This is a genomic window from Aeromonas sp. 1805, from assembly GCF_013085525.1.
Taxonomy (GTDB): Bacteria; Pseudomonadota; Gammaproteobacteria; order Enterobacterales; family Aeromonadaceae; genus Aeromonas; species Aeromonas hydrophila.
The window spans coordinates 2,243,373-2,299,917 of sequence record NZ_CP038515.1 but is presented as its reverse complement, the minus strand read 5'-3'; the positions used below and the strand labels follow the sequence as shown (position 1 = coordinate 2,299,917).

The window sequence follows — 56,545 nt, the reverse complement described above, 5'->3', positions numbered from 1 at the left end:
ATGCTCGACATGGGCTTTATGGACGAGATCAAGGCGCTGCTGAAACAGATCCCGGCGGATCGCCAGACCCTGCTGTTTTCGGCCACCTGCGATGACAACCTGTTTGCCTTGAGCAAGGTGCTGTTGCGTGACCCGGCACTTATCGAAGTGGCACCGCGCAACACCACGGCGGCCGAGGTGGAGCAGCGGGTCTATACGGTGGATGGCGATCGCAAGCTGGCGCTGGTCGAACACATGCTCAACGTGAAAGGCTGGGCACCGGCCCTGATCTTCAGCCGCACCCGGCAGGGGGCCGATAAACTGGCCCAGCAGCTTGGCAAGGCGGGCATCAATGCGCTGGCCTTCCACGGTGACCTGTCACAAGGCGCGCGGGAGAAGGTGCTGCTAGAGTTTCGCGCCGGCACCCTGCAGGCGCTGGTGGCTACCGACGTGGCGGCCCGCGGCCTCGACATCACGGATCTCAACTACGTGATCAATATGGAATTCCCGTTTGTGGCAGAGGATTACGTACACCGCATCGGTCGCACCGGTCGCGCCGGCAACAAGGGGCTCGCCATCACCTTGTTCAGCCCGGAAGATGCGCCGCTGTTGGAGAAGGTGGAGGCGGTGCTCGACACCCGTTTGCCCCAGCAGTGGTTCCCGGACTTTGAACCGGATCTGACCCGCTTCGAGCCCGAGCCACGTCGCAGCAGCAAGGCAGCCCAGAAGCAGCGTGCCAGAAAGCAGGCGCTCGCTGGCAACAAGGGTGGCAAGGGCTGAGCCACACCCGCTTTCTTGCCAAAAGGCCCCAACACCTTGAGGCAGCTTGCTAGCCTCAAGGTGAAGCGTATCGATTCAAAGCATCATCAGAAAGGCTGCTCCAGTGATGCCAATACCTATTCGGAGACTCTCACTCAAGGCTGACAGTCAGGGTCACAAACCCACGATTGTTCTCGTAAAATCCCCATGCATCGTTGGCAAAACAGTAGAGATAGCCACTCTTGGTCGGCGTGATGCTGGCCTCTTTGCCAATCACAAAGGTGCTGGGCCGCGCCGGGGTGCCATCATTGTCCGGGTTACCCGCATCCGCTACCACCCCAACCAAGGCAAACCATTCCGCATCTTCCAGCCGCTTGGTTGCAGAAACATTGGCCTGACTGTTGCCTATCACTTTGCTGTAAAAGCGCTCAATCTTGCCCAGCGCATCCCCCAGCAGGTGTGCAAGCGCCTTGTCACGCACGCCCTCCGGACCAGCTGGCACGTGAGAGTCCTGCCACTCCCCATGGGCCTTGAAGCGATAGTGGCGACCGGCCTCCAGATAGATGCCAGTCCAATACCATGGGTGACGGGCATAGATATCCAGAGTGATCGAACCCGCCGCCGACCACTCCTTGGTTGGTAGATAGGGAAGTTGATTGATGGGAGAGACCTCACGCCGCTCATTCACTGACTTGTGGATCTCGGCGGAATAAAGATTCGGCAAGCTGCGCGGTGAGGTGAGCAAGAGCTTCATAAGACCGATATGGGATTCGTGCAGCAGACCGGCAGGATCAGGATGTAGCTGTGAAATTGCGGACTCCCTGAATACCAATCCACACTGGCCAGCCTCCCTAATCATCCAGTCCAGAGTGATGTCGGAAAGCCCCTGCTCCTTGTAACCGCCCCCCACGTCACTATGCACGCCGGCAAACCAGATCTGCTTCATGTCTCGCCCCGGGGCCGACTCCCAGAGGGTCGGCGTGAAGCTGCCTCGTTTCTCATCGATCGAAACGGCATGGCGAGCAGTCACGATATGCTGGCCCAACTTGACGTCGTGAAAACGGTAGTTGTCGGGACGGTCGAGCAAGTTCAGCAATCCCTTGTCATCGGGAATTCCGAGAGCGCCAACGGTATCCCATACCCCAATGAAGCGGATAGCCTGAGAGGCTGGATAAAAGGCGAGATCCGCCAAGGGCTGCTTCTTGCGATACCCCTGATCGTAAATCCGCTCCACCACCTCGCCCATCCCTTCATCAGAGGCGAATCGGACTATGCCGCATTGGCCTATCATCCCCCCGAGGCTACGGGCCGTGAACGCACCACGACTAAAGCCAAACAAGAAAAGCTCATCCCCTTCTTGGTAGTGAGTCGCCAACCACTGATAACAGTCACGAATATCTTCACTGAGCCCAAGCCCGATCGTGCCCCCCATCACCTTGTCGACCAGACCACCACTGCCAACCCCACTCTGGTAACGAGTGAGCTGGATCTGGTCACTGCGTAGGGCATTGAAGATCTTGAATACATTGGTGGGCGCCAGCACACCATTATCTTTATTGTCTTCGCTGTTCCAGGTGCCATCACAGCACACGATCAATTTTCTAGCCATTACGCACTCCTTACGTGGGGATATCACGGTCACCACCTCGGCACCGTATGACGCTTTATGCTAGTCCATCAATGGGAGCCCCCACAGTTGTTACATCACGTTTGTTCCTCTAAGAGCACAAAGCAGTAAGAGATACCCTCTGTAAAGAGACAAAGGCCGGGTACTGTGCACTTGCCTTTTCGGGTCATTTTCGCAATGGGCTGGCTATCCTCTACAGGGTCTTGTGCCCAAAATGGAGCTACCCATGGATCGCTACTACAAACACCTGGCCATCTGCGGCCTCATCTCATTCGGAAGCCTTGCCCTGATACTGCTGCTGCAAACCATCCCGCTCATTTCCAACATCATGACCGCCATCTTCTTTGCCGGATCGGTGGGGGCCGTCATCAACAACTATTACCGCCTCGCCAGGCTGTACGACAGCGGTGCCATCGCCCACATCAGCCAACCCCGGGTGATCGTGACGCAGTTTTATGTCTCCCTACTCTTTTCCGGCATTCTCGGTTTTATCGCCTATGGACTCTTTGCCAGCAGCCTGCTGCAAGGAGGCCTGTTCCCCAAGTTCAAACACATGGAGCACCCCTATGTCTCCTTGCAGTTACTGCTGGCCATGGCTTCTCCTGCGACCAATCTGGATGCCGCCAAGGCCATCATCTGGGCCTTTATAGCCGGTTTTTCCGAGCGATTCGTTCCCAATGCCATCGACGCCCTCACCAAGGCTACGCCCTCTTCCGGGCAAGCCCCCCCGAAATAAGGGACAGGGCGAGCGGGATATTGCCACCCAACGTACAGGCAGAGGTATTCCAGCCCCGGATGAAACATGCTGACGCCCATCGTGGTCCACCTTTTTGCTCGCGTATTGGCATCACTGACAAGCGTTGAATGAATCAATATCATCTTGCCGGCCGAGATCGTGGATAAGAAAGTTGTATCTCCTTTGAGAAAAAATACGGTGGGTTCATCTTCTTCAATGTGTAGAAACACCTGGTCAGCTGCAGGAGACCGAGGGGTGTATGGTTGCCCGGAATATGGTCTCCGCTATTCGGCCAAGTAGCGCCATCACATCGCCCTCTCCTGCCAGTGCTGATAGGCAATATGCGGCGCAGACACCTCCATGATCCGGATGAAGGGGCCACTATCCATACCCTGCAGCAGCCGATGACCGTCCCCCAAAGACAGGAAATATGCGTCCATCAGGCTCACCGTCTTGGTGGTGGTCAGCCCCGCCACGGCGTCATCCGGCCCAAGGGGCATCCCCGCCGCCCGCACGCTGCCACCCCAGAAACTCGCCATCAGCACCACGGCGCCGGCCAACCCGCACTTTATCCAACCTTTCATCATCTGTTCCCTCGCGCCAATCGGCCCCTCGTCACCCCTGTGACAAGCCGGGCCCATTTATCAGTGGGCAGAAAATACGGGGGATTTGTGAAGGGAAAATGGGCTTGTGTGAAGAGAAGGTGAAGTCAGGTGGAATTCAGAAAAAATCAGAGGGGATCGGCGGCGAACCACGACAAATATGGCGATCGACGTTGCTGGGAGTGGAGCAATGTAGATGATGGTCAAAACATGCAATCCCCGCCTTGCTGTAGGGACGATCGCAGCGTAATCGTCCGAATACGCAGTGCATTTCGAATGCTGTAACCATAGGAGGTAGCGACAAAAAATTGCGGAGATTTTCAAAAAATAAAGCAAGAGCCGACACAATGTACGTGGAATAACCCTCCTCTTGCAGCTAACCCATGAAATATGTGATCTATCTCAGAGTTAAGAGCGAGACAACTCAACAATTATAACTATTTCATGTAAGGTGAAATAATCGATTTGCAATACCAACTTCCATCCTTAATCAAGGCTCTTACATTTCAGAAGATCTCTTAGGAAGGCTGTAATTAGTAATTCATTTGAATTTCAGAGCATTTTAACTTCATATAAAAACAACAGAAAAGCATCTTTACAGTACTCTTATGTAAGAGCATAATAATTACGGTTTCAGCCCTAAATGTCTGAAGTTGTTACTGCTTTGGACTTGGAATTCCGGGTAACACATGCCCACGGTTCATCTTTATCGGATTGCCTCGATTCATTCGATTCGCCGCGTGGTGGCGTAAGGTGATTGGGCTGAAACCACTTAAACCGAGATGCTGCAATGAAAGTTTCTTCAATACTCCTTTCTACAAACCTATTTGAGCCATCTAGACTTCCATCTAAAGATGGTGTCAGATGGCAAAACCCTAAGCTATCTCCATTTTTGACAAGAGATATAGAAGAAGCCAAAGACCTCTTGGTGGGCTTGAGTGCTGATAATGATGTAGCAAATTTATTGGAGATTCCTGTTGGTCAGCTTCTTTATATTCTTTACTCACAAGATAAAAATTACAAAACATTTTTGATAAAAAAGAAATCAGGAAAGAATAGAAGTATTGATAGCCCAAATAAATCAGTAAAGATACTGCAGGAAAAGATCAAGCCACTAATTGAAGCACACTATCGAGTAAAAAAACCTGTCCACGGCTTCGTAGGTGGAGGAAAAGGGATAGTCTCAAATGCGGAGCAACATAAAAAGAAGGACTATGTTCTAAATATAGATCTACAAGATTTTTTCCACTCCATTAATTTTGGTAGAGTACAGGGGATATTTAGAAACACCCCATTTAATATGGCAACACCAGCTGCCTCAGTATTAGCTCAGTTATGTACACACAATGGTAGATTACCTCAAGGTGCGTGTACCTCCCCTGTGATCTCAAATTTAGCAGCGACATCATTAGATAAAAAACTAGTCCAAATTGCAAAAAAATTTCATCTAACATATACCAGATATGCCGATGACTTAACATTTTCAAGTAATAAGCCACTGCCTAGTATTTTGGTTGAAAAAATTGCTGAAGATAATGGACAGTATAAATATAAAGTTGGCCGTATAATTGAACAAGCAATTATCGACTCAGGTTTTAATATAAATCATAATAAAACTCGCTTGCAGCACAAGTCACAGAGACAAGAGGTAACCGGTTTAGTTGTAAATGAAGGCGTTAATGTTGATCGACGGTTTATCAGAAAAACTAGAGCGATGATCAACGAATGGAGAAAAGATTTACTTGAAGCAGAAATACGTTTTATAAAGAAAAGATATAATCTAAGTGACTCTGAAATTAAAAAAAGGAAGCTCAATGGAAGTATTTACAAAAGGGCAATTTATGGAAATTTGAGCTTTATAAAAATGATTAAGGGTGAAGAGCACTCCCCTTATCTAACACTATGTAAACAAGTACTAGAGCTAGATAACAACCCACCTTATTTCGTTAGAAAACTAAAGGGGATATTTGATATGTATGATATTTTCATCTGTCATGCTAGTGAAGACAAAGATAAGGTTGCAATACCACTATATGACGAATTGATAAAACGCGACATAAACACTTTCATTGACTGCTTTGCTATTAAATGGGGTGATTCTCTTGTTTCAAAAATAAACACCGCTTTAAAAAAATCAAAATTTGTTATAGCAGTAATATCTGATAGTTCTGTGAAAAAATCTTGGCCAATGAAGGAGCTACATGCCGTTCTTTCCTCTGAAATCGGGAGCGAAGAAACTAAATTGTTACCACTCATGGTTGGTGATGGAGAAGCCTTACTTAAAGAGTTACCACTATTAGCTGATAAGTTATTCGTAGCTTTCGACAATAACATTGAAGAAATTGCAGACAAGGTAGAGACACTACTAAAAAAAGTATAATTTAATGATGTCTCACAGAGATAATATTATATCTGTCTCCATGGCCTCCCACTTATAGCAATCAGATTACATTCCTCCGGTACGAAAAAAAACCACCCATTACACGGGTGGTTTTTCCTTATACGCAAAAGTTTAGTGATATTTAATCTCCAACCGCAATCACCCCAACGGCGGCGTCCGTGGCGGCACCATCCGCTTGCTGCCGGTAGACTCGAAGGCCGAGGCAAAGCGCAGCAGGTTGTTGTCACCATAGGCGCGACTGGCGCATGTCAGCACCAAACTAAAATAGTGCAACCATGGCTAATAAACGCCGTTTTCACTGACGGGTATGATGCAGGCCAGATGTATCGCTTGTTAGTGAGATAAGGAACCAAGGTCATGGCTATTCATGGAGCTACCCCGGGGATGTTGAAGGCTATCGACAGCCTGCAGCTCGCCAACGTCAACCCCGACAGCAATCAGAAGCTTGCCCTTCATCTGGGTGAAGGCAAGGAGTACACCATTCACATAGGCAAGAGTGGGGATGTCTCCGTACAGCGGGACCTGGCCCATTTAAGCACGCTGGGTCGCATCAAAAATGCGGTGGTCGATTTCTTTAGCCGAGCCGCCACCAAGGGGGAGAGTGCGCTCACCACCCGGGCCACTCAAATTCAGTCCGAGGTGCAGCGGCAGCTGACTGAACTTGGCCAAATCAAGAAGATTGTGCAGCAAGCCTTTAACCAGCCCATCAGCGAGTTCAAAAACGATGCCCAATATCTGAGGCCGGGCAGCGATCCCAAGACCGCGACCCTGGCGGATGTGACCGACTCCAACAAGAATCGACTGGGTCTTGAAGCCATGAGCGATTCCTCCCGGGCATTTGCCATGGAGCACTTCTCCAGCTTTATCAACGGGAGAGACGCCATCTTCGGCCTGCTGAGTTCCCGTGCCATCGAGCAGACCAATACGCTGTTCACCTCGCTGAGTAACGATCCCAAGGCATTGCAAGAAGCATTGAAGGTGCAGAGCCAGGAGTCGGAGGTGTTCAACACCAAGGTCAATATCGAGTTCAATCGCAGCTTCGGCCAGCTGTTTGAGCAAAGAGCCAGTGCCGAGCTGGATGCCCTGACCGCGGCAAACACCCGCGCCAACGAAACATCACCGCTGGTCGAAGAGCGCACTGGCTCATCGGACGGGGAGAACGTCGCCGCCAAGATGAAGAAAAGCGTGCGCTTTAACGACAATCCGGTGAGCGATGTCCGGGTGTTCGAGCTAGAAGAGGGCCGAGCACTCAATATCAAGGTGTAACCCTTGCCATGAATATGGATGACGGCCCGGCCCGCTCGGTGGCGGGCCGTCTCTTTGTGATCTTGCCCTGCCCCTTCGAAGACGACCGGGCAACCGGACTGGAGTGTTGTGTTGGATATCTATCAGAAAATCCTGGCCGAGCTGTCGGTCGAGCCGCTGGCCTTCGATGAAAACGGCGTCTGCACGTTCGAGATCCAGCGAGCAGCAGAGGAGGCGAGCGCCCCCTTTGTGGTCAATATTGTGGCTCAACCCGACGAAATGGCGCTGGTGCTCTCGGTGACCACGGCGAGCGATCTCCCCGAGCGCCTGTCTCGCGAATTGTTCCTGCGTTTTGGCGAGCATGCCCTCGCCCCCTTGCGCCATGGCTACGGAGTCGGCATCTATCCCGGCACCGAGCGGGTATCGTTTTTCTCCCGGATAGCGCTGGGGAGCTATCGTCCGCAGCAGATCAGGGAGAGCCTCGCCGATCTGCTGGAGAAGGCCCATGAGTGGGAGGCCAGCTTGTCCCAAGATGAGCAGACCCCGCCTGTTACAAAAAGTGAAATGGGTGCGGGCCAGAACATCCGGGTGTGATGGCCGGGGCCATAAAACTGGACGAAAAAAGAGGGAGGCATGATGCCTCCCTCTCTCTTTGTGCCTGACCTAACAACAAGTAGGCCAGCTGTGGCGATCAAGCCAACGGCGGTGTCCGTGGCGGCACCATACGCTTGCTGCCGGTGGACTCGAAGGCCGAGGCAAAGCGCAGCAGGTTGTTGTCGTCATAGGCGCGACCGGCGAAGGTCAGCCCCACCGGCATACCGATATCGGCCATCACCCCCATGGGGACGGTGACGGTCGGCACGCCGAGGTGGCGAATGGCGAGGTTGCCGTTGGCGACCCAGATGCCGTTGCTCCAGGCGATATCGGCGGAGGCCGGATTCACATCCGCATCAGCCGGGGCGACGTCGGCGACGGTGGGGAAGAGCACGGCGTCGAGCTTGAGCCCGTCCATCCAGTCTTCCAGATCCAGCTTGCGGGTCTGCTCCAGGCCACGCAGGCCGTCCGGCACAGAGGCGATTTCGTCGAAGCGCTTGAGGCCGCGCTTGGCCATCTTGACGTATTCGTCCATGCCGGCGGCAAGATCGCCCTCGCGGTTCGGCAAGGTGCCCGGATCGTGGGGGAAGATCTGCGGGCCATCCACGTCAGCCAGCTTGTTGAGTTTCGGATCGCCGTTGGCGCGCAGGAAGTCGTCGAACGCCCAGCCGGACAGCTCCCACAGCTCGTCGTTGAGGAACTCCGGGCTCACGATGCCGCGATTGAACACGGTCGGTGCGCCGGGTCGGTCCCCTTCGCAGTTGGAGACCAGCGGGAAGTCCACTTCGATGACTTCGGCGCCAGCGGCTTCCAGCGCCTTGCGCGCATCTTCCCAGAGGGCAATCACGGTCGGACGAGTATGGATGCGCTGACCAGTCGGGCCGCCGATACCGGGGTGCTCGCTGGTGCCGGCCAGTTCATCCTTGTTGATAAACATGCGCGGCACGCCGAGGCGCTTGCCCTTGAGGGCATCGGGCTTGGCAGACAGATCCAGATAGGAAGCCGGACGCACCTCGGACGCCTTGGGGATCTTGACCCAGGGCTGCAGGCGCCACAGATCGCCACGGGGATCGCTATCGTCGGCGACCACTACGTCGAGCACTTCCAGCAGATCATTCATGGTGCGGGCATAAGGCACCACCACATCCATGGTCGGGGTCAGCGGCCAGTTGCCGCGCACCGAGATGACGCCACGGGACGGGGTGTAGGCACACAGACCGTTGTTGGAGGCCGGACCACGGCCACTCGACCAGGTCTCTTCGGCCAGACCAAAGGCGGAGAAGCTGGCGGCGGTGGCAGTACCGGCCCCGTTGGAGGAGCCGGAGGCAAACGGCGCGGTCAGGTAGTCGGCGTTGTAGGGGCTCTCGGCACGACCATAGACGCCGCGCTGCATGCCGCCATTGGCCATCGGCGGCATATTGGTTTTGCCAAGGCAGATGGCACCGGCGGCGCGCAGGCGCTCGACGGTAAAGGCATCGCGCTGGGCCACCAGATCCTTGAAAGCCGGGCTGCCGGAGGCGGCGGTCAGCCCCTTGACCAGATAGCTGTCTTTGGCGGTGTAGGGGATGCCGTCGAGCGGCCCCAGAGTTTCGCCACGGGCGCGGCGCGCATCGGACGCTTGCGCCTCTTTCAGCGCATCGGGATTGGGCACCACAAGGGCGTTGAGCTTGGTGTCAGTCTCGGGGCCGTTGTAAGCCTCGATCCGGGCCAGATAGGCCTTGACCAGTTCGACCGCTGTGGTGCGGCCAGCTTCGAGCGCACCGCGCAGCTCGGCAATGGAAACCTCGGTCACTTCGATCATGGGGATCTCCTGTAAAAGGGTGACGGTTTGTCATGATGATCGCCGCATCAGCACCTGCGACCATCATGTCATCAAGAGAGAAAACCCCACGGCGTGGGGTTTTGAATGTCTACACTCTTCGACCAGCTTACTGACCTGAAGGGATCTGCTGGGTAATGCAGTGGATATTGCCACCGCCCAGCAGGATCTCGCGGGCCGGCACGCCGACGACCTTATGCTCCGGGAAGATCTCTTCCAGAATGCGCTGGGCTTCGCCGTCGGTGGCGGCATCCAGCAGCGGGTAAACGATGCGATCGTTGGTGATGAGGAAGTTCACGTAGGAGCCGGCCAGACGACCTTCTGCCTCGCGCGGCACACCGGTACCGCTCTCGACGCCGGCAGACTCTTCCTGGGTGCAGTAGAGCGGGCCCGGCTGGGGCAGCTTCCACACTTTCAGCTTGCGACCCTTGGCGTCGACCGCCGCTTCCAGCACCTTGAGGGCGGCCACGGAGCGGGCGTACTGGGGATCGTTCTGATCGTCAGTCCAGTGCAAGGCCACCTCACCCGGACGCACGAAGCAGCACATGTTGTCGATGTGGCCGTCGGTCTCGTCCATGTAGACGCCTTCGTCCAGCCAGATAAAGCTCTTCACACCCAGATAGTCGCGCAAGTGAGCTTCGATCTGCTCCTTGCTCAGGTGCGGGTTGCGGTTTTCGTTGAGCAGGCACTCGGCGGTGGTCAGGCAGGTACCTTCGCCGTCGACGTGGATGGAGCCCCCTTCCAGAATGAGCGGCGCATCGTAACGATCCATGCCGTGCTGCTCCAGCATCTGGGCCGCCACTTGCTCGTCTTGATCCCAGGGATAGTAGAGACCGCCCTTGTGGCCGCCCCAGGCGTTGAATCCCCAATCCACCCCACGGCACTCGCCGGCTGCGTTGGTGACAATGGTGGGGCCGCTGTCGCGGGCCCAGCAGTCATCGCTGTTCATCTCGACCAGGGTGACGTGGGCAGGCATGATGGCGCGAGCCTGCGCCATAAACTGGGCCGGCACCCCCATAAAGACCGGGGTGGCTTGCCCAATGGCATCCGCCACCTTGGCGAAGGTGGCTTGCGCGAAGCGACCGGCCTCACGCCAGTTGTCCGGGCGAAACGGCCAGATCATCCAGACGGCCTGCTGGTGTGCCCACTCGGCGGGCATGGTGAAGCCGTCAGCGGCCGGCGTGGTGTTCATGGTCTTGATGCTCATCGCAAGGCTCCTTGCATGGATTGAGACCCCGCAGGCGTGAAAACGCGGCGCGGAGATCCTGGAAAAATAACAGTGGTCGCAGTGTAAGAAGTTGCGCTCACATCCATCAAATGAATAGGATGGATTGTCCCATAAGCCTGGCAAATAATCTTGATGAAACTGCACCAGCTCGATCTCAACCTGCTGCTCGCCTTTGACGCCCTGATGGCGCAGGGCAGCGTCACCCGCGCCGCCGAAACCCTCTTTATCAGCCAGCCCGCCATGAGCCATGCGCTCAATCGTCTGCGCACCTTCTTTGGCGATCCCCTGCTGGTGCGCACCCCGCAAGGAATGCTGCCAACCCCGCGCGCGCAGCGACTGCATCTTGGCGTGCAGCAGGCGCTGCGGCTGCTGGAGCAGCAACTCAGCGACGAGGAGGTGTTCGAGCCGAGCCAGTCGAAGCGCCGCTTCGTGCTCTGCACCACGGATTACGTGGAGTGCGTACTGATCCCGCCGCTCATCCAGCGCCTCAAACGGCTGGCGCCCGCAGTCACCATCGAGATCCGCATCTTGCGCGACACCCTGCCCGAAGCCGAGCTGGCGAGCGGCGAAATCGATCTGGTGCTCGGCTTTGACGAATACATGCAGGTGCCTGGGTATCTCGGCAAGGAGACCTGGCTCACCGAGCCGCTGGCCGGGCTGGTGCGCGCCGATCTGCCGATGACCACCCCGGCGCTTGCAGAGAGTGGGGATGACCCGGCGCTGCCGGCCGAGCGCATCAGCTTGGCGCAGCTGATCGAGATGCCCCACGTGTTCCACTCGCCACTTGGTACCTCGGAGGCGAGCCTGGATCGCTATCTTAAGACGCTGGGGTTCAGTCGCACCATCTCCGTCAACAGCCAGAGCTATATGTCTGCCGCCGCCATCGTCAGCCAGAGCGATCATCTGCTGGTGCTGCCCAGCATGGTGGCCGAGCTGCTCGCCAGCCACTGGCCGCTCAAGAGCCTGCCGCTACCAGAAGACGTGCCGGATTATCACCTCAACTGCGTCTGGCACCCGGTGCATGCGCAGCAACCGGCGTTGATCTGGTTAAAGACGCTGATGAGGGAATTGGTGAGCCCGGCGTAAACCTGCTGCGTCTGGCATACCAAAGGCATGCGCAGCAGCCAGCCCTGGTGTGGCTGAAGGATTTGATGAAGGAGCTGGTGAATCCAGAGTAACTCGGCTGGATGTGACCGTCCCCTCATCCCCAACCCTTCTCCCGCAAGGGAAGAAGGGAGCAAGCAACTTGGCGGCGTGTGACCTCCCCAGAAACAACCATGGCTCCCGCGGGAGCCATGGTTGTTTCTGGGGTGGCGCATTACGCCCGCAGGGCCGTCATCAGCTGGGTGACCACGCCGCCCAGCAGGGCGGGCTCGGGGCGGCACTGGGCGAAGGTGACCAGGCCCTGGATGTTGATGAGCAAGAAGGCGGTCAGGGTCGGGATATCGCGCCCGGCCGCCAGCTCGCCGCGCTCGAGGGCCAGGCTCAACACCGCCGCCAGATCTGCATCCAGCTCGCCATAGATGGCCTTGAGCTTCAGGTGCAGCTCTTCGTCCTGCTCCGCCAGCTCCATCAGGGTGCGGGTCACCAGACAGGTGCCGCAGAGGGCGTCGTTCACCACCTGTTCGAGGTAGGCCTCCACCCCCGCCAGCGGGCTCGCGGCGGCGAAGAAGCTGCGCCGCAGGGCGCTCTTCTCCTGCACATAGTGGTCGACCGCCGCCAGCAGCAGGCCGCGCTTGTTGCCAAACGCCGCGTAGAGGCTGCCCGGATGCAACCCGGTCGCCGCCACCAGCTCCTGCATGGTGGTCTTGGCGTAACCCTTGGCCCGAAATACCTCCATGGCATTTCGCAAGACGTCGTCCCGGTTGAACTCGGCGCTGCGCATGGTTTCTCCGTTGAAAAAGCGGATTCACCGGCCAGGGGCCGGCGAGGGGAAATAAGAGGGCGGCAAGTTTACCCCAGCGGGCCGGCAACACCAACCCATGTTGAATGCTCGTTCAAAAAAGACTTGCACACAAAACAAAAAACGTCTTGAATGCCCGTTCAAGAATCACTCCCTCAGGACAGACGATCATGAATACCCTGTTTCAGCCCTATCGCCTCAACGATACCCTCACCCTCGCCAACCGTTTCATGATGGCTCCCCTCACCCGCTGCATGGCAGGCCCGGGCCTGGTGCCCACCGAGCAGATGGCCGCCTATTACGCGCGCCGCGCCGACATCGGCCTCATCATCTCCGAAGCCACCATCATCCGGCCGGACGGGCAGGGCTACCCCAACACCCCGGGGATCTACAGCGCCGAGCAGATCGCCGGCTGGAAGAAAGTGACCAGCGCCGTGCATGCCAACGGCGGCAAGATCTTCGCCCAGCTGTGGCACGTGGGTCGTCTCTCCCACCCCTTCTTCCACCACGCCGAAGTGCTGGCCCCCTCTGCCGTCGCCCATGAAGGCACGGTGCCGCGCATGCGCGAGCTGGTCTATCAGGTGCCGCGCGCCCTGACCGAGAGCGAAATCGCCCAGCTGGTCGAGGATTACGCCCAGGCTGCCGCCAACGCCATCGAAGCGGGCTTTGACGGGGTGGAGATCCACGGTGCCAACGGCTACCTCATCGATCAGTTCCTGCACCACGCCAGCAACCTGCGCACCGACAACTACGGTGGCAGCCCGGAAAATATGAGCCGCTTCGCGCTGGAGGTGGTGGATGCCATCAATGCCCGCATCGGCGCGGATCGGGTGGGCCTGCGCCTCTCCCCCGGCGCCTATGTGCACCTCGAAGGGGATGCGCGGGATCGCGCCGTGTTCGACCACCTGCTGGCCGAGCTGAACCAGCGCAACCTGGCCTATGTGCATCTGGGCATCTTCGATGACAGCCTCACCTTCGACTACCTGGACGGCCGCGCCTCCGACTACCTGCGCGCCCGCTACGATGGCCATCTGGTGGGGGTGGGCAACTACAGCGCCGAGACCGCAGCCGAGGCCATCAAGGCCGACCGCTTCGACCTCGTCGCCATCGGTCGCCCGCTCATCGCCAACCCGGACTACCTCGCCAAGGTGAAACAGGGCGACGCCCTGGTTCCCTATGCCGACACCATGCTGGCCGAGCTGGTCTAACGCTCGCCGGCACCTTGCCTGACCAAGGATGGGATCCGCGCCCTCGCGCGGGTTTCCAATGTTTGGGCCCCCTCCCGGGCCCTTTTTTGTATCCGCTCGTTATGCCCGCCGGTTCCGTGGCCCCTCACCAGCGCAATAAAAAGTTGCTAGTAACAACTAGTTGGCTATATTGGTTGTTGATGACAACCAAATAGGAAGCCCTGATATGGATCCCCGCCCCCTGCGCGCCCTGTCGCGCGATCTGGTACGCGAACTCGGCATGCTCTCCCAGCAGTGCGGCGAACTGGCGCTCAGCCCGCTCGAAGCCCATCTGCTGATCGAGCTGGAGAGCGGCCCCGCCACCAACCAGCAACTGGCCGAGCGGCTGCGCATCGACAAGTCCAACGCCAGCCGCCCGCTGGCCCGCCTGGCCGAGCGCGAGCTCATCAGCTGGCACCCCCATCCGTCCGATGGCCGCAGCAAGGAGGCGCGCCTCACCATCGCCGGCCAGGCCCAGCTGCTGGATCTGCATCAGGAGATGGATAGCGCCATGGAGGAGACCCTGGCCCAGCTCACCCTCGCCGAGCGCGAACGGCTGTGGACCGGCCTGCGCCTCTATCGCAGCGCCCTCTCCCGCGCCCGTCGCCAGCAGGGCTACCGCATCCGTCCCATCACAGCTGCCGACAACAGCCAGATTGCCGCCGTGATCCGTGCCGTCTCCGCCGAATACGGGCTCACCGCCGACAAGGGCTACGGGGTGGCCGACCCCAATCTGGATCGGCTGCATGAGACCTATCAGGGCGCGCAGAGCCGCTACTGGGTGATCGAGGGGCCGGACGGCACCATTCTCGGCGGGGGCGGCATAGCGCCGCTCGCGGGGGAAGAGGGGCAAGTCTGCGAGCTGCAGAAGATGTACTTCATGCCCTCCCTGCGCGGGCTGGGGCTGGGACGCCGGCTGGTGCTGCAGGCGCTGGACGAGGCGCGCGCGCTCGGTTATCAGCGCTGCTACCTGGAGACCACCGCCGTGCTGCGCGAGGCCACCGCGCTCTACGAATCCCTGGGCTTCGAGCACCTGCCGGGCCCGCTTGGCTGCACCGGCCACGATGCCTGCGAGATCTGCATGGTGCTGGCGCTTGGCGCCGACGATGGCCAGCGACCGGCCTGAGTGATCAGCTCAGGATAAAAGGGCGACAGCGATGCCGCCCTTTTGTTTGGCTGCTGCTCATAGCTGGGCGGCGGGCGGCACGAAACGCAGCGCCACCCCGAGCCGGTTCCAGCTGTTGATGGTGGCCACCGTCACCGACAGCTGCACTATCTGGGCCTCGCTGAAGTGCTCGCGCAGCTCGCCATAGAGTGCGTCGGGCACACCGTCCGACGGCAGCCGGGTCAGGCTCTCGGTCCAGGCCAGGGCCGCTCGCTCCGGGGCGCTGAACACGGTGGCATCGCGCCAGGCCGCCAGTTGATCCAGCTTGGCCTGCCCCACCCCGCTGCGACGGGCGATGTTCAGGTGATACTGCAGGCAGAAGCTGCAGCCGTTGAGCTGGGAGGCGCGCAGCTTCACCAGCTCGCTCAGGCTTTTGTCGAGGCCAGCCTCGTCCACCGCCTTGCCGGCGGCGATCAGGGCGTCGTGAGCGGCCGGCAGCAGCTGGCGAAAGTCGGGGTAATCGATGCGGGTGCTCATTCTGGTGTTCTCCTTGGGCATGATTTAATATCAGGGCACGAACAACATATCAGCACCCTGACATGATAAACAAGCCCCCCTTGAGTACAGAGCTGCCCCTCCCCCTGCCCGCCCCCGGCGAGGGCAAGCGCGGCGAAGCGGGTCACCTCGGCTATCTGCTGCGCCAGGCCGCGGCCGCCCAGCGCCTGCGCATGGAGCGGGCACTGGCGGACCTGCCCATCACGGCGCCCCAGTTTGCCCTGCTCACCATGCTGGATGCCTACCCCGGCAGCTCCAACGCCGAGCTCGCCCGCCTCACCCTGCTCACCCCCCAGACGGTGAGCCCCATGGTGACCAGCCTGGAGCGCAGCGGCCTGCTGGCCCGCACACCTCACCTCCAGCATGGCCGCATCCAGCAGCTCAGCCTGAGCCCGGCGGGCGCCGCGCTGCTGGCCGAGGCCAAGGCCAGGGTCGCCCGGCTGGAGCAGGAGCTGGCCGCCCCGCTGGCCGAGGAGGAGTTGCTACTCGTCAAACGCTGGTTGGCGAACCTCGCCAGCGGCATGGAAGGCGAGGCCTGACGCCAGCCGGTGTTAGCGGACGGGGCTTGCAGTCAGGCCAAGGCAGACAAGGGCGCTGGGCGCCTTTCAGGTGGGGAAGTAGAACCAGGCCGTCTTGATCAGGCCCGCCTCCACTTCGAAGACCGCCATGCTATCCAGCGGCTCGGGGGAGAGGCCATAGATCAACTCGTGATCAAACACCTTGTTGCCGATGACGGTTCTCGACAGCAGCTCGGCCCTGAGCTGCGGGTTATTGAATCTGTGCTCGGCATAGAAGGTCCGGAGCGCCCCCTTGCCCACAGTGCTCGGGCTCTCCGTCGGCATCCGGTATCCCTTGAACGCCTCGCAGAAGCAGGCCAGGAAGGCCTCGAGATCGTGGGCGTTGTAAGCGTTAAATTGTGCCTCGACGGGCAGTTCGACCGACATGCATCACTCCCTGAATCATGTAACAGCTTCCTTTATAGGGGGCATCGCCCCCCTTGTCGACGGGTGATGGCAGCTCAGCCCCCATCTGCGCCTTGATCGCCATGCAAAAAAAGACCCCGCCTGGGCGGGGTCTTTTTTTATCTTGTCTGCCTATCGGGCAAGCCCTTGTCAGTGCTCGCGGGTCTGGCGGAACTGGACGTCCGGGTGACGCTCCTGGGCCAGGCGCAGGTTGACCATGGTCGGCGCGATGTAGGTGAGGTTGTCACCGCCATCGAGGGCCAGGTTGACCTCGTTCTTGCGCTTGAACTCTTCGAACTTCTTGACGTCTGTCCCTTCCACCCAGCGGGCGGTGGAGACGTTGACTGCCTCGTACAGCGCCTCGACGTTGTATTCGCTCTTGAGGCGCGAAACCACCACGTCGAACTGCAGCACACCGACCGCCCCCACGATCAGATCGTTGCTGATCAGAGGACGGAACACCTGCACCGCACCCTCTTCGGAGAGCTGCACCAGCCCCTTGAGCAGCTGCTTCTGCTTGAGCGGGTCGCGCAGGCGGATGCGGCGGAACAGTTCCGGCGCGAAGTTCGGAATGCCGGTGAACTTGAGATCCTCACCCTGGGTGAAGGTGTCGCCGATCTGGATGGTGCCGTGGTTGTGCAGACCGATGATGTCGCCGGCGAAGGCGTCTTCCGCCTGCTCGCGGTCACCGGCCATGAAGGTCACGGCGTCGGAGATGTTCACGTCCTTGCCGATGCGCACGTGGCGCATCTTCATGCCCTTGGAATAGGTGCCTGACACGATGCGCATAAAGGCGATACGGTCGCGGTGTTTCGGATCCATGTTCGCCTGGATCTTGAACACGAAGCCGGAGAACTTCTCCTCGGTGGCGGCCACTTCACGGCTCTCGGCCTTGCGCGGCATGGGCGACGGAGCCCAGTCGGTCAGGCCGTCCAGCATGTGATCGACACCGAAGTTGCCGAGCGCAGTACCGAAGAAGACCGGGGTCATCTCGCCGGCGATGAAGGCATCGTGATCGAACTCGGGAGAGGCACCCTGCACCAGCTCCAGCTCGCCGCGCAGCTGGGCAGCCAGATCTTCGCCGATGGCTGCATCCAGCTCGGGGTTGTTCAACCCCTTGACCACCCGCTTCTCCTGGATGGTATGCCCCTGACCGCTCTGATAGAGATAGGTCTCGTCCTTGTAGAGGTGATAGACCCCCTTGAAGGACTTGCCGCAGCCGATGGGCCAGGTGATGGGGGCGCACATGATGTTGAGCTCGCGCTCCACCTCGTCCATCACCTCCATCGGATCGCGTACTTCGCGGTCCAGCTTGTTCATGAAGGTGAGGATGGGGGTGTCGCGCAGCCGGGTCACTTCCATCAGCTTGCGGGTCCGGTCTTCAACACCCTTGGCGGCATCGATGACCATCAGGCAGCAGTCGACCGCCGTCAGGGTACGGTAGGTATCTTCGGAGAAGTCCTCGTGACCCGGGGTGTCGAGCAGGTTGACCAGACAATCGGCATAGGGGAACTGCATCACCGAGGTAGTGATGGAGATACCACGCTGCTTCTCCATCTCCATCCAGTCGGATTTGGCGTGCTGGCCCGAGCCACGGCCCTTGACGGTACCGGCGCGCTGAATGGCCTGTCCGAACAGCAGGACTTTTTCGGTGATGGTGGTTTTACCCGCATCCGGGTGCGAGATGATCGCAAAAGTGCGTCTCTTGGAGACTTCACTCAGAAATTCAGCTGACATAATTCAACGTTCTTCTATTGGGCGGCGGCCTTAAGCCACCGTGGGATAATTCCGGAGTGCCGCATTGACTCACGGTCCGGCATGGATACGCAACGAGCCACACCAAGCTGGCATCAGACCAACCGGTGGAGAGAGGAAGAGGGTTGCGTTACATGGGTCTTCTCACCTGAGCCAAAGCAAAATTGCGCGACATTATACCCGCGCGAGTGAAAAATACCCAGCCCGGCTTTGCAGACGAGCAGGGGAGCCTGCGCCTCCTACTCGGCCCGCATCACCTGGTTGCGGCCCGCCTGCTTGGCCCGGTACATGGCCTCGTCGGCCCGCTGCACCAGATCGCCGAAGCTCTCGTCGAGGGGACTGTACTGGGCACAGCCAATGCTGACGTGCACCGGCTGCCCCTCCGGCATCCCGTCGATGCGCAGCTGGGCGACCCGATGACGGATCCGCTCCGCCACCTCGACCGCTTCGTCGAGGCTGGTGTCGGGCAACAGCACCAGAAACTCCTCGCCACCGTTGCGCCCCACCCGATCGAGGGAGCGCAACTGGGCGGCGACGCAGCTGGCCACCTCGGCCAGCACCTTGTCCCCCATGTGGTGGCCCAGGGTGTCGTTGACCTGCTTGAAGTGATCGATGTCGAGCTGCAGCACCGACAAGGTCCGGCCATGCTCTCGCGCCTGCTTGAACCAGGCCTGCCCCTTGGCCTGGATCTGGCGGCGGTTGTGCAGCCCGGTCAGGTCGTCGGTCATGGCGAGCCGGCGCATCTTGCGGGAGCGGTTGAACTGATGCAGCGCCAGCATGCCCATCACCAGCAGCAACAGAATGACCACTGCATATTGCCAGTGGCGCCGCTCCTGCAGCTGCTTGAGCTTGGCCTCCTGCAGCAGCTGCTTGGTCTTGAGGGCCTGGTTCTCCAGCTCCTTGCGGGCCAGGTCGAACTCAAAGCGCATCTGCAACGAGCGCTGCTCCCTGAGCACCCGCTCCAGAGAGTGCTTGGTCTCGACGTACTTTTTGAGGCTGGCCAGCGCCCCGTTGATCTGCCCCTGCTGCTCCAGGATCCTGGCCCGTACCTCGTAGACCCGCGCCAGGAAGCGCTGGTTCTTCTCCTTGACGAAGATGGGCTCGGCCTGGGCCAGGTAGTAGAGCGCCTTGGTCGGGTTGCTCTGCGCCGCCTCCGCCATCCCCATCACCAGTTGCCAGTGGCCCAGGGTCACGCTGTCGGAGCTCTCGCCACTGCGCAGGATGGTATCCGCCTGCTGCAGCTTGCTCACCGCTTCGGTCACCTTGTTCTGGTTGAGCAGGATGGTGGCGATCTCGATCTGGATCCAGGCCAGCAGCCCCTCCTTCTGCTGGGAGCGATAGAGCTGCTCGGCCTGGATCATCAACGGCAGGGCCCGTTCATACTCCCCCATCTCGGCATAAAGCAGCCCCTGCTGGGAGCGGATGTCCACCAGCCGCTCCTGATCCCCCAGGGTGCCGTAGTCGTGCTCCAGCTCCTTGAAGTAGCCCTCAGCCCGCTCGTAGAGCCCCATCCGCCGGTAGGCGTTGGCGATCTGGGCCAGCACCTCCCGCGCCTTGCCATCCTGCCCGAGCGACTCGAAGCGCTTGTGCGCCTCGATAAGCTCCATCAGCCCCTCCGCCAGCTCCCCCTGATAGGCGTACATGTCGCCGCGAAAGCTGAGGATGTCGGCCTCCTGCAGCCGATCGCCGAGCCGGCGGGCCAGCACCAGCGCCTGCTGGTAGTCGGCCTTGGCCTGGTCCATGTTGCCGAGCAGTTGCTGGTGAAAGCCGCGACAGGTGAGCAGGCCGGTCTCGGTGATCCTGTCCTTGCGGGCCCGGGCGATAGCCAGCTGCTGATCGGCAAAGGCCACCACGGCGCGATACTCGCTGTCCCACTCGGCGGGCATGGCCCAGCACTGCAGGCGCACGATGCGCCCCTGCACGTCGAGGGGATACTCATCCTTGCTCGCCACCAGCGCGGCGATGCGCAGCCGGAATATGCGGTCGGGCTGGAAGCCCTCTTCCAGCAGCTGCAGCTCGCGGGAGAGCTGGGGTTCGGTCAGCGGCGCCCGGGCCGCCCAGGCGAGGGGCGTGCACAATCCCGTCAGCAGGATCAGGGTCATGATGCGTTTCATGCCGGTTCGGTTTCCCCTCTGGTGGTGCAGCTAGGCAGGTGTGTTCACTATGACCATCATATCCTGCCTTGTTCAAGCACACAGCCACCAGGGAGAAAGAGAGAAAATCAGCCAGATCTGGCGGGCTCTCACACTGACCCCTCGTGCCTCTTTACAGATGGAAAATCAGCATCGACTATAAGCGCCATCCACTACAGGGAAGCGCGGGTTGATGACATACCAGGAGCTGCAGGCGGCCTACGACAAGCTGCTGCAGGAGAACGAACGGCTCAAGCGGGTCGCCGAGGATGCGCGGGAGAAACTGGAAGCCGCCATGGACGGCACCGGCCTGTGCATCTGGCAGAACCATGTGCCCACCGGCAAGCTCATCATCTTCAACCGCCGCTGGGGCGCCATGCTCGGCTACCAGCCCAAGGAGCTGTCGGCCCACTTCGACGTCTGGCGCGAGCACCTGCACCCGGAGGACAGGGAGCGGGTACTGCAGGCCTTCTTCGATCACCTGAGCGGCAAGAGCCCGTTTTATCAGGTGATGCACCGGATGATCGCCAAGGATGGCAAGACCACCTGGGTGCTGGACCGGGGCCGGGTGGTGGAGCGGGACGCACAGGGCAACCCCATCCGGGTGATGGGCACCCACATCGACATCACCCATGAGAAAGAGTACGAGCAGCAGCTGGCCCAGCTCGCCCACCGGGATCCCCTCACCGGCCTGCTCAACCGCACCGCGCTGCAGCGCCAGTTCCCGCAGGAGTACCAGGCGATCTGCTTCATCGATCTCGACGACTTCAAGCAGGTCAACGACAACCTGGGCCATCGCGCCGGCGACGAGCTGCTGATCGCCCTCACCCGCCGGCTGCGCGACTGCTGCGAGGAGGGGGTGAAGATAGGCCGGCTCGGCGGCGACGAATTCGTGCTGCTGCTGCCCTGGACCAGCGAGGATCCCCGCACCAGCCACCTGGCCCGCCAATGCATCAACGCCATCTCCACCCCGTTCGAGCTGCCCAACGGCGACGCCTCGGTGGGATTGAGCATGGGGATTGCGGCGATCCGGCCACAGGATGATTTCAGCACGGCGCTGGCCCGCGCCGACCAGGCCATGTATCGGGTCAAGCGCAGCGGCAAGCGGGGTTTTTACGTCTCCCAGCCGAGCGGTCAGCCGCTGCTGGATCAGGAGCAGGTCAACGAACGGGGGCTCGGCCACCAGCCTCGCTGCTGACGGCCAGGCTCAGCTGCGCTGCCAGCGCCGCAGCAGGCGCCCGCGCAGGCCGCAATCGAGCAGCCAGCTGTTGTCGAACACCCGCAATAGCGCCGGTTTGGCGTGGCGAGACATGGCCACCGCGTGAAAGCGGGTCTGCTGTTTGCGCTGGCGGTTCATCCGCTCCAGCAGGCTGTGGGGCAGGCTCTGGGCGATGAAGTCGGAGACCACCAGCACGTCCGCCTTGGCAAAGGCGGGGTCATCCAGCTTGATCAGGGCCTTCTCGAGGCAGGGCACCAGATCGGTGCCACCGTGAAAACTCATGGAGAGGAAGCGCTCCGCCTTGTCGAGCCCGGTGTCGGCGGTGATCTCCAGGGTCGCCACCTCGGTGGAGAAGAGCATCAGGTAGCAGCCCCGCTTCTCGTCCATCGCCACCTTGAGCAGCGCCAGAAACAGCGCCTTGGCGCACTCCTCCGGGTATCCCCCATGGAGCCCGAAGTGTCGATGCAGACGATGAAGGGCCCCCGCTGCTGCAGCTGCCGCCCGCCGAGTTCCGGGGTGCGCAGCATGATGCGCTGACGCGGCAGGGTGCCGCGCGACTGGTAACTGAGCAGACGCCGCTCCAGATAGCGGCGGTAGAACTCCAGTTCCAGCTCAGGCAGCGCCAGCATCACCGCCTCGCTCGGCAACAGTCGCATCAGATCGCTGGCCGGGTGAATGCCCACCAGATCGTCCGGCACATCGTCGGTCTGCACCTCCTCCAGCTCGTGCACCTGCACCGGCGGCACCGGCGAATCGTTGGCCCGGTTGTCCTGCTGGCTGCGCCCCAGCAGGTTGGCGATCTCCGCCAACAATGGCTCGCGCTGCAGCATGCGGGCATACTGCTTGACCAGCACCAGGCTGCGCTTGTGCCAGCTGCCCTGTGCCAGATCCCACAGCCCGCCGGCGGAGATCTGGTTGGGATCGAGCGCATCGGCCAGGGTACGGCTCGCCAGCAGCTGATCTTCTATCTCCTGGCGCTGCTTCTCCCGCTCCGCCTCGGCGATCTGCTGCTGCAGCTGCAGCAGGCTGCCCACCAGGCTGGTGCGCCACTTCTCGATCAGCAGCTGGCGCTGGCTGTCGGTGGGGTGGGCCATCAGCTGGCGCACCAGGCTGCGCGCCTCGCCGGCGAAGGGACTGTACTGCTCCAGCCCGTCCAGCAGCGCCGGCAGGCACCCCATCAGCTCGGCCAGCGGCAACCCCTTGTGGGCCTGATAGAGGCGATACTCCTGCTCCAGCGCCACCGGCACCGGCTTGTGGCGCATCTCCTCCCCCAGCTGTTCGCTCCAGCGGCGGATCCGCTTTTGCAACAATCTGCCCTGCAGCGGGGAGCGCTTGATGAACTCGGAGATCTTGGGGGTGGAGGCCAGCAGCAGCGCCATCTCGCCCGCCAGCTCCCCCTCGCCGATGAGCAGCCCCAGATCCATCATGCCGATCTCAAGCATGGCGACCTCCGCCGACCAGGCTCACCACAGCCCCTTTCGCGCTCGCCATGGTTCAGGCGTCCAGCTGCGGAAGCCGGTCGTGCCAGTGGCTGAGGTCGGTGCGCAGCTGGTCCAGATCCCGGTTCAGCACGAAGAAGCTGTCCTCCACCTGCTGCAGCCAGTGGCGACCGATGAAGAGGTGCTGCTGATGGCGCTCGAACAGGTTGCGCTGACGCTTGAGCTCCTGCGCCAGCACGCCGGCTTCTGCCAGCAGCCCGGTCAGGGCGGCCTGCCAGGGGGCGATCACCACCTCGGGGATGGGGTTGCGCTCCACCAGCACCAGGGGGATCCGCTGGCGCTGCAAGTCCAGCACGTGCAGGCGCAGTTCGTCGTCCAGCACCAGCTCGTAGTGACCCTCCTTGGGGTTGCCGAGCGGCCAGCCCACCAGCGCCTCGCCGGTGGGATGCCAGTGGGAGAGCAGGGTGCGGTCGAACACCAGCGTCTCCACCAGCCGCTCCGGATCGTCGCCATCCAGCGCTGCCGGGGTGAGCAGGTGAAAGTGCGCCAGCTTGCCAAACGGGCGGGCGTTGGCCAGCGGGATCTGGATGCCGCGGGCGCGGCGCCCGAACCACTGCTGGCGCTTTCTGGCCTTGCAGCACAGGCGCTGGGCCACGCTCTGCCTGAGCTGCTTGAACTGCTCCCGCAGCCCCATCAGCTGACGGGTCATCGCCAGCTGCTGATAGCCGTAGAGGCGGGAGAACTCGGTCATCATCTCCAGCAGGGCGGTGCGCGAGGCCTCGTCATGCCAGAGGCAATCCTTGAACAGCAGCAGATCGAGCGGGGCCACCTCGTCGCGGCCATTGAAAAAGGCGCTCGCCTTGATGAGCCTCACCGCCTTCTTCCAGCGCCGATCCGACACGTAGCAGCTGTGGGCCAGCTGGCTGTCGAGCTGCTGGCGCAGCTGATAGATGAGCTCGAAGCAATCGTCCGGCAACCGGATCCGATCGATCTGCTCCTGCCACTCCAGGTACTCCTCGCCGTGGATCTGCACCGAGGGCGGCAGATTCTGGTGGGATTGGCCGTCGCTGGCCAGCATGGCCTGGAAGTTGGCCTTCTCCTGCACCCGGTCCATCCAGATCCGCACCAGCATCCGGTCGTAGAGCGCTTCCAGCCCGCTGTCGGGGGCCGGCAGCTCGTTGGAGGCGGTCACCAGCAGCCGCATGGGGATGGGGTGCTGGCTGTCGCCGTTGCGAAACTGCCGCTCGTTGATGGCGGTGAGCAGGGTGTTGAGGATGGCGGGGCCTGCCTTCCAGATCTCGTCGAGGAACACCACCTCGGCCTCCGGCAGGTAGCCGGCGGTGAGTCGCAGATACTTGCCATCCTCCTTCAGCGCCTGAATGGAGAGGGGGCCGAACACCTCCTCCGGCGTGCTGAAACGGGTCATCAGGTATTCGAAGTGGCGGGCATCGAAGAAGGCCAGCTTGAGACGCCGCGCGATCAGGCTCTTGGCGATGCCGGGCGGGCCCAGCAGAAACACGCTCTCGCCGCACAGGGCCGCCAGCAGACCGAGCCGCAAGGCATCCTGGCGCTCGTAGAGCCCCTCGCCGAGGGCCGACAGCAGGCGTGGCAGGCGCTCGTGAATGGGGGCGAGACGAAGATTCTGTGATGCTAAAGGTGGCATAGGCACACTTCCGATACTGGAGTTTTCTGGAACCGGCACACCCGCGACGCAATCGAAGGTTCCCTGTCCTGCTTGTTGGATTGTCGGGAGGCCGCCTCTGGCTCGCTCCAGCCGGTTGCCGAGCGCCGGGCCGCCTCACCTGGCTAAAACATACCGCAAAAGATGCAGCAAAACGCGTTCGAGTGTACCCTGCGCAGAGCTTTTTTCATCAATGCAGATCAAGACTGAGTCATCGTCCATGCAAGATCCAGTGCAGCTGAGCACGGCGCGGGAGCCCACCCCCGCGCAACCTGACCAGGCATCCGGTCGCCTGCGGCAACACCTGCTGGCCCGGATGGGCATCCCGAGCTGGCAACTGCGCCGGCCAGCCCTGCTGGCGGGCCATCAGGTTGCGCCCGCGCCGGCCAATGAGATCCAGGCAAGCGAGCAGGCGGCAGCCCCCGCCTCGGCCGTGCCGAGCGAGCCGCCAAGCGGAAAGCTCTGGATCCTGGCGAGCCGGCTGCCCGCCCCCGGCCTGCTGGCGGATCTCTGCCAGCTGCTCGGCATCGGCAGCGACGAGGTCAGCCTGCTGAGCAGCCTGCCCGTCGGCCACACCCCGCCCCTGCTCTGGCTGGAGGCGGCCGATCCCGCCTGGCCAGAGGCCCTGATCTGCCCGCTCGCGCCCAGCCCGGCCCAAAAACGGGCGCTGTGGCAGCAGCTCAAGGGGCGCCTCGGCTGAGTGCCGAGCCCCACCCTCTCTTCGTTCAGCCGCCCCGACCCGGAGCCACCATGGTGCAATTTCGTCCCCTGCTCGAAACCGACTTCGAGCTCATCTACCCCATCGAACAGGCTGCCCACAAGGAGCCCTGGAGCCAGGCCAACCTGCTCTCTTGCTTCGGGCCGCGCTACCTCAACGGCTTGCTGCTGGTCGACGGCCAGCCGGCCGGTTTCTACATCTCGGATCTGGTGGCGGGCGACAGCTCGCTGATGAACATCTGCGTGCACCCCGACTTTCAGGGCAAGGGGCTGGGGCGGGCGCTGCTCAGGGAGTACCTCACCCGCAGCAAGGCCAACAAGGCCGAGGCCTGGTTCCTCGAGGTGCGGGCCGGCAACAGCACCGCCATCAGCCTCTACGAAAGCGAAGGGTTTGCCGAGTACTGCCGGCGCGCCGACTACTACGGCACCGGCCAGGATCGGGAAGATGCCGTGCTGATGTCCCGCCTGTTCGACTTCGGCTAAGCCGCCGCGCTACATCTGCGGCACTACATCTGCAGCACTACAGCAACGGCGCGTTGTCGAGGGCCGGATCCTGCAGGCTCTGAGTGGTGTGCAGCACCGCCTCGAACCCGGCGGCGGAGAGCGGCATGAAGAAGCCGCGCTGCCAGGTCACCCCGGGCATCCAGATCTGCTGGATATCCACCACTATCTTGATGGGCTTGAGCGGCTCGCCCGGCTGCTGCACATAGATGCCGGGCGGGGTCGCCACTTGCGGGAAGCGGCGCAGAATGTGCTCGCTGCCATCCCCTGCATCCGGGTTGAGGCGCACCTTCACCAGCCGGGCCAGCACCGGCGCCATCTCCGCTGACTGCCACAGGGTGGTCTCCAGCAGCTTGCAGCGCCGGCATTTGGCGCGCTCGATCACGTAGAGCAGCGGATAGCCCTTATGCAGGGCCAGCTGCTGCGCCTGCGCGTAGCCCTCGGCGCCGCTCAGCCAGGGGTTGTCCTCCTCGCTCCCCGTGCCTCCCAGCGTAAACCAGAGCCCGCCGGCCCCCGCCAATAACAGCAATACCCCGGTCACCACCCCCTTGATGCCGACACTCATTGTTCACCCTCCCTGAATGGCTCCGCATGTCTGCCCCCATCATGCCTCAAGCTCACCCTAATTGACGACTTTGTGATCCAAGACAAATGGCGAACACTTGTAAGCTGTAATCTTAGAGTTTAAACTCCAGCGCGATTTTTCAGTGCCCCTTAGGGCGTACAACTGTTACTTGAGGATGTCTGACTGATGCCGAAACACCACCTGGTTCGACTGATGCGGGAGCGTATCGCCCGGCTTGGCAACAAGGCCGCCCTGCGCGTACAACAGGATGGCCAGTGGCGTGCCATCGGCTGGCGTACTCTGGGACAGGCCATGGACTACTGTGCCCAGGCGCTGATCCGCGCCGGCCACCAGCCCACCGAGATGGTCGGCATCTATGCCCGCAACATGCCGGAGTGGACCCAGGCCGATCTCGGCATCCTGGCCGCCCGCGGCGTCAGTGTCCCCATCTACCCCACCAGCACGCTCGATCAGCTGCGCTACATCGTCAAAGATGCCGGCATCAAGGTGCTGTTCGTCGGCGAACAGCCTCAGTACGACCAGGCGCTGCAACTGATTGAAAGCGGCGAGATCCGCCAGCTGGTCGCCCTCGACGGCAGCGTCAACCTGCGCGGCTGCCCGCAGGCGAGCCACTTCCAGACGTTTCTGGTCTCCGGCAATCACCAGCCCAGCGAGCAGGTATTGCGCGAGCGCGAGAGCCAGTACCGGATGGATGACCTGCTGACCCTGATCTACACCTCGGGCACCACGGGTGAGCCCAAGGGGGTCATGCTCGATTTCGCCAACATCGCCGCCTGCTTCGAGATGCACAACAGCCGTCTCGATCTGAACGAGCAGGATGTGTCGCTCTGCATGCTGCCGCTCAGCCACGTGTTCGAGCGGGCCTGGAGCTACTACGTGCTCTATTGCGGCGCCGAGAACGTCTACATCCGCGATCCGCAGAAGGTGATGGATGTCATCGGCGAGGTGCAGCCCACCGTGATGTGCGCCGTACCGCGCCTCTACGAGAAGGCCTACGCCATGATCCAGGCCAGGGTGGCCCAGGCCCCGCGTCTGCGCCAGGCCCTGTTCGGCTGGGCCACCAAAGTGGGCAAGCAGATGGTCGCCACCCGCCAGGCGGGCAAGACCGCCTCGCCGCTGCTCTACGGCCAGCTCTGGCTCGCCGAGCGACTGGTATTTCGCAAGCTGCGCGCTCGTTTTGGCGGCCGCACCCGTTTCCTGCCGGTGGCTGGTGCCCGCCTCGCCGACGAGGTGAACTTCTTCTTCCAGGCCATGGGGCTCAACCTCAAGTACGGCTACGGCATGACCGAGACCACCGCCACCGTCTGCTGCTACGAAGACAGCCAGTTCAAGCTGGGCTCCATCGGCACGGCGCTCTGCGGCATCGAGGTGAAACTGGGTGAGAACAACGAACTGTTGGTGCGCTCCCCCACCGTGATGCGCGGCTACTACAACAAGCCGGAAGCGACCGCCGAGGTGATGACCGAGGATGGTTTCCTGCGTACCGGCGATGCCGGCGAACTCGACAGCGAAGGCAACATCTACTTCACCGAGCGCCTCAAGGAGCTGATGAAGACCTCCAACGGCAAGTACGTGGCCCCGCAACTGGTGGAAGGCACCATCGGCAAGGATCGCTTCATCGAGCAGATCGCCATCGTCGCCGATGCCCGCCACTTCGTGTCGGCGCTGATCGTGCCCTGCTTCGAGTCGCTGGAGGAGTACGCCCGCTCCATCAACCTGCAGTACCAGTGCAAGACCGAGCTGCTGCGCCACTCCAAGGTGGTGGAGTTCTTCGAGGCACGCATCCAGGATCTGCAAAAAGAGCTGGCCAAGTTCGAGCAGGTAAAGAAGTTCACCCTGCTGCCGAGCGCCTTCTCCATGGAGCTGGGGGAGCTGACCCCGACCATGAAGCTGCGCCGCAAGATCATCGAGTCCAAGTACCAGAGCGAGATCGAGGCCATGTATAACCATGTCTGAGTACAACCACGTCTGAGACCGCTCGGGTTCAGGGAAATAAAAAAGCCGCTTCAAGAGCGGCTTTTTGCTGTTTGTCCGTTGCTTACGGCAACTTGACCAGCGGCTGGTCACGCAGTTCGGTAGGGCGACCGGCCTGGATCTGCTCCACTCTGGCCAGAGCCTGCTTCACCTCGTCGGCGTTCTGCAGCAGGTGGTAGGTCAGATCGAAGGTCTTGGTCTCCCCCGGCTGAATTTTGGGGACCAGCCCCAGCGGGCGCTGGTACTTGGTGCTGTAGGCATAGCTGGTGCCGGGTTCGATGCCGGTCACATAACCCTGGGCCCGGGTGTCGGTGTTCTTCCACAGGGTCAGCACCGGCAACTGCCTGGTGTTGTAACCCACCGCCACCCCGGCGCTGCCTGCCCGGTTGTTCAGCACCGCCAGGGTGTTGCCCTCGGCGTCGCTGTAGGGCACCAGGTTGAACACCATCTCGTCGAAGCCCTTGGTCGGCCCCAGATAGGTTTGCCAGCTCTTCAGCCCCCCCTTGGCGTAGTCGTTGAACGGGGAGATCTGCTTCACCGGGGTGCTAACGCGCGCGCCCTCCTCCAGGATGGGAGCCCCGAAGTTGCCGTGGTAGATGATCTGGTACTCGTTCTCGTAATCGGCGTGGTTGGTCAGCTTGTCCTGCAGGGCAAACTCCGCCTGACCGGGCACGACGCTGAGCTGGGTCCAGGTGACCAGCTCGCTCATCTTGAAGGTGCGCTCGTCCACCCGGCCCCGCACGTGAATGGCGTAAGGCGGCTCTTCGTCTATGGTCACGCTGACCACGGAGGCCGGGATGTTCTGCACCCGGCCGTGCAGACTCTTAAGGCGGCCGTCGTCATCCACTCCCGGGTGACCGGTCCACTCGTAGCCACAGCGCACCAGCATCTCGTTGAAGCCATCGAGCCAGCCGAGCCCGGCGCGGCTCTCCAGATCGATGAAGGCCGGATTGACCACCTCCTTGACCGGCGAATCCCAGCCGAGACGCAGCTCGGCGGCTCTGACCTCCTTGATCCCCATGCCACGGGTCGGGATCAGGGTTATCTTCATCACCCCGTTGTCGACAATCAGCAGGTCCACCCCCTCCTGACGCCCGCCATGCAGCCGTTTCTTCTCGATGCTGAACGGTGCCGGACTCTTGATCCCCAGCTTGTCGCTGGTGATCTTCCAGTCCCCCACATCCAGCCCCTGCTGGGAGTCGGTCAGCAGGAATTCGGCAGCCTGGCCCGAGCTGGCGCCCAGCGCGAACAGTACGGCAATGGAAAGTCTCTTCAACATGGATTTATCCTCGTGTCTCTTGTTTTCGTGAAGGCTGAATCGTTTCAGTGATCGAGAAATTAGGCGGCAAGCCCATCAGACTCAAGCGGAAAAAGAGGAAAATGTGAGCCGATTGACAATAAAAACGCCCATCGCGCTGCTGAAGTGAAGGCTGACTCACAGTTATTTTCGGGCCCGTGACGGGCCGACCGCCCACTGGAGACCGCCCATAAAAAAGCCGCTCCGAAGAGCGGCTTGCAGCAGAAGTGGAGCCCGTCAGGCCGGGGTCTTGCTGGTCCCGAAGTAGTCGGCCAGGAAGTCGTCGAACGACAGGCTGTCGCTGCGCTCGCGTTCCCGCTGCTTGGCCAGCGAGTCGCGGGCCTCGCCGGCAAAGTAGGCCTCGTCCCAGTACTGCAGCTCACCGGCCAGCATCTCTTCCCGGTAGCGGTTGGCCAGCTCGTCGCCGAAGCAGCCGTTGTCCTGGCCGCTCTCCAGCAACTGCTTGAGCAGGCGGGCGGAGTAGGTGAGCTCGGGGTTGAGCAGCTTCTCGCGGTGCATCGCCAGGGTCTCGCGGTAGCGGTTGCGACCGCAGCAGCGATCCAGCAGCGCGGCGACCTCGGCCAGCTCGTCGAACAGCTTGAGGCCGTACTCTTTAAGGCCGATGGCATGACCCTGCTCGTCTTCCAGCTCGAGGCCGGGACGACGCCCCTCCAGCACCACCTTGGTCTGGTTACGGCGATTGCGGGCAATCTCCTCGTCGCCCAGCACCGGGGACGGGCGCAGCAGGCACCAGACCAGGAACAGGTCGAAGAAGCGGATCTGATCCACCTCGATGCCGTACGGGGTGAAGGGGTTCACGTCCACGGTACGCAGTTCGATGTATTCGATGCCGCGCTGCTCCAGCGCATCCGACGGCTTCTCGCCGCTGCGCGGGGTGCGCTTGGGCCGGATCGGGGCGTACAGCTCGTTCTCCAGCTGCAGCACGTTGTCGTTGAGCTGGCGGTATTCGCCGTTCACCTTGACGCCGATCTTGGCGAAGTCGGGATCATGGGTGTTGATGGCGCGACGCAGGCTGCTGACATAGGCCGGCAGGCTGTCGTGGCTGATCTTGAGCCCCGCCTGGGCGCTGTTGGTGTAGCCCAGATCCGACAACCGCAGCGCGGTGGCGTAGGGCAGATAGAGGGTGCCCTTGCCGGTCTTCTGGAATGGCAGATTGCTCTTGCGTCCTTTGAGGAAGGAGTCGCAGATGGCCGGCGAGGCGCCGAACAGATAGGGCACCAGCCAGCCGAAGCGGTAGACGTTGCGGATCAGCCCCATGTACTTGTCGGAGATGAAGCGCTGGCTGCAGCACCCCTCGCACACCAGCTCCTGCCACTCGCACCAGAAGCTGTCCGGCATGGAGAAGTTGAAGTGCACCCCGGCGATCACCTGCATCAGGCTACCGTAGCGGTTCTTCAACCCCTGCCGGTAGAGGGTCTTCATCCGGCCGATGTTGGAGCTGCCGTACTGGGCCAGCCGGATGTTCTCCTCGTCGCCGACGAAGCAGGGCATGGAGAGCGGCCAGATCCGCTCATCACCGAGATGGTGGATGGTGTGACGGTGGATGTCGCCAAGCTGTTCCATCAGGCTGTCGATGGAGTCGGTGGCCGGCGTGATGAACTCCAGCAGGCTCTCCGAGTAGTCGGTGGTGATGTTGGCATGGGTCAGCGCCGAGCCCAGACTGCGGGGGTGATCGGTCTGGGCCAGGGTTCCTTCCGGGGTGATGCGCAGACATTCACGTTCGATCCCGCGCCGGATCCCCTTGAGGGCGGTCAGCCGTTCCGGCGAACCCAGGGCGGTCAACAACTCGGTGAGTGACAAGCTTGTCGTAGTCATATTCACGGCTCATGTGTGGCCGCCCCACAGGGGGGCGGCGCTCTTTATTATGTAGCGCCCTCAGGGCAGCTGCAGCGGATAGATGGGAAGATGAAGCTCCTTCAAGGGTTTTTCAAGCTTTTGCTTGTCCCCCACCACCACAATCACCATCTCGGCCGGGTCAAGCCAGCGTGCCGCACTGGCCTTGAGCGTCTCGGCCGACACCGTCTTGATCAAGTTGTTCTGGGCCTGCACATAGTCCGGCTTCAGGTCGTACATGATCATCTGCAGCAGGAAGCCCGCCTTCTGGCCCAGGGTCTCGTAGGAGAGGGCATCCTGCTGGGAGACGGCACTGCGCATGTAGGCGAGCTCCACCGGGGTCGGCCCGTTCTTGCGGTAGTTGTCCATCTCCTTGAGGAACTGGCGGATGGCATCCACGGTCGCATCGGCCCGCACGTTGGCACCGGTGGCGAAGGTACCCGCCTCCCGGTTGGCGGAGAAGCCCGAGCTGGCACCATAGGTGTAGCCCTTCTCTTCGCGCAGGTTGAGGTTGATGCGGCTGTTGAAGTTGCCGCCCAGGTTGAAGTTCATCAGCCCGGCAGTGAAGTAGTCACCCGTGGTATCGAACGGCATGGCGCGGCGACCGATGCGGATCACCGACTGGGGCGCCCCGGGCTTGTCCACCAGATAGATGCCCGGCTTGGCCTGCTCGCCCGCCGGCTTGAGGCTGCCCAGAGAGGGCTCGGCCCCCTTCCACTGGGTCAGGAAGGCGAGCTGATCCTCCACCTGGGCCTGGGTCACGTCACCCACCACCACCACCTTGGCGTTGGTCGGGTTGTAGTAGTTCTGGTAGAAGCGCTTCACGTCCGCCAGGGTCAGCTTCTCGACATCGGCCAGCACGCCGTCACCCGGTTGACCGAGGCGGTTCTGCTTGCCGTAGACCAGCTCGCGGAATGCCTGACCGGCCAACCACTCCGGCTGCTGCTCGCTCTGCTTCATGCCCTGCAGCATCTGCGCCTTGACCCGCTCGAAGTCGGCTTCGCGCATGCCGGGCCGCTCGAACACCTCGCGCACCAGCGCCAGGGTCTGCGGCAGCTTGTCGGTCAAACTGCTGATGGTGACCAGGTTGTTATACTGGGCGCTGGAGACGCTGACGCTGGAGCCGAGCTTTTGCAGCTCGTCGCTGAGCTGGGCCTCGGTCAGGCGCACCGAGCCCTGTCCCATCATACTGGCGGTGAGGCTGGCCAGCCCCAACTCGCCCTTGCCCTCGGCCCGCATGCCGCCCGGCAGCGCGACCATGATGGAGACGGCGGGAATTTCGTCGCTCTGGGTGCCGATGATCTCGATCCCCTTGTCGAGCTTGCCGTGCCAGATGGCCGGCACCTTGACGCTCACCGCATCGGTCGCCTTGGGTTGCACGCTGCGATCGAAATCGTCTTTCACCGGTCGCTCGGCCAGCACCTTGTCATGCTTGCTGTAATCCGGCAGCTCGCGCTTGGCCGGGGTGAAGTTGGGCTTGGCGGCCTGCCAGTCGCTCTTGCCCTTGGGCACCACGCTCAGTACCACCGCCGGCTTGTTCAGGATGAACTTGTCGTAGGCGGTCTTGACCTGCTCCGGAGTCACCTTGCCGATGGCATCCAGACTCTTGAACACATAGTTGGGATCCTGGGCGAACACCTGACCCATGGCGAGCTGGCTCACCTTGCCGGAGACGCTGTCCAGACCCCAGATGGCCGAGGCGCGATAGCTGTTGATCGCCTTCTCCAGATCCTCAGGCTTGAGGCCGCGACCGGCGAACTCGCCGATCACCTTGTCCACCTCGCTCTTGAGGGTCTTCAGGCTGCCGTCCACCGCCGGGTTGGGATAGGCGTAGACGGTCAGGGTACAGGCCAGCTCCTCGCAGTAGTGGGAGGCGCCCGCATCAATCGCCTTGCCGCTCTTGACCAGCGACTGGTAGAGCATAGAGCTGGCGCTGCCGCCCAGCACGTCGGCAAACATGTCGAGCGCCGGCTCCTGCGGATCGCCGAGCGACACGGTCGGGTAGCTGATGTAGAGCAGCGGCAGGTGCACCTTGTCCTCAAGCGTCACGTAACGGGTCTCGGGCAGGGTGACGGGCGCAGGGGTCGGCTCGGCCACGTCCGGGCCGCGCGGGATGGAGCCGAAATACTGCTCAATCCAGGCCAGCGCTTGCTTGGTGTCGAAGTCACCGCCCAGGGTCAGGGTGGCATTGTTGGGGCCGTACCAGCGCAGGAAGAACTGCTTGAGGTCGTTGACGTCGACCCGGTCGAGATCCTCCACATAGCCGATGGGCTGCCAGGAGTAGGGGTGGGTGCGCGGGTAGAGCGCCTCCCCCACCTTCTCGCTCACTAGGCCGTAAGGCTGGTTGTCGATGCGCTGGGCCCGCTCGTTCTTGACAGTGGCGCGCTGGATCTCGAACTTCTTCTGGCTCACCGCATCGAGCAAGAAGCCCATGCGGTCGGCCTCCAGCCAGAGCACCTTCTCCAGCTGGTTGGCCGGCACGGTCTCGTAGTAGTTGGTGCGGTCCTTGTTGGTGGTACCGTTCATGTCACCGCCAGCTTCGTTGATGATCCGCATGTGCTCCTGATCCCCCACATGCTTGGAGCCCTGGAACATCATGTGCTCGAAGAAGTGGGCGAAACCGGACTTGCCCACCTGCTCGCGGGCCGAGCCCACGTGGTAGGTGACGTCCAGGTGCACCAGGGGATCGGATTTGTCGGGCGCCAGAATGACGGTCAGGCCGTTGTCCAGCTTGTACATCTGGTAGGGAATGCCGAGCTTGCCCTCTTCCTTGACCTGTTCCGACACCAGGGTGGGTGCCGCCAGCACGGGCAGGGAGAAGCCCAGAAGCATGCTTAATGGAATGAGTTTGTTCACGGTTACCTCGTGAGTGAAGCTAGAAGATCTGCCTGGCCAGCAGAAAGACCAGGGCATAACGCAACAATTTGCCGAGCCCGATGAGAATGAGAGAGCGCCAGAAGGAGAGACGCAGCCAGCCGGCCAGCAGACAGAGTCCATCGCCGATCACCGGCGTCCAGGCCAGCAGCAGACACCAGTGGCCATGTTGTTTGAGCCAGCCGAGGGCTTTTTGTTCCCCACGGCCTTGAAAATCTTCCGGTTTTTTCTTGAAGGTGGCGAGCCAGCCGAGCCACCAGGTGGTCATGGAGCCGAGGGTATTGCCCAGCGTCGCCCACAGCAGCAGGCTGGCCATGCTCCACTCCCCCTTGGCCGCCATGGCCCCCAGCAGCACTTCCGAGCTGCCGGGCAGCAGGGTGGCGGAGGTGAAGGCGCTCAGAAACAGCCAGCCGAGCCCCAGCTCGGTGATACCGTTCATCCGGCCAGAGCGTCCGCGGCGGGCATGCGCAGCAACAGCTTGCCACGCACGTGGCCCTGCTCGATGGCCTGATGGGCCAGCGCCCCCTCGGCCAGGGTATACTCCCCGGCGACCGTGACCTGAACCTCACCCTGACGCAGCAGGATCAGCATCTGACTCAGCTGCTGGCGGTCGGGGTGTACCAGCATGCCGAGCACCTCGATGGCGCTGCCGGCCGCGGCATCCTTGATCTGCTGCGCGCTGATGGTGGGTACCGTCACCAGCCGGCCACCGGGCTTGACGCAGGCAAGCGCCGCTTTGCCGCTCTCGCCACCCACCAGATCCAGCACCAGATCGACCTGACCGCCGGCCACCACCTGGGCGACCCAGTCTGCGTCATGGTAATCCACCATCCCACTGGCCCCCAGCCCGTGCAGGAAGCTGTGGTTGTCGCGACTCGCCGTCGCCACTACCTCAGCGCCATAGGCGCTGGCAAGCTGCACCGCCAGGTGGCCGACACCGCCGGCACCGGCCAGGATCAGCACCCGTTGCCCCGCCTTGAGGGCGCCGTGTTCAAACAGCCCCTGCCAGGCGGTGAGGCCCGCCAGCGGCAGCGCCGCCCCTTGCCTGAGGCCAATATCCTCCAGCCTGACCAGCTCCTCCTCGCGCGCCACCACGGACTCGCCGTAGCCGCCGGCCGCGAGGGGAAAGCCCACCATGCCGCACACTCGATCCCCCTCGGCCAGCGCGGTGACGCCGGGGCCTATCTTCTCCACCACCCCGGCCACGTCATAGCCCGGCGTCCAGGGCAGTTTGTCCTTGTTCTGGGCCGCCGCCCAGCCGAGGCCTGCCCGGGTCTTGGCATCGATGGGGTTGACCCCCGCAAAGCAGATGCGCACCCGCACTTCGCCGTCGGCTGGCACCTTGTCCAGGGAAGGGTTGAGCCGAAGTACCGAGGGGTCACCGAATGCGGTAATCTGTAGCTGCGTCATTGCACAATCCATCCTGTTGATTGATCAAGGGTCAACAGAATAACAGCGAGGACACCATGGCTCGAATGTTTCTTATTCCTCTGTTGCTGGCCCTCGGGTGGTGGGCGTTTCTGCTCTACTTCCGCATCCCGCTCAAACAGGGGGCCAAGGGCTTTTACTGGATCATCGGCATCGGCGGCGGGCTGGCCGCCTTCCTCAGCCTGATGATGGTGCTGACCCACTAGCACAACCCCCGCACGGCAATAAAAAGGCCACCCTGCGGTGGCCTGATGATCAACTCCCCTGCGAGCTGAGATGGTAGTGGCGGTTGCTGCCCTGCCCCAGCACTCCCTGGACCAGCAGATGCTGGAACACCCGGTCCACCTCCTCCAGCGACAGCGACAGCGCCTCTGCGACCCGCCGCTTGCTGCACTTGAGCTCACCGCTCTCCAGCGCGCTGCGCACCTGAGCCACTACCTCCGGCTCGGGCTCCGGTCTGGCCATCACGGCGGGCACCATGGCCGCCGCCTCAGCCTGGCGGGCCAGGGTCTGCTCCCTGGCCTGCTGCCACAGCCAGCTGCGACGAAAGCGGTTCTCCTCGCCGATCAGGCTGACGAAGAAGGCGCCGAACACGTCGAGCAGCACGGAGAGGAAGCAGACCAGCAGAAACTGCACCTGGCTGATGCTCATTCCCACCCCGTCCGCCAGGCTGCTCATCAGCCCCAGCATGGAGGATTGCTCGTTGATGGGCTTGGCATCGCGCTCCTGGCGCAGCTCATCTTGGCGCAGCCTGAGCTTGGTGTTGGCCTGCTGCAACCCGCTGACGCCGCTGGAGATGCGCGCCATCTCGATGTACTTGCGGGCCGCCTCCTCGTTGAGCTGGATCTGCCGCTCTATGCTGGCGATCTGTTCGTCGAAGCGGGCGATCTCCCGCTCATGGCGCGCCTGTTGGTTGAGGATGGTGTTGGTGGCGCTGTTGATGCCGCCTATGCTGCCACCGATGGAGATGGCGGCCAGCACGCTGTAAAACAGCAGCGACCAGAAGGCCCCGCTCAGCTCACGCCGCGCCTTGCACTCGCCGTACTCGTACCAGACGTAGAACTTGCCCAGCTCGAAGATGATGGCCAGGCCGCCGAACAGCCACTTCATCAGGGGATTCTCGTCGATGGAGAGAAACAGCAGCAGGGAGAAGACGATGGAGGCCAGAATGGCCAGCCCGGTAAAACTGTACACCGTGGTCAAGGCGAACCACCCCTTGGGGTAGCGCAGCACGGTAGAAGCCTGTGTAGTCATGATGAAGGGGGTGCGATATGCAGGAAAAGTTGGCTGCCGATTATAGTCAGCCGAGCCACAGAATGAAGGCTAATCATTTGAATTGACTCAGATACCTTCACAAACGGACAGGCTGCGACCAGATTGGGCAAATTGTCGACGCTTCCCCGTTGTCTGCCGCTGCAAACCCCGCTAGCCTGATCTCCTGCCCGCCCGCGGCAAGCCGGCATGACATGCCCGCCAACTGGTGTCGTGCCTGGTTCCGGCCCGGTTAAGGCGCCAGCTTCTACACTGAGACCAATCCTTCCGCACTCGAGGTCATCATGCACAAATCCATACTGCTGCTCTCCCTGCTGTTCGTCCAAGGCGTGGCCGTGGCGGCGCCCCCCTCCAAGAACAACGATGGCGTCAAACTCTCCACCGACGACATCAAGCTGGACATCAACTGGGATCAGAAAGAGTACGACTGGTGGCAAAATAACTGCCTCGATCTCGGCATCGGCGACAGCCGCATCCAGCTCAACTGCGACAAGATGGACGGCAAATACCGGGACCACTACAACCGCAGCATCCACAGCGGCAACAACCCGGGCCAGGGCCACAACAAGCAGAAAGGCAACGGCAACGGCAACGGCAACGGCAACGGCAAGAAGAATTGATCGTCATCCCCGTTACCCTGACACAGGGGCCGAGGCTCCTGTGTCCATTTCTCTACCAGTAGTTCTCCGCACTGATGTTGCCGGGCGCCCGCCGCAGGTTCTTGGCCAGTCCCAATGACAGCAGGGTCTGCTGGGTCTCCTTCACCATGGCCGGGTTGCCGCAGATCAGCACCTGACTCAGCTCGGGGGCAAATTCCAGCCCGACCCGCGCCTGCAGCCGACCGTCGGCCATGGCTGCCGGGATCCGCCCTGCCATCGCCTCGGGCCATTCCTCCCGGCTGACGAAAGGCACATAGCGAAAACGCTCGCCGTGGCGGGCGGCAAAACCTGCGATAAGCTCCCGATAGCTCAGCTCTTCCCCCTTGCGCACCCCGTGCACCAGCACCAGATTCTCGAAACGGGCGAAGGCTTCCCCGTCGGCCAGCATGGAGAGGAAGGGGCCGATGGCGGTACCGGTGGAGAGCAGCCAGAGATCGCGCCCGGCCGGTACCTCGTCCAGGGTCAGAAAACCGGTCGCCAGGGATTGCACCAGCAGGCTGTCGCCCGCTTGCAGGGAGCCGAGGGACGGAGTCAGTTCCCCATCGGGGATCTCGACGAAATAGAACTCGTGATAGGGGGCTGACGGGGGGTTGACGAAGGAGTAGGCCCGCTGGATGCGGCGATCGCCCTGCTCGAGGGCCAGTTTGGTGAATTGCCCCGCCTTGTAGGGGGCCAGCTCGGCCGCCACACGCAGGGAGAACAGGGTGGGCGTCCACTCGATACGCTCAAGGACGCGACCTTCGACCCAGGCCATAGGGATCTCCTCCAGAAGAACGGATCCTTACTCTAACCCTGGGCCTGAAAATAAAAAACCCGCGCAAGTGCGCGGGTTTTTCTGCAAAAGCGAATCGCTATTACAGGGCAACAACCTGGATCTGTACGGTTGCTTTGACGTCAGCGTGCAGCTGAACAACAACTTCGTAGTCACCGGTGTTACGCAGAACGTTGCCCATGCGGACTTCGCTCTTGGCAACGGCTACGCCGGCAGCAGTGATGGCTTCAGCCACGTCACGGGTACCGATGGAACCGAACAGCTTGCCTTCGTCGCCAGACTTGGAGGCGATAACAACGGCAGCCAGTTCACCCAGCTTGGCAGCGCGCTCTTCAGCGGCAGCTTTACCGGCAGCCAGTTTGGCTTCCAGTTCAGCACGGCGAGCATCGAAGGTCTCGATGTTGGCCTTGGTAGCCATAACAGCTTTGCCTTGCGGGATCAGGTAGTTACGGGCATAACCAGCTTTCACGGAAACTTGGTCACCCAGACCGCCCAGTTTGGCGATTTTGTCGAGCAGGATAACTTGCATTACCTTTCCTCTATAAATTTCGTTGAGTTAGGCTTAAGCGCCGGACCGATTCTTACTTGTTGTGCAGATCGGTGTACGGCAGCAGAGCCAGGTAACGAGCACGCTTGATGGCGCGTGCCAGCTGACGCTGATACTTGGCGCGGGTACCGGTGATACGGCTCGGTACGATCTTGCCAGATTCAGTGATGTAGTTTTTCAGAGTAACGATATCTTTGTAGTCGATCTCGGTAACGTTCTCGGCGGTGAAGCGGCAGAACTTACGACGACGGAAATAACGTGCCATGGCCTTTATCCTCTAGTCAGTGATCCAGAATTACTCTTCGGAAGCAGCTTCAGTAGCTTCTTCGCGGCGCTCGTCGTCACGACGGGTGAAGCGCTCTTCCTTGGCCTTGGCCATCGGAGAAACTTCAGTCACGGCGTGCTTGGTGCGCATGATCATGTTGCGGATAACGGCATCGTTGAAGCGGAAGTTGGTTTCCAGCTCATCGATAACGGCTTGCTCTGCTTCTACGTTCATCAGAACGTAGTGGGCTTTGTGCAGTTTGTCGATCGGGTAAGCCAGCTGACGACGGCCCCAATCTTCCAGGCGATGAATAGTACCACCGGAGGTGGTGATGGCGCCGGTGTAACGCTCGATCATGCCAGGTACTTGCTCGCTCTGGTCCGGATGAACCATGAAGACGATTTCGTAATGACGCATTTTAGCTCCTTACGGATTAATTCAGCCTCCGCCCAGGTGCAGCCAGACCTCGGAGGCAAGGAACATAATGGTGTTTAGACGCTGCTTTTCTAGGGCGGCGTATTGTACAAAATCCCATCCCCCACTGCAACCAGCCGCCACCGATGTTTTTATCTATGGGAACAATACAAAACTTCAATTGATAATAATTATCATTTAGATCTATTCTATCTCCATGCACTTATGGAGGCTGATACCATGCAACCCGCACTGACCACGGCCATCCCGGCCCGCAAATTCAAACTGACCCTGCTCGGGCCGGCCTTTATCGCCGCCATCGGCTACATAGATCCGGGCAACTTCGCCACCAACATTCAGGCCGGTTCCACCTTCGGCTACCAGCTGCTGTGGGTGGTGGTGTGGGCCAACCTGATGGCCATGCTGGTGCAGACCCTCTCGGCCAAGCTCGGCATCGTCACCGGCAAGAACCTGGCGGAGCACATTCGCGACCGGCTGCCCAAGCCGGCAGTCTGGGCCTACTGGGTACAGGCGGAGATCATCGCCATGGCCACCGATCTGGCCGAATTCATCGGTGCGGCCGTGGGCTTCAAGCTGCTGCTCGGGGTCACCCTGCTGGAAGGGGCCGGCATCACCGCCGTGGTCACCTGGGGCATTCTGATGCTGCAATCTCGCGGCCAAAAACCGCTGGAGTTCGTGGTGGGCGGCCTGCTGCTGTTCGTGGCGGCGGCCTACATCGTCGAACTGGTGTTCTCCCGCCCCCATCTGCCCAGCCTGCTGGAGGGCGCCCTCTTCCCCGGCCTGCCCAACAGCGACGCCGTCTATCTGGCGGCCGGCGTGCTAGGTGCCACCGTGATGCCCCACGTAATCTACCTGCACTCGGCACTGACCCAGCACACCCAGGATCAGGGCTCGGTTCCCCAGCGGCTGCACACCACCCGGGTCGACGTGGCCATCGCCATGACCATCGCCGGCTTCGTCAACCTGGCCATGATGGCCATGGCGGCGGCCGCCTTCCACAGCTCCGGCAACCAGCAGGTAGCGGAGCTGGAGTCGGCCTACCAGACCCTGACCCCGCTGCTGGGGCAGGCGGCCGCCACCCTGTTCGGCCTCTCGCTGGTCGCCTCCGGCATCAGCTCTACCGTGGTGGGCACGCTGGCCGGCCAAGTGGTGATGCAGGGCTTCGTGCGCTTCACCATCCCGCTCTGGCTGCGCCGCGCCATCACCATGGCTCCCGCCTTCGTGGTGATCGCCATGGGCCTCAACACCACCGAAATCCTGGTGCTGAGCCAGGTGGTGCTGAGCTTCGGCATCGCGCTGGCGCTTATCCCACTGCTGATATTGACCGGCGATCGCGCCCTGATGGGGGAGTATCGCAACCACCCGGTGACCCAGGCGGTCGGCCGCCTCATCGTCGCCCTGGTGATCGGGCTCAACGCCTACCTGCTGGTCGCCATGATCTAGCCCGCCATCCCCTCCCAAGGCCGGCTCATTAACCGAGGTTAATGAGCCGGCCTGCGCTTTGGCGTATGCTGGCGGCTCTCTTCCTCTTCGATTTGCGGGAGTCATCCATGCCACATACCCGAGCCAGCTTCGTGCTGGGCCACCATCAGGAGCAGGCCAGCGTGCTCTTCTGCCAAAGCGGCGACACCAGCCTGCTGGTCACCGACCTCACCCCCTTTCATCCACAGAGCCACCTCTGGCCCGATCAGCCGGGTGACGTGGGTACAGTGCATTGGGAGGGCGGCGACGCGGTCGTCGGCCCCTGCTGCATGGGGGTCATCAGCCCGGATGGGGAGCTGTTCGTCGACCAGGCGATCCCGGTCAAGCGGGGTGCAGAAGGGTGGCGCTTCGTGGTGGTGCACCCGCTGGCCGGTCACTGTGCGCTACCAGTGGGCAGCCAGGTGACACTGCGGGTGGATGCCGAAGCCCGCCGCGCCCTGAGCCTGGGCCACAGCGGCTGTCATCTGGCGGCACTGGCCCTCAACCGGGCGCTGATGCCTTACTGGCGCAAGGAGGTCAACGAGAGGGACGCGCTGGACCAACCGGACTTCGATCGCCTCGCCATCCAGACCTCGCAGGTCGAGCCCATGGGTTCGCGCGAGCAGTACCGGATCGGCAAGAGCCTGCGCAAGAAGGGAGTCAACAGCGAAGCACTGCTGGCAGAGCTGGCGCAGATTGAAGTGCAGGTCAACCGCCAGTTGGCCGACTGGGTAGCAAGCGGGGCTGAGATCCGCCGCAGCCGGGCCGGCGAGGCGATCATCGACTCCCGTTACTGGCACTGCTCGCTGGAAGGCCGGGAGGTCACCATCCCCTGTGGCGGCACCCATGTCAGCAACCTGGCCGAGCTGGGGCAGGTACAGGTGCAACTGGCCTCCTGTGAGGAGGGGTTCACCCTCACTACCCGGGTCACCCCCTGACCGGCCGGCCCGGATGCCTTGAGCCGCCTCCCCCTAGCCGAGGCGGATCAGCAGGATGCCGCCCAGGATCACCAGGGCGGCCAGCAACCGGACCCGCCCCAGCGTCTCCCCCAACCAACCCCAGGAGAGCAGCACCGCAAACAGCACGCTGCTCTCGCGCAAGGCCGCCACCAGGCCGATGGGCGCCTTGGTCATGGCCCAGATGACGATACCGTAGGCCAACAGCGACAGGGCGCCACCGATGGCGCCGCTGCGCCACGCCGCAGGCCCCAGCTCGCGCCAGGCGGTGCGACTCTGCCAGCACATCAGCAGCGGCATCATCAGCGCGGTGAGGGCGAACAGCCAGAGGGTGTAACGTATCGGCTCACCGGCCGAGCGGGCTCCCGCCCCATCGGACAGGGTGTAGGAGGCGGTAAACAGTGCCGTGATGAGCACCGCCTGCAGCGCGGCCGGCGCCAGCCGCAGACCACCTCGCCACGCCATCAGCAGCACGCCGCTCACCAGCACCATGGCCCCCGTCACCGCCACCATTCCCGGCACTTCGCCCAGCAGCAGGGCCCCGAACAGCAGGGTCACCAGAGGGGCACTGCCCCGGGCCAGCGGATAGATCTGGCCGAACTCCCCCAGCCGGTAGGCTCGACCGAGAAAAAGACAGTAGCCGCAGTGCAGCAGGATGGAGAGCGCCAGCCAGGGATATTCGGCCGCCACCGGCCAACCCACCAAGGGCAGCAAGGGGGCGGCAAACAGGCCGGAGCAGAGAGAGACCAGCAAGACACTGACGCGCCCCTCGGCCTGGCGCTTGGCCAGCGCATTCCAGAGCGCGTGCAGCAGGGCGGCCAACAGGATGGCTGCAAAGATGGTAGGGGTCACGACAGGGTTCCGATAACAACAGGCCGCCCAGCATAGCCGGTTTGCCCGGCCATGACAGAGAGCGGCCTCATAAGATGCCTGTATTTCTCACCCATCGGCCTGCTGCCGATGGGCATGTCATCAGCGCAATCGGCGCTGCCAGTGAATGGCCAGCAGGATGAAGCTCACCCCGACCCAGAGGTTCCACGCCGGGATCTCGCCAAACAGCCAGACTCCCAGCAGCACCACGAACATCAGGCCGGAATACTCGGTCGCCGCGATGCGGTTGGCCTCCACCTGGCGATAGGCGTAGAAGCAGCTGGCGTGATAGAGCAGCTGCATGACGCCGCTGCCGCCGATCAGCACCAGCAGTCGCCAGTCCACCGGCTGCCATTGATGTACCGCCAGCCCGGCGGTCAACGGCAGAGCCAGCAGATTGGCCCAGAACAGGGTCGCCACCACCGAGATCCCGGCTGGCAGTTTGCGCCCCGTGATGTTGAACAGCGCCAGGGTGAAGGCGGTCACCAAGGCGCCCAGCCCGGCCAGATGGAAATCCCCCGGCCGCAGCACGAACACCACCCCGAGCAGCCCCATGCCCCCAGCAGCCAGACACGGGAATTGATCTTCTCCTTGAGCAGCCAGGCCGCCAGCGGCAGCGTCAGCAACGGGGAGACGTAGAAGATGGCGTTGGCCGTGGCCAGCGGCAGCTGGGTCAGGGCCAGCATCATGCCGCCACCGCCGAGCAGGCAGAGGTGGCCGCGCAGCAGGTGCCACTTCCAGGCACCCAGCCCCCAGGTCGAGCGCGGCACCCGCAGCATGAAAGGCAGCAACACCAGCAGGGTCAGCAGCTGGCGCAAGAACATGTATTGGAAGGGGCTGAAGCCGGGGCCGATCAGCTTGACCAGCACGTCGGAGAAGGCCTGGGCCAGATTGCCCAGCACCAGGGTGATGATGGCGAAGGTTTGCAGATCCAGTGCGAACCGCTTGCGCAACAACTCCATCAGCGACAGCCGCTCGAGTGGCGAACGCTAATAAAATGGCTCAACGGCTCAATCGCTGAATCTTGTTCTGAATTAATGGGGTAAAAGACCATTTTTAAAACCTATCCATCAACTGTTGCCGATTAATCACTCAAAGGGTACCCACTAACATGGCGCCGAGCACCCGTTTTCTTTACTACCTCAAGACATAATAATTTCATTGTTATGCTTAAAAGGTATTAAGAGGAGCTCATGCCGATGTGGGGAATGTCATCTTCCAGATAGGGTTCACCCACGGCGGTGAAGCCGTGACGGCAGTAGAAACCTTGCAGGTGTGCCTGGGCCCCGAGATAGATGCTGACCCCGGGCCAGAGCCGGGCACACTCCTGCAGCGCCTGCTGCATCAGCCGATGACCGAGCCCATCGCCTCTCGCCTCGGGCGCGGTCACCACCCGACCGATCACCACCTGCTGCGCCTTGGCCACGCCGGGCGCCATCAGCCTGGCATAGGCTACCAGTGCCCCATCCTGCCAGCCGAGCAGGTGCAGCACGTCGGGGCGCTTGTCGACGCCGTCCAGATCGAGGAAGACGCAGGTCTGCTCCACTACGAAGACCCGGGATCTCAGGGTGAGCAGTTCATAGAGTTCGTTGACGTCGAGTTGTTCAAAAGACTTGAGAGACCAGTTCATGGGGGTTCCTTGCTCATGATGAGAAGGGCAGCATAGCCAGCCGCACGCCAGCCGGCATTAACCTTTGTTAAGATCCTTCAGCCGCTTGCGAATGCGGCTCAGGCTGATGGGGGTGATGCCGAGGTAGGCGGCGATCTGGTGATCGGGCACCCTGGCTTCCAGCGCGGGAAAACTGCGCAGGAAGTGCTGATAGCGAGCCTGCGGACTCTCGGTCAAAAGCAGCAGCTCCTTCTCCTCCTTGATGCGCAGCTGCACCGCCAGCAGATGCTGATACCAGGCGGGCCAGCAGGAGAGAGCGCGCAGGTCAGCCAGATTGAACAGCAAGAGCCGACAGGGCTCCAGCGCCTCCACACTGTAGCGGGCCGGCTCGCCACTGAGCAGGTGGTGGAAGTCGAGGAACTCGTCACCCTCCCAGTAGAACTCCTTGATGTACTCGCGGCCATCTGCGAGCACCACCTTGGCCCGCAGCAGCCCCTGCTCCACCATCACCAGCAGATCGGGTCGATCGCCGGCATGCCAGAGGCAGGCACGGGGGGTCAGGGTCAGCGGCCGGGCAAAAGAGAGGAGGCGCGCGGCCTCCTGCTCATCTGTGACCCGATCCCGGCAAAACGGGGGTCTATCCATTCAGCTTGCCTCAGGCACGACGCTGGCGCACGGCTTCAAACAGGCAGACGCCAGTGGCTACCGAGACGTTGAGGCTGGATACCGCCCCTGCCATCGGGATGCTCACCAGCTCATCGCAATGCTCGCGGGTGAGACGGCGCATACCCTTGCCCTCTGCGCCCATCACCAGCGCCATCGGGCCGGTCAGCTTGGCCTGGAACACGTCGTGATCCGCCTCGCCGGCGGTACCGACGATCCAGACACCACGCTCCTGCAGCTCGCGCAGGCTGCGGGCCAGGTTGGTGACCTGAATGAGCGGCACCACTTCGGCGGCGCCACAGGCAACCTTGCGCACGATCGGAGTCAGGCCGGTGGCCTTGTCGCGCGGCACGATCACCGCATGCACTCCGGCCGCATCGGCGCTGCGCAGGCAGGCGCCCAGATTGTGCGGATCGGTCACCCCGTCCAGCACCAGCAGGAAGGGTTGAGTCTGTTGCTCGGCCAACTTGTCCAGCAGGCTGGCCAGGTCGTGCTCGGCCAGCTTGGGCGCCTCTTTCACCCGGGCCATGATGCCCTGGTGATTGTTGCCCTCAGCCTTGTCGTCGAGCGTCTTGCGGTTCACGCTCTGCACCTTGAGGCCGAGCGCATCCAGCTCCGCCAGCAGGGGTTGCAGCCGGTCGTCATCGCGCCCCTTTAGGGCCCACACCTCGATGAAACGCTCCGGGGTGCGCTCCAGCAGCGCGGATACAGCGTGAATGCCGTAGATCAGTTCAGTACTCATGTTCAAGATCCGTGGTGTCAGGCCGCATAAATGCGCCCCGAAGAAAAATGGCCGTACCGGCAGCCTGACCACCATGATACTGGCGTCGTCACCGGCCGCTAAATGATGGTGCATCATACCAGAGACGCCGGCATCTAGGGAGGAGGAAGCTGCTCGGCCAAACGCCTGCAGCTATATCGAGCCCTTCGGCGGCACATGGCGACAAGCCAATCATGGCCTGTTAGCCGCTACGCGGTGCTCAAAACGATGAATGTCCCAATTTCAGTTCATTGAAGATCAGCCCTTTCCATGTTGATGTTCGACTTCAACACTGCTCAGGATGACTAATTTATTGATCTTGCCCAGGAAACTATCATCTCCCACTTCCCTCTCCTACATCGCTCGCTAACATAGCCGTTTGGCAACAGCCTCGTCGGAATCACCCATGGGTCATGCAAGTGCAACATCGTCGGTAAGCGGGTCAAAAGCTGCTGACTGGAAGCTGACATTCAAGCGCGGTAGCCTTGCCTGATGGAATGGATAAGCGAGTGGAGCGACACTGGACATGGTGACGGCCTCATTTTCATTTCTGACCGGTTCACGCATGCGTGATGAGGCGACGTTTTCCAAGACTGATCTGTACACTGTTTTTTCACACAGCACTAATGGTGGCGCCACTCAAAAGTGGTGACTATCCCAACTTCTCTTGTGTAAAAATTTTCAAGATTATCGAAAAATTGTCACGGAACTCACGATGGAATCAAACGATTCAGGCGGTGTAGCCGCCAAGCACGGTTTCCTATTTCAGGATTGCGTAGCCGCTTACCATGTCACCCGAATGCTCCGAGACAAGACTATCCACAGTGTCCGCTGTGAGGTCACAGACGATATCGACATCTTATCTAATGGGCGCGTCGACTTCGTGCAGGTGAAAAGCACAGAAAAAACACGCTGGAACATCTCTGACATCGTCAAAAACTCCAAGGGCGCCGATAAGAAAATAATTCCCTGTAGCTCGATATTGCACAAGTCGATGCAATGCGAGCCAGATGCCGGTTTGTCCTGTAGGTATTTGATTGTCACTGAAGACAAGGTTAACAAAACCCTAGAATACCTGACGATCCACCCAACAGCTCGGGCAGATAAGCCAGGACGGCAGGAGTTGATCGACGACCTCAACAAACGCACGACGAATTATCAGACTCCGTCGGGTGTGAGCATTGCCGGCTGGGTCGATGCGGCCACTTGGGAGGTTTATCACACCTTGCGCGAGTTGGAGCTCATGGGGATCAGAAATATACGAATGGCTTCTCAAGATTTGCATGGGGTCATTCTCAGCTCTGAGACCGTTGCCGAAGAGATATGGTCTCACATCCTCGACACTGTGACGCGTAAGGGCGAGCATTCTCGGCGTATCCACAGTGCTGATGAGAAATCCTATTCCCGGCAAGACCTCCTTGAATGGTTCAAGTTGTGTGTCGAGGATGACCAGTCTCGATCAGGCCGCAAAATTTACGTCAAACGGGACTTACCCCACGTCCTGACGCCATTCAGAGCGCCCATGGCCTCGGTCTGCGCCAAGCGAAAAGGGTTGGTTCTTCATCAGCAATACTCGCTTAGAAAATACCGCTACAGTCACATCGCGGACAATGTTTGCCAATGGTTGGATGAAGTTTTTCTCCGGCCAAAAGAAATGTCTGATATTCACAAACTGTCATTGGTAGAAAAGCGAGAACGATTAAAGACATCCGTCTTCAAATCACTCCATGATGTGAATGAATTTTTAGGTCGAGTACTATTGCACGCCACGATCCGGCAGCACCACGAAAGCCAGCCGATACCCTGCATGTTGTATGTGGAAAAACCTGGGTCAGAAAAAATTCTTGAAAACGTGCACATCGTTCGCCGCGATCCTGATGGTGATCAGCTCTGGATTGGCTTCAGCGAGTTGGTGACAAATATCGACATTGCCGTCAGATTGCCAGAGATACGAAATCAGCTGTATGAGGATATTTCGGAGTGCTTCGATACAGCGCGCAGAAAGATCCTCGATATCAAAGATGACGACTACTTACTTAGCCACGACATCGACGAAATCCTCGATGGTGGCCAACCTTTCGATGCTCACCTCGACCGCTTCACTTTCGTCCTGTTCGTGGGTTATGACTCGAGCCTGCTTACCGACCCTGAAACGCTAGGATATGAGGATGACTTGGAGAAGGAAACTACTGCGCTGTTCGAAAAATTTGCTGCTGATCTCATTGAGGATTCGCCGTTCGCGGATCTTTGTGTCCACGTGTTCATCTATCCCGCTCCGAGTATTGAGCGGTTAATCCAATTAGTTGAGGACAAAGTGAGGGAAGTCGTATGACAGGGGGCTATGAACAGGCGAAAAACAGTCTGCATACGGAGAGCTTCTCACCTTTCAAATACCTTTCTGTGATTAACAGGCTGTTGTCTAACCCTGTCTCGTATGACCTAGGCCGAGACTTGATCGTGCGCGCTCTCGATGCGCGCGAGCTGTTTGTCGATCACACTACGATTCTGAAAAACATGGTGAGGAAATCAGGCCTATTTCCGTATTTAAAAAAGGAATTCACCGACCTGACGCCGGAAGAAGTCAGGGTACTTGATCTATACAGGACACCATTCTCGGACAGCTTTGTTTTCCATTCCATGCAGTTCCACATATTTGATTTGCTTAAGGCAGGTAAAAATGTGGTACTCAGCGCGCCAACAAGTATGGGAAAAAGCGCTATCGTCGATTCTTTGCTCGGTCTTGGTACCTTGCAGAGGCTCGTCTTGGTTGTTCCGACCGTTGCCCTTGCTGACGAAACTCGTCGTCGGTTGCAAGGGCGGTTCGGTGATCGATACCAGATAATCCACCATAGTTCCCAAATATGTCATTCAAACCAAGCTGTCTACGTGTTAACGCAGGAGCGGGTGAACGAGCGAGACGATATCGTTGACATCGACCTCTTCGTCATTGACGAGTTTTACAAGCTAGCTTTCAGACAACTCAAAAACGGCGAGGTGAATTATCAGGATGAGCGAGTAATCGAGCTCAACATTGCGTTGAGCAAGCTGCTGAAGGTATCCAAACAGTTCTACCTGACCGGGCCTTTCATCAACAGTATTCGTGGTCTTGAAAAACTCGGGTACCCGCATACCTTCGTATCCACCGACTTCAACACGGTCGCTCTCGATGTTCAAACCTTCGGCATCAAAGCGAATGACGACAAAGCTAAACTCAACGCGCTGGCTGAGATCGCTCGCGCATGTGACGGCGCAACAATCATCTACTGTAAGTCGCCAACTGTTGCCGGTTTGGTGGCACGCGAGCTGATCAGGCTCGGATATGGCACTCCGACTGAGAGTCCTCATATCGAGTGGGTCAGTAAAGAGTTCGATGCCGATTGGGATTACACTGTTGCTCTCAAGAACGGAATAGGATTGCATTTTGGTGCATTGCCGAGGGCACTACAGCAATACACCATCGATCAGTTTAATGCTGGAAAACTGCACTTCCTGCTCTGTACCTCAACGATCATTGAAGGCGTCAACACTGTTGCCAAGAACGTCGTGATATATGACAACCGCGATGGTACCCGGAGTATCGATAAATTCACCCATGGGAACATCAAGGGGCGCGCAGGGCGAATGGGCGTTCATTTCGTAGGAAAAATATTTTGCCTAGAGGAAATCCCTGAAGATAACCTCAATCAAGAGGTAGAGATTCCTCTCGGTATTCAGGACATTGATACTCCGCTCAATCTCTTGGCTAGTGTTCAACCTGACCACTTGTCCAAGTTTTCACAAGATCGCTTTGATGAAGTTTTCACAAACGACAGCATTTCAATTGACCTTGTGAAGAAGCACTCGTACTTCCGTGTCGATCAGTTCGAGGAACTGCAAAGTATGGTGGAGATGATGGACGACTCTGAATTCGCATCGCTGGTGTTTCATTGGACCCCCGCGACGAACTTCCTTAAAACCTTCGCGAAAGTCATTGCCAGACTGGTTCCCCATACTTTTAGTCGCAATGGGGTCCCTGTTAAGCCAACAGATGTCATGGTAGCCAAACTTGCTGGATATTATAATGCTGTAAGCTATTCGGACTATCTGAAAAGCCAGATCGATCATGCACAGCAATGGATATCTGAAGGGGAAAAGCGCACGCTTTCCTACTCCATCAACAATGATTTAAAGATCATCACAAATGCCTTCGGTTACACCCTGCCTAAAGTTCTCAGTTTGATGGAGGATGTCGTCAAACACCATGCGTTGAAGCGGGGTATCCGCAGCAAGATCGATTACACCTACGTCAAATTGGCATTCGAAAGCCACCACCTACCACCAGGTGTCAATGCCCTAGAGGAGATTGGTATTCCCATTCAGACGTTACACCGACTGTCAGACTTATTGGCATTTCCAGACCAAGCTGATGTAGATGAGCTGTGTCAGTATCTTCGCAATACTCAGGACGTTTGGAATAGAACACTTGGTTTTGTGGATCAGTCGTTCATCAGGCGAGCACTCAATATTGGATGATATCAGTCATGGGAAATGGGAGGAAAAATTGGTGCGGAAAACCAAATTTGTAGCGGAAAAAGGTGAAATTGGGTCACCCACCTTTCTGAGCGCCGCGTAGCAGTCAATAGAGTGGCAATCGCGCAGGGATTGTGCTCCTAGCCATAGACACGGAGCTTGGCTGAGATCCACCGAAGGGCTGAACCCATAACCCTTTTCGCTGACCATAAAAAATCCGAACCCCGGTAACAGGGTTCGGATTTTTTTCGTCTTTGTGACTATCGGGCTCTGTCGGAGATAACCCGAGGTCATCAGCGTCTTATGGCCGCGACTCGGGGGCGCCGGCCCCAGGCCATGGCCCAAGGGCTTAACCCTTGGCCTTCACCTTATCGCGAGCTTTTTTGCCCGGTCGTCTGTTGCTGGGTTTGGCACGGCCACCCTTGGCGGGTTTGCCGCTCTCCTTGCCATCTTTCTCTTTGCGCTTTTCGTGGCGCTCGGCGCTCTTGGCCTTCTCTTTCTTGATCTCGGCCATCTTGCGAACCGCCTGCTTGGCGTTCTTGCCGGTGATCTTGAGGGGCTCTTCCACCATCACGAAGTCGATCTTGCGATCGTCCAGATTGACGCCCATCACCTTGACCCGCACCTTGTCGCCCAGACGGTAGCGGCGGCGGAAGTTCTCGCCGATCAGCTGCTGATGCAGCGGGTCGAACTGGTAGTAGTCGTTGGTGAGGGTGCTGACGTGCACCAGACCGTCGATGTGGATCTCGGCCAGACGCACGAAGAAGCCAAAGCCGGTGACGCTGGCGATGACGCCGTCGAACTCGTCACCCACGTGATCCAGCATGTACTCGCACTTGAGCCAGTCGGCCACATCGCGAGTGGCATCGTCGGCACGGCGCTCGGTCATGGAGCAGTGCTCGCCCATCGGATCCACTTCTTCCAGCTGGTAGTGGTAACCACCGCTCGGGGTCCACTTGTGGCGCAGGTTGGCCTGCTGCTCCTTGGCGGTCTGATACTTGATCGCACGGTGCAGGATGAGGTCGGGGTAACGACGGATCGGCGAGGTGAAGTGGGCGTAGGACTTCAGAGCCAGACCGAAGTGACCTATGTTGTCGGCCTGATAGATGGCCTGACGCATGGAGCGCAGCAGCATGGTGGAGAGCAGCTCCGCATCCGGGCGCCCTTCAAACTTGGCAGCCAGCTCGGCGAAATCCTTCGGCTCGGGCTCGAGACCGCCCTTGAGCTCCAGACCCAGTTCGGCCAGGAAGTCGCGGAAACCGGTCAGACGCTCTTCGCCCGGACGGTCGTGCACCCGGAACAGGGCGGCAGCCTCGTTCTTCTCGATGTAACGGGCGGCAGCCACGTTCGCCTGGATCATGCACTCTTCGATGATCTTGTGGGCGTCGTTGCGCACCAGCGGCACGATGCGGTCGATCTTGCGCTGGGCGTTGAAGATGAAGCGGGTCTCCTCGCTCTCGAACTCCACCGCGCCGCGTTGATGGCGGGCATGCTTGAGCGCCTTGTAGAGGTTGTTGAGCTCCTCGATATGGCCCACCAGCGGATCGTACTGCTGACGCAGCTTGGGATCCCCGTCGAGGATTGCCGCCACCTTGGTGTAGGTCATACGGGCATGGGAGTTCATCACTGCTTCGTAGAACTTGTAGCCGGACATGCGGCCGGCGGCGGAGATGGTCATCTCGCACACCATGCAAAGGCGGTCAACCTGCGGGTTAAGCGAGCAGAGGCCGTTGGAGAGCACCTCCGGCAGCATGGGCACCACGAATTCGGGGAAGTAGACCGAGTTGCCGCGCTGATAGGCTTCGGTATCGAGGGCGGTGCCCGGCTTCACGTAGGCTGAAACGTCGGCAATGGCAACCCACAGGCGCCAGCCGCCACCGCGCTTGGCTTCACAGAAGACGGCATCGTCGAAGTCACGGGCATCTTCCCCGTCGATGGTGACCAACGGCAGGGCGCGCAGGTCGATACGACCCTCTTTGGCCTTCTCCGGCACCTGCTCGCCCAGACCGGCAACCTCTTTGGTCACCTCTTCCGGCCAGGTGTGCGGAATGCCGTGGGTACGCAGGGCGATCTCGATCTCCATGCCGGGCGCCATATTTTCACCCAGCACCTCCAAGACGGTGCCGACCGCGTTGAAGCGAGCGGTGGCGCGCTGATTGATGCGCACGACTACGACCTGGCTCTGGCGAGCCCCCTTGTTCTCCCCTTCCGGGATGATGATGTCCTGGCCGATGCGGCTGTCATCCGGTACCACGAAACCGACGCCGTTCTCGACGAAGTAGCGGCCGACGATGTCCGCTTCACGGGATTTGAGCAGGCGTACCAGACGCGCCTCCTGGCGCCCCTTGCGGTCGATCTCGGTAGGCTGCACCAGGGCGTAGTCGCCGTGCATCAGGCGCTGCATCTCGCGGTTGTTCAGGAACAGATCCGGGCCACCACCCTCGGGGCGCAGAAAACCGAAGCCATCTTTGTGGCCGAGCACGTAGCCTTTCACCAGATTCAGGCGATCCGGCAGGGCGTAACACTGGTTGCGAGTGAATACCAGCTGACCATCACGCTCCATGGCGCGCAGACGACGGCGCAGGGCTTCCAGCGGCTCTTCTTCGGTCAGCTTGAGGACCTTTGCCAGCTCTTCACGGGACATGGGCTTTTCATGGCCCTTGATGAGGTCGAGGATCATCTCGCGACTGGCGATGGGGTTCTCGTATTTTTCGGCCTCGCGTTCGAGGAAAGGATCTTTTTGAGACATAAGCAGGCCTTAGGGTAGGTGGTAACGGTGCCATTATATCGGAGGGGGGGGCGAATGGCATCCATCGACTGCCTTTTGGCCAATCTCTCTGTCATACTATGCACAGTTTGCAGGCATGATGAGACATGGAACTCATGAGCAAGGACTCGTTCGCCCAATCCGCCGCCTATCTCAAGCAGGCGGTTCCCCTGATGATCAAGTATCAAATCCCCACCACGCCGGATAATTACACCCTTTGGTATAACTACGTGGCGGCCAGCATGCCCGAGCTCAATCAGGCCATCGATCAGGCCATCAAGCTGCAGGGAACCTGCTCTCTCACCACCTGTGAACGCCTCTATCACCAGCACCTCGCCGCGCAAGATGAGCAGCAGATGGAAACCATGAAGCTCAACCTGGCCGCCATGGCCAACGAGCTTGGCCACACCATGCAGGATGCCCTCTCCGACACCGGCATGTTTCAGGACATGCTCGACAAGAGCTTCGATCGGCTGAGCCTCATCGACGACGAGGGGCTCAGCCTGGAAGACACCATGGGGATCCTGCGAGATCTGGTGCGCGAGTCGCGGGACGTGCGCATGTCCACCATGCACTTTCGCAACCAGCTCAGCAGCGCCGAGAAGGAGATCAAGGAGCTACGCGAGGCGCTCAACGAGACTCGCAAGCTGGCCAACGAGGATGCCCTCACCAGCCTGCTCAACCGGCGCGCCTTCGATCTGGAGATAGAAAGCCTGATCCGCAGCAAGCAGCCCTTCTCCCTGATCCTGTCGGACATAGACCGCTTCAAGAGCTTCAACGACGAATATGGCCACCTGCTGGGAGACCAGGTGCTACGCGCCTTCAGCAAGCGGCTGCGGGAAACCTGCAAGGAGGGCGTCACCGCCTACCGCCTCGGCGGCGAAGAGTTTGCCCTGCTGGTCCCCATGCGCAGTCTGGCGCTGAGCCGTCAGATGGCGGAAAGCCTGCGCCGGGCCATCGAAAAGATGTCGATCCTGGATCGCAAGTCGGGCCGGCGTATCGACCACATCACCGCCTCGTTCGGGGTGGGTGAATACAGCGGTCAGGAGACGGGCGACAGCCTGGTCGAACGCACCGACAAGCTGCTCTACAAGGCCAAGGAGCTTGGTCGCAACCGGGTAATGCCGCTGCCATCCTGATTTCGTCAGCACACAAAAAGGCCGGTCAATGACCGGCCTTTTTCATGTTTGCCATTCAGGGATCAGAGGCTTTTCAGCTTCTCTTCCGGCAGGGCCAGCTCGTCATTGCGGTTGACGCCGATGCCGCGCTCCAGCACGTGGCGGGCGATGGCATGGGCCTCTTCCAGTGAGTGCATGCTGTAGGTACCGCACTGGTATTCGTTCAGCTCGGGGATCTTGCCCTGCTCCTGCACGGTCAGCACGTCGCTCATGGCGGCCTGCCAGGCGGCACCGACCCGGGCTTCGTCCGGCGCACCGATCAGGCTCATGTAGAAGCCGGTCCGGCAACCCATGGGGGAGATATCGATGATCTCCACCCCGTTGCCGTTCAGGTGATCACGCATGAAGCCGGCAAACAGGTGCTCGAGGGTGTGGATGCCGCGCTCGGAGAGGATCTCCTGGTTCGGCACACAGAAACGCAGATCGAACACTGTGATGGTGTCCTTGTTCGGGGTCTGCATGGTCTTGGCCACACGCACCGCTGGCGCAGCCATGCGGGTGTGGTCAACGGTAAAACTGTCCAATAACGGCATTTCTGACTCCTGATTTGGTTACCAGAACCAGCCCCCGCTGGAGAGCTGATCCTTGCATTGTCGATACTGGGCGCCGTAGCGCTGGGCGCGGGCCTCTACCTTGCGGGATGTCTTCATCAGCCATCCCTTGCTGCGGTAGCTGCCACGCCGATAGCCACCCCACCCTTCGTGATAGTTGAGATACTGGCCATACGCATCCCACTTGGAGGTGCCGTTCAGCCGCTGGGCCTTGTGAGTGTACCAGCCCATGAAGTCGATGGCGTCGGCAAAGTCGTCGCGATCGCTCCAGCCGTTGCCGGTTTCCCGCTGGTAGTCGGCCCAGGTTTCATCCTTGACTTGGGCATAGCCGTAGGCGGAGCTGGCCCGCCCGGTCGGGATGAAGAGGAAATACTGCATCGGCGGCTGGGCATCGTGAACGAAGGAGGACTCCTGATACATCATGGCCATCACCACCTGGATCGGGGTTCCCCACTTCTCGTTCATCTTGAGCGCCGCCTTGTGCCACTCCGGCTTCTCGCGAAAGATCTGGCACAGGTTTTCCGGCTGGGCCGGCGGCCGGGTACTACAGGCGGTCAGACCGGCCAGCAGGCCGGCCACCGCAACGAGGCGCATCCAGGACATCAGCGGGATCGAGTCTCCATTCGTTGGCTCATCACGAGGCTCTGCCATCTCATCAGATGGCGTCTTCGTTCTCTTCGCCGGTACGGATACGAATGACGCGCTCCACCTCGCAGACGAAGATCTTGCCGTCACCAATCTTGCCAGTGCGGGCGGTGTTCTGGATCGCTTCCAGGCAGGCATCCAGATCCTCGTCCTGCACCACCAGCTCCACCTTCACCTTGGGCAGGAAGTCGACCATGTACTCGGCGCCGCGATAGAGCTCGGTGTGGCCCTTCTGACGGCCGAAACCCTTGACCTCGGACACTGTCATGCCGTTGATGCCGATCTCGGCCAGGGCCTCGCGCACATCGTCCAGCTTGAACGGTTTGATGATGGCTTCAATCTTCTTCATGGTGACTCCTTACCAGTTCTGTTTGCCAAACCCGGACGTGATGGGGTAACGGCGATCCTTACCAAAGTTGCGGGCCGTG

General features: G+C 60.6%; 50 protein-coding genes and 2 pseudogenes (2 of these 52 only partly in view). 20 read left to right on the top strand and 32 right to left on the bottom strand.

All coding sequences use genetic code 11. The annotated features are described in order from the left end of the window. Positions 1-759, top strand: partial view of a DEAD/DEAH box helicase gene (locus E5E96_RS10940; protein ID WP_171282146.1) — the 3' portion only. The gene continues 483 nt to the left of window position 1, outside the view; 759 of the gene's 1,242 nt are visible here — the last part of the coding sequence; its start codon lies off the left edge, out of view; it ends in the stop codon at positions 757-759. Between the two features lie 130 nt (positions 760-889). On the opposite strand, the gene E5E96_RS10935 is transcribed toward E5E96_RS10940, so the two are convergent. Further along, positions 890-2,347 (bottom strand): DUF2235 domain-containing protein, encoded by a 1,458-nt coding sequence (locus E5E96_RS10935; protein WP_171282145.1) that lies wholly within the window; start codon positions 2,345-2,347, stop codon positions 890-892. A gap of 244 nt (positions 2,348-2,591) precedes the next feature. Here E5E96_RS10935 and E5E96_RS10930 point away from each other — a divergent pair, with 244 nt between their 5' ends. Beyond that, on the top strand, positions 2,592-3,101 hold the full coding sequence (locus E5E96_RS10930; protein ID WP_171282144.1) for a hypothetical protein: 510 nt from the start codon (positions 2,592-2,594) through the stop codon (positions 3,099-3,101). Between the two features lie 305 nt (positions 3,102-3,406). Here the strand turns inward: E5E96_RS10930 and E5E96_RS22510 are convergent, their stop codons facing one another. Next, positions 3,407-3,685 (bottom strand): hypothetical protein, encoded by a 279-nt coding sequence (locus tag E5E96_RS22510; protein WP_253264711.1) that lies wholly within the window; start codon positions 3,683-3,685, stop codon positions 3,407-3,409. Positions 3,686-4,493: 808 nt separating this feature from the next. Here E5E96_RS22510 and E5E96_RS10920 point away from each other — a divergent pair. The 3 genes from E5E96_RS10920 to E5E96_RS10910 all read left to right on the top strand — a co-directional run bounded on the left by E5E96_RS10920 (position 4,494) and on the right by E5E96_RS10910 (position 7,943). Next, positions 4,494-6,083, top strand: a complete 1,590-nt coding sequence (locus E5E96_RS10920) for a TIR domain-containing anti-phage reverse transcriptase (protein WP_171282143.1) — start codon at positions 4,494-4,496, stop codon at positions 6,081-6,083. Positions 6,084-6,461: 378 nt separating this feature from the next. Continuing rightward, the gene (locus E5E96_RS10915; protein ID WP_171282142.1) at positions 6,462-7,370 is read left to right on the top strand and encodes a hypothetical protein; all 909 of its coding nucleotides are present in this window, start codon (positions 6,462-6,464) and stop codon (positions 7,368-7,370) included. Positions 7,371-7,481: 111 nt separating this feature from the next. Then, positions 7,482-7,943 carry a CesT family type III secretion system chaperone gene (locus tag E5E96_RS10910; protein ID WP_171283226.1) on the top strand — a complete coding sequence of 154 codons (462 nt, stop codon included), beginning with the start codon at positions 7,482-7,484 and terminating at the stop codon, positions 7,941-7,943. A gap of 97 nt (positions 7,944-8,040) precedes the next feature. Here E5E96_RS10910 and E5E96_RS10905 read toward each other — a convergent pair whose 3' ends face one another. Together E5E96_RS10905 and aguA are read right to left on the bottom strand one after the other, a co-directional pair. After that, positions 8,041-9,744, bottom strand: a complete 1,704-nt coding sequence (locus E5E96_RS10905; RefSeq protein WP_171282141.1) for an amidase — start codon at positions 9,742-9,744, stop codon at positions 8,041-8,043. A 127-nt stretch (positions 9,745-9,871) separates the two neighbouring features. Continuing rightward, positions 9,872-10,969: an agmatine deiminase gene (aguA, locus tag E5E96_RS10900; protein WP_171282140.1), complete on the bottom strand. Its 1,098-nt coding sequence runs from the start codon at positions 10,967-10,969 to the stop codon at positions 9,872-9,874. A gap of 153 nt (positions 10,970-11,122) precedes the next feature. Here aguA and E5E96_RS10895 point away from each other — a divergent pair, with 153 nt between their 5' ends. Continuing rightward, a complete protein-coding gene (locus E5E96_RS10895; RefSeq protein ID WP_171283225.1) occupies positions 11,123-12,076 on the top strand; it encodes a LysR family transcriptional regulator in 954 nt (317 codons plus the stop codon). A 232-nt stretch (positions 12,077-12,308) separates the two neighbouring features. On the opposite strand, the gene E5E96_RS10890 is transcribed toward E5E96_RS10895, so the two are convergent. After that, positions 12,309-12,875 (bottom strand): TetR/AcrR family transcriptional regulator, encoded by a 567-nt coding sequence (locus E5E96_RS10890; RefSeq protein ID WP_171282139.1) that lies wholly within the window; start codon positions 12,873-12,875, stop codon positions 12,309-12,311. Between the two features lie 188 nt (positions 12,876-13,063). On the opposite strand from E5E96_RS10890, the gene E5E96_RS10885 reads away from it, so the two are divergent. Together E5E96_RS10885 and E5E96_RS10880 are read left to right on the top strand one after the other, a co-directional pair. Next, positions 13,064-14,101, top strand: a complete 1,038-nt coding sequence (locus tag E5E96_RS10885; protein ID WP_171282138.1) for an alkene reductase — start codon at positions 13,064-13,066, stop codon at positions 14,099-14,101. Positions 14,102-14,306: 205 nt separating this feature from the next. Further along, the gene (locus E5E96_RS10880) at positions 14,307-15,245 is read left to right on the top strand and encodes a bifunctional helix-turn-helix transcriptional regulator/GNAT family N-acetyltransferase (RefSeq protein WP_171282137.1); all 939 of its coding nucleotides are present in this window, start codon (positions 14,307-14,309) and stop codon (positions 15,243-15,245) included. Positions 15,246-15,302: 57 nt separating this feature from the next. Here E5E96_RS10880 and E5E96_RS10875 read toward each other — a convergent pair whose 3' ends face one another. Continuing rightward, positions 15,303-15,761, bottom strand: a complete 459-nt coding sequence (locus tag E5E96_RS10875) for a carboxymuconolactone decarboxylase family protein (protein WP_171282136.1) — start codon at positions 15,759-15,761, stop codon at positions 15,303-15,305. A 62-nt stretch (positions 15,762-15,823) separates the two neighbouring features. Here E5E96_RS10875 and E5E96_RS10870 point away from each other — a divergent pair, with 62 nt between their 5' ends. Next, on the top strand, positions 15,824-16,318 hold the full coding sequence (locus E5E96_RS10870) for a MarR family winged helix-turn-helix transcriptional regulator (protein WP_171282135.1): 495 nt from the start codon (positions 15,824-15,826) through the stop codon (positions 16,316-16,318). 66 nt (positions 16,319-16,384) lie between these two features. Here E5E96_RS10870 and E5E96_RS10865 read toward each other — a convergent pair whose 3' ends face one another. From E5E96_RS10865 to E5E96_RS10855, 3 genes are all read right to left on the bottom strand, one after another. Then, the gene (locus E5E96_RS10865) at positions 16,385-16,723 is read right to left on the bottom strand and encodes a nuclear transport factor 2 family protein (RefSeq protein WP_171282134.1); all 339 of its coding nucleotides are present in this window, start codon (positions 16,721-16,723) and stop codon (positions 16,385-16,387) included. A gap of 168 nt (positions 16,724-16,891) precedes the next feature. After that, entirely contained in the window at positions 16,892-18,481 is a 1,590-nt protein-coding gene (gene prfC, locus E5E96_RS10860; RefSeq protein ID WP_085946238.1) for a peptide chain release factor 3, read from the bottom strand. Between the two features lie 254 nt (positions 18,482-18,735). After that, positions 18,736-20,598, bottom strand: a complete 1,863-nt coding sequence (locus tag E5E96_RS10855) for a GGDEF domain-containing protein (protein WP_171283224.1) — start codon at positions 20,596-20,598, stop codon at positions 18,736-18,738. Between the two features lie 223 nt (positions 20,599-20,821). On the opposite strand from E5E96_RS10855, the gene E5E96_RS10850 reads away from it, so the two are divergent. After that, positions 20,822-21,826: a sensor domain-containing diguanylate cyclase gene (locus tag E5E96_RS10850; protein WP_171283223.1), complete on the top strand. Its 1,005-nt coding sequence runs from the start codon at positions 20,822-20,824 to the stop codon at positions 21,824-21,826. Positions 21,827-21,835: 9 nt separating this feature from the next. Here the strand turns inward: E5E96_RS10850 and viaA are convergent. Continuing rightward, positions 21,836-23,289: pseudogene (gene viaA, locus E5E96_RS10845) on the bottom strand (ATPase RavA stimulator ViaA). A gap of 52 nt (positions 23,290-23,341) precedes the next feature. After that, positions 23,342-24,949, bottom strand: coding sequence for an ATPase RavA domain-containing protein (locus tag E5E96_RS10840; protein WP_171282133.1), 1,608 nt, complete (start codon positions 24,947-24,949; stop codon positions 23,342-23,344). Positions 24,950-25,187: 238 nt separating this feature from the next. Here E5E96_RS10840 and E5E96_RS10835 point away from each other — a divergent pair, with 238 nt between their 5' ends. Next, positions 25,188-25,667 (top strand): DNA polymerase III subunit psi, encoded by a 480-nt coding sequence (locus tag E5E96_RS10835; RefSeq protein WP_171282132.1) that lies wholly within the window; start codon positions 25,188-25,190, stop codon positions 25,665-25,667. 50 nt (positions 25,668-25,717) lie between these two features. Further along, positions 25,718-26,167 (top strand): ribosomal protein S18-alanine N-acetyltransferase, encoded by a 450-nt coding sequence (gene rimI, locus E5E96_RS10830; RefSeq protein ID WP_011704681.1) that lies wholly within the window; start codon positions 25,718-25,720, stop codon positions 26,165-26,167. A gap of 37 nt (positions 26,168-26,204) precedes the next feature. On the opposite strand, the gene E5E96_RS10825 is transcribed toward rimI, so the two are convergent. Next, positions 26,205-26,750 (bottom strand): hypothetical protein, encoded by a 546-nt coding sequence (locus E5E96_RS10825; protein ID WP_029301987.1) that lies wholly within the window; start codon positions 26,748-26,750, stop codon positions 26,205-26,207. 186 nt (positions 26,751-26,936) lie between these two features. Here E5E96_RS10825 and E5E96_RS10820 point away from each other — a divergent pair, with 186 nt between their 5' ends. Beyond that, positions 26,937-28,727, top strand: coding sequence for a long-chain fatty acid--CoA ligase (locus E5E96_RS10820; RefSeq protein ID WP_077095914.1), 1,791 nt, complete (start codon positions 26,937-26,939; stop codon positions 28,725-28,727). A gap of 82 nt (positions 28,728-28,809) precedes the next feature. Here E5E96_RS10820 and E5E96_RS10815 read toward each other — a convergent pair whose 3' ends face one another. The 5 genes from E5E96_RS10815 to E5E96_RS10795 all read right to left on the bottom strand — a co-directional run bounded on the left by E5E96_RS10815 (position 28,810) and on the right by E5E96_RS10795 (position 36,180). Beyond that, entirely contained in the window at positions 28,810-30,024 is a 1,215-nt protein-coding gene (locus tag E5E96_RS10815) for an aldose 1-epimerase family protein (protein ID WP_171282131.1), read from the bottom strand. A 255-nt stretch (positions 30,025-30,279) separates the two neighbouring features. Then, on the bottom strand, positions 30,280-31,878 hold the full coding sequence (gshA, locus tag E5E96_RS10810) for a glutamate--cysteine ligase (RefSeq protein ID WP_029301984.1): 1,599 nt from the start codon (positions 31,876-31,878) through the stop codon (positions 30,280-30,282). Between the two features lie 60 nt (positions 31,879-31,938). After that, entirely contained in the window at positions 31,939-34,752 is a 2,814-nt protein-coding gene (locus E5E96_RS10805; protein ID WP_171282130.1) for a pitrilysin family protein, read from the bottom strand. 19 nt (positions 34,753-34,771) lie between these two features. Continuing rightward, positions 34,772-35,209: a YqaA family protein gene (locus E5E96_RS10800; protein WP_024944550.1), complete on the bottom strand. Its 438-nt coding sequence runs from the start codon at positions 35,207-35,209 to the stop codon at positions 34,772-34,774. After that, positions 35,206-36,180: an NADP-dependent oxidoreductase gene (locus E5E96_RS10795; protein ID WP_171282129.1), complete on the bottom strand. Its 975-nt coding sequence runs from the start codon at positions 36,178-36,180 to the stop codon at positions 35,206-35,208. Before E5E96_RS10795 ends, E5E96_RS10800 begins: the two co-directional genes overlap by 4 nt. A gap of 56 nt (positions 36,181-36,236) precedes the next feature. Here E5E96_RS10795 and E5E96_RS10790 point away from each other — a divergent pair, with 56 nt between their 5' ends. Beyond that, positions 36,237-36,404: a hypothetical protein gene (locus tag E5E96_RS10790; RefSeq protein WP_005308905.1), complete on the top strand. Its 168-nt coding sequence runs from the start codon at positions 36,237-36,239 to the stop codon at positions 36,402-36,404. 49 nt (positions 36,405-36,453) lie between these two features. Here the strand turns inward: E5E96_RS10790 and E5E96_RS10785 are convergent, their stop codons facing one another. Beyond that, complete coding sequence (locus tag E5E96_RS10785) at positions 36,454-37,452, bottom strand: hypothetical protein (RefSeq protein WP_024944552.1); 999 nt, start codon at positions 37,450-37,452, stop codon at positions 36,454-36,456. A gap of 302 nt (positions 37,453-37,754) precedes the next feature. Between E5E96_RS10785 and E5E96_RS10780 the strand changes: the two genes are divergently transcribed. Continuing rightward, positions 37,755-38,090 carry a hypothetical protein gene (locus E5E96_RS10780; protein ID WP_171282128.1) on the top strand — a complete coding sequence of 112 codons (336 nt, stop codon included), beginning with the start codon at positions 37,755-37,757 and terminating at the stop codon, positions 38,088-38,090. 52 nt (positions 38,091-38,142) lie between these two features. On the opposite strand, the gene E5E96_RS10775 is transcribed toward E5E96_RS10780, so the two are convergent. From E5E96_RS10775 to rpsF, 4 genes are all read right to left on the bottom strand, one after another. Beyond that, entirely contained in the window at positions 38,143-38,883 is a 741-nt protein-coding gene (locus E5E96_RS10775) for a ferredoxin--NADP reductase (RefSeq protein ID WP_171282127.1), read from the bottom strand. A gap of 100 nt (positions 38,884-38,983) precedes the next feature. Continuing rightward, entirely contained in the window at positions 38,984-39,430 is a 447-nt protein-coding gene (gene rplI, locus E5E96_RS10770; RefSeq protein ID WP_011704669.1) for a 50S ribosomal protein L9, read from the bottom strand. A gap of 52 nt (positions 39,431-39,482) precedes the next feature. Beyond that, on the bottom strand, positions 39,483-39,713 hold the full coding sequence (rpsR, locus tag E5E96_RS10765; RefSeq protein WP_005308890.1) for a 30S ribosomal protein S18: 231 nt from the start codon (positions 39,711-39,713) through the stop codon (positions 39,483-39,485). A 30-nt stretch (positions 39,714-39,743) separates the two neighbouring features. After that, positions 39,744-40,130 (bottom strand): 30S ribosomal protein S6, encoded by a 387-nt coding sequence (rpsF, locus tag E5E96_RS10760; RefSeq protein WP_005308887.1) that lies wholly within the window; start codon positions 40,128-40,130, stop codon positions 39,744-39,746. A 237-nt stretch (positions 40,131-40,367) separates the two neighbouring features. Here rpsF and E5E96_RS10755 point away from each other — a divergent pair, with 237 nt between their 5' ends. Together E5E96_RS10755 and E5E96_RS10750 are read left to right on the top strand one after the other, a co-directional pair. Further along, positions 40,368-41,591 (top strand): Nramp family divalent metal transporter, encoded by a 1,224-nt coding sequence (locus E5E96_RS10755; protein WP_016349448.1) that lies wholly within the window; start codon positions 40,368-40,370, stop codon positions 41,589-41,591. A 65-nt stretch (positions 41,592-41,656) separates the two neighbouring features. Next, on the top strand, positions 41,657-42,547 hold the full coding sequence (locus tag E5E96_RS10750) for a hypothetical protein (protein ID WP_171282126.1): 891 nt from the start codon (positions 41,657-41,659) through the stop codon (positions 42,545-42,547). 33 nt (positions 42,548-42,580) lie between these two features. On the opposite strand, the gene E5E96_RS10745 is transcribed toward E5E96_RS10750, so the two are convergent. From E5E96_RS10745 to rlmB, 5 genes and pseudogenes are all read right to left on the bottom strand, one after another. Beyond that, positions 42,581-43,417, bottom strand: a complete 837-nt coding sequence (locus E5E96_RS10745) for a DMT family transporter (RefSeq protein WP_171282125.1) — start codon at positions 43,415-43,417, stop codon at positions 42,581-42,583. Positions 43,418-43,537: 120 nt separating this feature from the next. Continuing rightward, positions 43,538-44,397: pseudogene (locus E5E96_RS10740) on the bottom strand (DMT family transporter). Positions 44,398-44,615: 218 nt separating this feature from the next. Then, a complete protein-coding gene (locus tag E5E96_RS10735) occupies positions 44,616-45,065 on the bottom strand; it encodes a GNAT family N-acetyltransferase (RefSeq protein WP_171282124.1) in 450 nt (149 codons plus the stop codon). A gap of 57 nt (positions 45,066-45,122) precedes the next feature. After that, positions 45,123-45,689 (bottom strand): Crp/Fnr family transcriptional regulator, encoded by a 567-nt coding sequence (locus E5E96_RS10730; RefSeq protein WP_101614759.1) that lies wholly within the window; start codon positions 45,687-45,689, stop codon positions 45,123-45,125. Between the two features lie 10 nt (positions 45,690-45,699). After that, entirely contained in the window at positions 45,700-46,449 is a 750-nt protein-coding gene (gene rlmB, locus E5E96_RS10725) for a 23S rRNA (guanosine(2251)-2'-O)-methyltransferase RlmB (RefSeq protein ID WP_029304634.1), read from the bottom strand. Positions 46,450-47,182: 733 nt separating this feature from the next. Here rlmB and E5E96_RS10720 point away from each other — a divergent pair. Together E5E96_RS10720 and E5E96_RS10715 are read left to right on the top strand one after the other, a co-directional pair. Further along, on the top strand, positions 47,183-48,799 hold the full coding sequence (locus E5E96_RS10720) for a dsDNA nuclease domain-containing protein (RefSeq protein ID WP_171282123.1): 1,617 nt from the start codon (positions 47,183-47,185) through the stop codon (positions 48,797-48,799). Next, positions 48,796-50,979 (top strand): DEAD/DEAH box helicase, encoded by a 2,184-nt coding sequence (locus E5E96_RS10715; RefSeq protein ID WP_171282122.1) that lies wholly within the window; start codon positions 48,796-48,798, stop codon positions 50,977-50,979. Before E5E96_RS10720 ends, E5E96_RS10715 begins: the two co-directional genes overlap by 4 nt. A 346-nt stretch (positions 50,980-51,325) precedes the next feature. On the opposite strand, the gene rnr is transcribed toward E5E96_RS10715, so the two are convergent. Beyond that, entirely contained in the window at positions 51,326-53,725 is a 2,400-nt protein-coding gene (rnr, locus tag E5E96_RS10710) for a ribonuclease R (RefSeq protein WP_171282121.1), read from the bottom strand. Positions 53,726-53,859: 134 nt separating this feature from the next. Between rnr and E5E96_RS10705 the strand changes: the two genes are divergently transcribed. Continuing rightward, complete coding sequence (locus E5E96_RS10705) at positions 53,860-54,882, top strand: GGDEF domain-containing protein (RefSeq protein ID WP_024944559.1); 1,023 nt, start codon at positions 53,860-53,862, stop codon at positions 54,880-54,882. Between the two features lie 62 nt (positions 54,883-54,944). On the opposite strand, the gene luxS is transcribed toward E5E96_RS10705, so the two are convergent. The 4 genes from luxS to E5E96_RS10685 all read right to left on the bottom strand — a co-directional run. Then, a complete protein-coding gene (gene luxS, locus E5E96_RS10700) occupies positions 54,945-55,454 on the bottom strand; it encodes an S-ribosylhomocysteine lyase (RefSeq protein WP_011704660.1) in 510 nt (169 codons plus the stop codon). Positions 55,455-55,472: 18 nt separating this feature from the next. Beyond that, positions 55,473-56,066, bottom strand: coding sequence for a transglycosylase SLT domain-containing protein (locus E5E96_RS10695; protein WP_272481394.1), 594 nt, complete (start codon positions 56,064-56,066; stop codon positions 55,473-55,475). Positions 56,067-56,127: 61 nt separating this feature from the next. Beyond that, positions 56,128-56,466: a nitrogen regulatory protein P-II gene (glnB, locus tag E5E96_RS10690; protein WP_005308848.1), complete on the bottom strand. Its 339-nt coding sequence runs from the start codon at positions 56,464-56,466 to the stop codon at positions 56,128-56,130. Positions 56,467-56,475: 9 nt separating this feature from the next. Next, a protein-coding gene (locus E5E96_RS10685) for an NAD+ synthase (protein ID WP_171282120.1) crosses the window boundary here: on the bottom strand, positions 56,476-56,545 show its final stretch. The gene runs 1,553 nt beyond the window's last position; 70 of the gene's 1,623 nt are visible here — the last part of the coding sequence; the start codon falls outside the window, past its right edge — the gene reads right to left on this strand; the stop codon is at positions 56,476-56,478.

Excerpts from the sequence above, each read along its gene's own strand:
- E5E96_RS10935 (WP_171282145.1), bottom strand. The coding sequence starts at position 2,347 with ATGGCTAGAAAATTGATCGTGTGCTGTGATGGCACCTGGAACAGCGAA.
- E5E96_RS10930 (WP_171282144.1), top strand. The coding sequence starts at position 2,592 with ATGGATCGCTACTACAAACACCTGGCCATCTGCGGCCTCATCTCATTC.
- E5E96_RS22510 (WP_253264711.1), bottom strand. The coding sequence starts at position 3,685 with ATGAAAGGTTGGATAAAGTGCGGGTTGGCCGGCGCCGTGGTGCTGATG.
- E5E96_RS10920 (WP_171282143.1), top strand. The coding sequence starts at position 4,494 with ATGAAAGTTTCTTCAATACTCCTTTCTACAAACCTATTTGAGCCATCT.
- E5E96_RS10915 (WP_171282142.1), top strand. The coding sequence starts at position 6,462 with ATGGCTATTCATGGAGCTACCCCGGGGATGTTGAAGGCTATCGACAGC.
- E5E96_RS10905 (WP_171282141.1), bottom strand. The coding sequence starts at position 9,744 with ATGATCGAAGTGACCGAGGTTTCCATTGCCGAGCTGCGCGGTGCGCTC.
- aguA (WP_171282140.1), bottom strand. The coding sequence starts at position 10,969 with ATGAGCATCAAGACCATGAACACCACGCCGGCCGCTGACGGCTTCACC.
- E5E96_RS10895 (WP_171283225.1), top strand. The coding sequence starts at position 11,123 with ATGAAACTGCACCAGCTCGATCTCAACCTGCTGCTCGCCTTTGACGCC.
- E5E96_RS10890 (WP_171282139.1), bottom strand. The coding sequence starts at position 12,875 with ATGCGCAGCGCCGAGTTCAACCGGGACGACGTCTTGCGAAATGCCATG.
- E5E96_RS10885 (WP_171282138.1), top strand. The coding sequence starts at position 13,064 with ATGAATACCCTGTTTCAGCCCTATCGCCTCAACGATACCCTCACCCTC.
- E5E96_RS10880 (WP_171282137.1), top strand. The coding sequence starts at position 14,307 with ATGGATCCCCGCCCCCTGCGCGCCCTGTCGCGCGATCTGGTACGCGAA.
- E5E96_RS10875 (WP_171282136.1), bottom strand. The coding sequence starts at position 15,761 with ATGAGCACCCGCATCGATTACCCCGACTTTCGCCAGCTGCTGCCGGCC.
- E5E96_RS10870 (WP_171282135.1), top strand. The coding sequence starts at position 15,824 with ATGATAAACAAGCCCCCCTTGAGTACAGAGCTGCCCCTCCCCCTGCCC.
- E5E96_RS10865 (WP_171282134.1), bottom strand. The coding sequence starts at position 16,723 with ATGTCGGTCGAACTGCCCGTCGAGGCACAATTTAACGCTTACAACGCC.
- E5E96_RS10855 (WP_171283224.1), bottom strand. The coding sequence starts at position 20,598 with ATGACCCTGATCCTGCTGACGGGATTGTGCACGCCCCTCGCCTGGGCG.
- E5E96_RS10850 (WP_171283223.1), top strand. The coding sequence starts at position 20,822 with ATGACATACCAGGAGCTGCAGGCGGCCTACGACAAGCTGCTGCAGGAG.
- E5E96_RS10840 (WP_171282133.1), bottom strand. The coding sequence starts at position 24,949 with ATGCCACCTTTAGCATCACAGAATCTTCGTCTCGCCCCCATTCACGAG.
- E5E96_RS10835 (WP_171282132.1), top strand. The coding sequence starts at position 25,188 with ATGCAAGATCCAGTGCAGCTGAGCACGGCGCGGGAGCCCACCCCCGCG.
- rimI (WP_011704681.1), top strand. The coding sequence starts at position 25,718 with ATGGTGCAATTTCGTCCCCTGCTCGAAACCGACTTCGAGCTCATCTAC.
- E5E96_RS10825 (WP_029301987.1), bottom strand. The coding sequence starts at position 26,750 with ATGAGTGTCGGCATCAAGGGGGTGGTGACCGGGGTATTGCTGTTATTG.
- E5E96_RS10820 (WP_077095914.1), top strand. The coding sequence starts at position 26,937 with ATGCCGAAACACCACCTGGTTCGACTGATGCGGGAGCGTATCGCCCGG.
- E5E96_RS10815 (WP_171282131.1), bottom strand. The coding sequence starts at position 30,024 with ATGTTGAAGAGACTTTCCATTGCCGTACTGTTCGCGCTGGGCGCCAGC.
- gshA (WP_029301984.1), bottom strand. The coding sequence starts at position 31,878 with ATGACTACGACAAGCTTGTCACTCACCGAGTTGTTGACCGCCCTGGGT.
- E5E96_RS10800 (WP_024944550.1), bottom strand. The coding sequence starts at position 35,209 with ATGAACGGTATCACCGAGCTGGGGCTCGGCTGGCTGTTTCTGAGCGCC.
- E5E96_RS10795 (WP_171282129.1), bottom strand. The coding sequence starts at position 36,180 with ATGACGCAGCTACAGATTACCGCATTCGGTGACCCCTCGGTACTTCGG.
- E5E96_RS10790 (WP_005308905.1), top strand. The coding sequence starts at position 36,237 with ATGGCTCGAATGTTTCTTATTCCTCTGTTGCTGGCCCTCGGGTGGTGG.
- E5E96_RS10785 (WP_024944552.1), bottom strand. The coding sequence starts at position 37,452 with ATGACTACACAGGCTTCTACCGTGCTGCGCTACCCCAAGGGGTGGTTC.
- E5E96_RS10780 (WP_171282128.1), top strand. The coding sequence starts at position 37,755 with ATGCACAAATCCATACTGCTGCTCTCCCTGCTGTTCGTCCAAGGCGTG.
- E5E96_RS10775 (WP_171282127.1), bottom strand. The coding sequence starts at position 38,883 with ATGGCCTGGGTCGAAGGTCGCGTCCTTGAGCGTATCGAGTGGACGCCC.
- rplI (WP_011704669.1), bottom strand. The coding sequence starts at position 39,430 with ATGCAAGTTATCCTGCTCGACAAAATCGCCAAACTGGGCGGTCTGGGT.
- rpsR (WP_005308890.1), bottom strand. The coding sequence starts at position 39,713 with ATGGCACGTTATTTCCGTCGTCGTAAGTTCTGCCGCTTCACCGCCGAG.
- rpsF (WP_005308887.1), bottom strand. The coding sequence starts at position 40,130 with ATGCGTCATTACGAAATCGTCTTCATGGTTCATCCGGACCAGAGCGAG.
- E5E96_RS10755 (WP_016349448.1), top strand. The coding sequence starts at position 40,368 with ATGCAACCCGCACTGACCACGGCCATCCCGGCCCGCAAATTCAAACTG.
- E5E96_RS10750 (WP_171282126.1), top strand. The coding sequence starts at position 41,657 with ATGCTGGCGGCTCTCTTCCTCTTCGATTTGCGGGAGTCATCCATGCCA.
- E5E96_RS10735 (WP_171282124.1), bottom strand. The coding sequence starts at position 45,065 with ATGAACTGGTCTCTCAAGTCTTTTGAACAACTCGACGTCAACGAACTC.
- E5E96_RS10730 (WP_101614759.1), bottom strand. The coding sequence starts at position 45,689 with ATGGATAGACCCCCGTTTTGCCGGGATCGGGTCACAGATGAGCAGGAG.
- rlmB (WP_029304634.1), bottom strand. The coding sequence starts at position 46,449 with ATGAGTACTGAACTGATCTACGGCATTCACGCTGTATCCGCGCTGCTG.
- E5E96_RS10720 (WP_171282123.1), top strand. The coding sequence starts at position 47,183 with ATGGAATCAAACGATTCAGGCGGTGTAGCCGCCAAGCACGGTTTCCTA.
- E5E96_RS10715 (WP_171282122.1), top strand. The coding sequence starts at position 48,796 with ATGACAGGGGGCTATGAACAGGCGAAAAACAGTCTGCATACGGAGAGC.
- rnr (WP_171282121.1), bottom strand. The coding sequence starts at position 53,725 with ATGTCTCAAAAAGATCCTTTCCTCGAACGCGAGGCCGAAAAATACGAG.
- E5E96_RS10705 (WP_024944559.1), top strand. The coding sequence starts at position 53,860 with ATGAGCAAGGACTCGTTCGCCCAATCCGCCGCCTATCTCAAGCAGGCG.
- luxS (WP_011704660.1), bottom strand. The coding sequence starts at position 55,454 with ATGCCGTTATTGGACAGTTTTACCGTTGACCACACCCGCATGGCTGCG.
- E5E96_RS10695 (WP_272481394.1), bottom strand. The coding sequence starts at position 56,066 with ATGCGCCTCGTTGCGGTGGCCGGCCTGCTGGCCGGTCTGACCGCCTGT.
- glnB (WP_005308848.1), bottom strand. The coding sequence starts at position 56,466 with ATGAAGAAGATTGAAGCCATCATCAAACCGTTCAAGCTGGACGATGTG.